This window comes from Streptomyces sp. Tue6028, assembly GCF_002300165.1.
GTDB classification, from domain to species: domain Bacteria; phylum Actinomycetota; class Actinomycetes; order Streptomycetales; family Streptomycetaceae; genus Streptomyces; species Streptomyces siamensis.
Genome location: NZ_MLCE01000007.1, coordinates 76,360 through 120,800, shown reverse-complemented (window position 1 = coordinate 120,800; position 44,441 = coordinate 76,360). Strand labels below are relative to the sequence as shown.

Below are 44,441 nucleotides of genomic sequence, written 5' to 3'. Positions count from 1 at the left end.
CGGCCTGCCCCTCGGTCTGCTGCCCAGCCTCTCCGTCCGAGGCTTCGCCCCGCGGTCCGCTGCCTGGCCCTTCGGTGTGAGGCCTGCCCCTCGGTCTGCTGCCTGGCTCCTCTGTCCGAGGCTTCGCCCTGCGGTCCGCTGCCCGGCCCCTCCGTCCGAGCCCCGGCCACTCCGCCCGAGGCGGTCTGCGGCACGGCCCCTGGCTCCGCGGCCCGGGTCCTCGGTCCCGCCCCGCCCGGTTCCTCAGTCTGCCGCGCGGTGCTCCTTGAGCCGCTCGTAGGCGGCCAGGCCGTCCGGGACCCAGGTCCAGTCCGGCAGACGGCTCTCCAGCTCCTCGTCGGAGAGGAAGTCGTGCCAGGCGACCTCTTCCACCTGCGGGTTCACCGGCAGTTCGCAGCGGACCTCGTACACGGCCGACCACCAGCTCTGCCCGGCACCGTCGTCGTACAGGAACTTGAACAGCGGCACGGGCCGGGGGAGTCCCTGGACGCCGAGCTCCTCCTCCGCCTCGCGCAGCGCGGCGTCGTCGTAGGACTCGCCCGTGCCGACGACCCCGCCGACGAACATGTCGTAGAAGGAGGGGAAGACCAGCTTCGTGGGTGTGCGGCGATGGACGAACACACGGCCCTCGGCGTCCCGCGCCAGGACGAACACGGCCCGGTGGCGCAGCCCGCGCGCGTACGCCTCCCCTCGCCGGGACTGCCCGATGACCTGGTCGTTCTCGTCCACGATGTCGAGGATCTCGTCGGCGGCGCTCATGCGCCCATCCAAGCAGGCCCGGGCGACGCGCGGGCGGTGTGCCGGCCGCCCGCCGCGGAGGTCCCGCGGTCCGCGACGTCCGGACCGGCCCCCGCTCCTACGCGGTCGGCGTCGTCCGGAGCGTGCTCCTCAACGCGGCTGGAGGTCCCGCGACCGCTCCGTCTCCGAGGTGCCGGCGGGCATCGCCGGGTGCAGTCCCAGCAGCACGATGCCCACCACGACGGCGGCGAGGCCCGCGGCCTCCCATGCGAGCGCCCCGGCGTCCATGCGCAGCCGGTCCCCGAGGAAGCCCACCCCGCAGACGATGCCGGCGATCGGCTGGGCCGCGGTGAGCGCGGGCAGCGACATCCGCAGCGGCGCGGTCTCGAAGGCGCTCTGGACCAGGATCAGACCGGTCACGCCGAGCACCAGCACCACGTAGGGCTGCCAGCCGGTGAGCAGTTCGCCCCAGCCGCCCTCACCGAACCGCTGTCCGCTGACCCGGGTCAGCGCGTCCTGGACGCCGTACAGCAGTCCGGCGGCGAGGGCGAGCAGCACCGGAGCCGCGCTCAGCCGGGACCGCTTGGCGTACGTGGTGAGGAGCAGGGCTAGGCCGATCATGATCCCGATGATCAGCCAGTGGCGCAGCGGATCGGTGACGGCGTCGCCGCCCTCCGGCTGCCCGGCCACGATGAACGCGGTGACCCCGCCCGCGAGCAGCGCGAGCCCGGCCCATCCCTGCCGTCCCAGCGGCTGTTTCGTCTGGTGACGGGAGAGGGCGAGCGCGAAGAGGAGGTTCGTCGCGAGAAGCGGTTCCACGAGGGAGAGCTCGCCCTTGCCCAGGGCGATCGCACCGAGGACCAGGCCGCAGACCATGAGCCCTATGCCGCCGAGCCAGCGCGGGACGCGGATCAGGTCGAGCAGCAGCCGGGGGGAGAGGAAGTCGCTGAGCGGCGCGTGCGAGGCCGCGTTCTGCTGGAGCACGAAGCCGAAGCCGAGACAGCAGGCCGCGCTCACGGCAAGGATCAGAACGAGAACCGACACGCTGAGTACCTCTTGACGTCAGGCGGGCCACGGTTGCGTTCCCGCCGACTGTAGTGCCATGGGCCGGGGCCTGCCCCCGGGAGTACCCGGAATCAGGCAGTTGACTCGGTCACTCTTCTTGCCGAAGGATCGACCGACCAGTAACAAGCTGTGGTCGACGGCGACGTCAACCTCCACCAATGTCTCATCAACCAACGACGAATCCGGTCGGTTCGTGACAAACGTCATGAATCCCCCCATGACGACACCGATCCGACCAGTCGGAATGCCGAGAGGACGGGCCCATGGCCTACGACGCAGATGTGATCGTGATCGGAGCGGGCCTCGCCGGGCTCGCGGCGACCGCGGAGCTCGTCGACGCAGGCCGCAGGGTGATCCTCCTCGACCAGGAGCCCGAGCAGTCGATCGGTGGGCAGGCGCACTGGTCGTTCGGCGGACTGTTCTTCGTCGACTCGCCCGAGCAGCGCCGCATGCGGATCAAGGACAGCCACGCGCTCGCCCTCCAGGACTGGATGGGCACGGCCGCCTTCGACCGGCCCGAGGACCACTGGCCCCGGCAATGGGCCGAGGCCTACGTCGACTTCGCGGCCGGCGAGAAGCGGTCCTGGCTGCACCGGCAGGGCGTGCGGTTCTTCCCCGTGGTGGGCTGGGCCGAGCGCGGCGGCTACGACGCCAACGGGCACGGCAACTCGGTACCCCGCTTCCACATCACCTGGGGGACCGGGCCCGGCCTCGTCGCGCCCTTCGAGCGGCGGGTGCGGGCGGGTGCCGCCCGCGGGCTGGTGCAGCTGAAGTTCCGCCACCGCGTCACGGGCCTGTCCCGCAGCGGGGGCTCCGTGGACACCGTCACCGGCGAGATCCTGGAACCGTCCGGTATCGAACGCGGTCAGGCCAGCAGCCGCAAGGTCACCGGCGCCTTCGAGTTCAAGGCCCAGGCGGTGATCGTCACGTCGGGAGGCATCGGCGGCAATCACGACCTCGTTCGGGCCAACTGGCCGGAGCGGCTGGGCAGCCCGCCCGAGCGGATGATCGCCGGCGTGCCCGCGCACGTGGACGGCAGGATGCTGGGGATCGCCGAGGAAGCCGGTGCCCGCCTCATCAACCGCGACCGGATGTGGCACTACACCGAGGGCATCCAGAACTGGAACCCGATCTGGGAGAACCACGGCATCCGCATCCTCCCGGGCCCGTCCTCCCTCTGGCTCGACGCGCGCGGCAACCGCTTGCCGGTGCCGCTCTTCCCCGGCTTCGACACGCTGGGCACGCTCGAACACATCATGCGGACCGGGTACGACCACACGTGGTTCGTGCTCGACCAGCGGATCATCGGCAAGGAGTTCGCGCTCTCCGGCTCGGAGCAGAACCCGGACCTGACCGGCAAGTCGGTCAAGGACGTGATCGGCCGGGCGCGCGCCGACGTGCCGGGCCCGGTCAAGGCCTTCATGGACCACGGGGCGGACTTCGTCGTGGAGAAGGACCTCGGGGCACTGGTGCGCGGGATGAACGCGCTCACCAAGGAACCGCTCATCGACGAGGCCGCGCTGCGCCACGAGATCGTCGCCCGCGACCGCGAGATCGCCAACCCGTTCACCAAGGACCTCCAGGTCACGGCGATCCACGGTGCCCGCAGGTTCCTGGGCGACCGACTGATCCGCACGGCCGCGCCGCACCGCATCCTCGACCCCAAGGCGGGCCCGCTGATCGCCGTCCGGCTCAACATCCTCACCCGCAAGACGCTCGGAGGCCTGGAGACGGACCTCTCCTCGCGCGTACTCACGGAGGGCGGCGATCCGCTGGAGGGCGTGTACGCCGCGGGTGAGGCCGCCGGGTTCGGCGGCGGCGGGGTCCACGGCTACCGGTCGCTGGAAGGCACGTTCCTCGGCGGCTGCCTGTTCTCCGGACGTACCGCGGGCCGGGCGGCGGCCAAGGCGGTCGGCTGACCGGAAAGCGGAGTGCCGGCGGCGGGCCGCGGGGGCAACCCCGCGGCCCGCAAGGGGAGTTGACACGTGTAGCGGACCGGCCGCCCTTGACGTGAAGCCTTGGCTGCCGGTTGGCTGTGCGTGATCGGCTCCCGACGAACCGCGCCTGTGAGGACGACCCGCGGTGTCACCACCCCCGCCTCCCCTCGGCCGCGGTCGCAAGCGCGCGGCCCATGCCTTCGACCCCGCGCTCGACGACGCCGAACTCGCCACGGCACGCACCGCGTTGAACCAGGGCCGCTGGACCGCCGTGCGCGCACTGCTCACCGCGACCGGCGACGACTGGGACCGCCGCGGCCATCGCGTCACCGTGCTGGCGCAGGCGCCCGCCGCGCTCGCCTGGGTCCGCGACTGGCAGCTCGCGGAACCCGAGTCCGCCGACGCCGCCGTACTCTTCGGCTGTGCCACCGTCCAGCGCGCGCTGGACGGCAAGGTGCGGCCGGAGCGCGCCCGCGAGGCCTGTCACGCCGCCGCGGCGCTCGCGCCCGCCGACCCCACGCCGTGGCTCGGCCTGCTCGTCCTGGAGCGGACCCTCGGCACCGAGGACGAGGTGGTGCGGCTCTTCGACGAGGTCCGCCACCGCTACGCCGACCACCATCACGCCCACCATCTGATGGTGGCCCGGCTCGCCGAGCGCCGCGCCGCCGCGGGCCAGGACCCGCTGCACGAGGTCTACGACTTCGCCAACTGGGCCGCCGAGCAGGCCCCCGCCGACTCGCCCCTCGCCGTGCTGCCGGTCGTCGCGCACGCCGAGCGCTACCGCGTGCTCGCCGGCGCCGGCAGCGAACCCGCCGACCCGGTCGCCTCCGGGCACTGGATCGGACGCCGGGCCCGGCAGGTGATGAAGGCAGCCTTCGACTGGTGGCTGGAGTGGGAGCACGAGGACCACCCGCGCCGCCTGGTCGACCTGAACTTCCTCGCCCACGCCAAGTTCTGCGAGGGGCGCGGCGCCGAGGCCGCCGCCCTGTTCCACCGCATCGGCGAGCACGCCACCGAGGCGCCGTGGTCGTACCCCGACCGCGACCCCCACCGAGCCTTCCGTGCCGCACGCGACAGCGCGCTCGGCACGGTCTGAACAGCACCTCCGCGAGCACCCGCGACCCCCGGAAAACCGCACACCCGAAAGGACCACCCGCGATGACGACGGGCAGTTCGAGCACATCGAGTACGTCGAGCACGGGCAGACCGGACGCCGACGGCGCCGGCATCAGCACGTTCAAGGGACAGGACCGCGCGCTGCGCGCCGACCGGCTGGGCACGGGGGGACTGCTGCTCTCCGTCCTCGCCGCCACCGCGCCGCTCATGGTGGTCGCGGGTGTCATGCCCACCACATTCGCGGTGATGGGCATCGTCGGGCAGCCGCTGCTCTTCGTCATCCTCGGCGTGGTCCTCGTGCTCTTCAGCGTGGGATACGCCGAGATGAGCCGGCACGTCCACAACGCGGGCGCCTTCTACGCGTACATCTCGCGCGGCCTCGGCGGCACCGCGGGCGCGGCGGCGGCCCTCGTCGCCCTCGTCGCCTACAACGCCCTCCAGGTCGGCATCTACGGCATCTTCGGCTTCGAGGTCTCCGGACTCTTCTCCACCTACCTCGACCTCGAGGTCGCCTGGTGGATCCCCGCCCTGGTGGCCGTGCTGCTCGTCGGCGCGCTCGGCTGGCTGAAGATCGATGTCAACGCGCGCGTGCTGGGCGTCCTGCTCGTCATCGAGGTGGCCCTCGTCGTCATCTTCGACGTCGCCGCGGTCGCCGACCCGGCGAAGGAAGGGCTGTCGCTGCACGCCTTCAACCCGGACACGCTCACCGGCGCCGGCGTCGGCACCGCGCTGTGCTTCTGCATCGCGGCCTTCCTCGGCTTCGAACAGGCCCCCGTGTACGCGGAGGAGACCAGCCGTCCGCACATCCTGGTGCCGCGCGTGATGTTCCTCGCCGTCGGCGGCGTCGCCGTGTTCTTCGCGCTCAGCTGCTGGGCGCTCACCGTGGCCACCGGCCCCTCGGGCATCGTCGGAGCCTCCCAGAAGCAGAGCGCGGGCCTGCTCTTCTTCCTCACCGAGTCACGGCTCGGCGGCACCTTCACCGACGTGCTGCACATCCTGTTCGTGACCGGCATGTTCGCCGCCATGCTCAGCTTCCACAACGTCGTCGCGCGGTACGCCTTCGCCATGGGCCGCGAGGGCCTGCTGCCCGCGGCCTTCGGACGCACCACCGGATCGAGCGGCGCCCCCGGTTCCGGCTCGCTGCTGCAGACCGCGGTGTCCCTGGTGTTCGTGATCGCCTTCGCGGTCGCCGACGACAAGCCCACCGGTGATCCGACCGCGCCCGTGCTGCACCTGTTCACCTGGGGCGGCAACATCGGCGCGCTCGGCGTCATCGTGCTGATGGCGATCGCCTCGCTCTCCGTCATCGTCTTCTTCGCCCGGCGCGGTGCCGCGGGCGCCCAGGCCTGGCGCCTGGTCACCTCGGCGCTCGCGGGCATCGCCCTGCTCGTCATCGCGGTCTACACGGTCAAGGACTTCGACGTCCTCGTCGGCGCGGGCCCGGACTCCTCGCTGAGCTGGCTGCTGCCGTCGATCATCGGGGCCGCCCTGGTGATCGGTGTAGTCCAGGGGCTCGTGCTGCGCGCCCGCAAGCCCGAGGCGCACGCCCGTATCGGTCTCGGCAACGAGGCGTTCCAGCTGGACAAGGCGGCCGACTCCGCGTCCTGACCCCGCCCCGCCGGACCGGGTCCTCCCGGACGGCTCGTGGGAAAAGATGACGGAACTCTGACGGGCACCCGCCACCGCTGGCTTTTTGGGGGTCGCGGGTGCTCGAATCAGTGTGTGAAGCCAGAACCATCCGAGGAGCCGGGCCCGGACCGCGACGCGAGGCCGGACCCCGAACGGCCCGGGGAACCGGACCCCGAACGGCCGGGGGAACCGGACCCCGAACGGCCCGAGGAGCGCGGCGCGCCGATCGGCCGCCGGGTCCTGCTCGGCACCCTCGGACTCGGCGCGCTGGGCGTGCTCGCCGCGTCCCCGCTCCAGCGCGCCCTCGAATCCTTCCTCGCCGGGGCTTCCGAGAAGGACCCCACGGGCCTCACCGGCCTGCTGCCCAACGGCGGCGGCTTCCGCTACTACTCGGTGGCGTCGTCCGTCCCGCACAAGACCGCCGCCGACTACCGCCTCACCGTGGACGGCCTGGTCGACCGCCCGAGGAGCTACACGCTCGCGGACCTGCGTGCCCTGCCCCAGACCCGTCTGGTGCACGACGTCCAGTGCGTCACCGGCTGGCGGGTGCCGGGCACCCCCTTCGAGGGCGTGCGCCTGTCCCACCTCCTGGACGCCGCCGGGGTGCGCTCCTCCGCCGGGGCGATCCGCTTCAAGTGCTTCGACGGGACGTACACGGAGAGCCTCACGCTGAAGCAGGCCCGCCGCTCCGACGTGCTGGTGGCGTTGCGGATGCAGGACAAGCCCCTCGGCCACGACCACGGCGGCCCGGTCCGGCTCTACGTCGCCCCGATGTACTTCTACAAGTCCGCCAAGTGGCTCTCCGGCATCACCGTCACCGAGGACGTCCGTCCCGGGTACTGGGAGGAACGGGGCTACGACGTCGACGCCTGGGTCGGCCGTTCGAACGGACGCGACGATGAACCCACGAGTTGACGACACCCCCGCCCGGCCGGCGGACGTCGGGTCCTCCGCACGCGTACGGCGCTTCAGCCGTGCGGAGCGCTGGGTGCACCGGACGACGGCCGCGCTCATGGGCACGTGCGTGGTGACCGCGGCGTTCCTGTACATCCCCGAGTTCGCCGCGCTCGTCGGGCGCCGCGAACTGGTGGTGAGGATCCACGAGTGGGCGGGACTGCTGCTGCCCGTGCCGGTCCTGGCGGGACTCGCCTCCCGCGCCTTCCGCGCCGACCTGGGTTTCCTGAACCGCTTCGGGCCGCACGACCGGGTCTGGCTGCGGGCGGCCCTGCGACGCGACAAGCGCCGTCGGTCGCGTCCCGCCGGCAAGTTCAACGCGGGGCAGAAGGTCTACGCCGCCTGGATCGCCGGCGCCACGCTCGTGATGCTGGGCACCGGACTGCTGATGTGGTTCACCCATCTCACCCCGCTGATCTGGCGCACCTCGGCCACCTTCGTGCACGACTGGCTGGCCCTGACGATCGGCATCGTCCTCGCCGGACACATCGGGATGGCGCTGGGCGACCCGGAGGCCCGCCGCGGGCTGCGCACCGGATCGGTGAGCCGCCTGTGGGCGGACCGGGAACACCCGCTGTGGCGCCCCTGAGCGACCGGGTCCCGGCGCTCAGGGAGCGAAGTCCAGCAGCACCTTGCAGGACCGGCCGCGGTCGGCGGCGAGGGCGAACGCCGACTCGGCGTCCCGCACCGGCACCACGGCGCTGACCAGTTCGTCGAAGGCGGGCTCCGCCGCGAGCAGCGCCAGGGCCTCGTCGAACTCCGCGCCGAAGCGGAACGCGCCCCGCAGCTCGATCTCCCGGCTCACCAGCAGATTCCCCGCGAACGGGCTCCGGCCGGGCGGCAGCATGCCGAGCTGCACGACGACCGCGCCGCGCCGCACCAGGCGCAGACAGGTGTCCAGGCCCGCGGCGACCCCCGACGCCTCGACGGCGACGTCGACCTCGGCGGGCCACGCGGGGTCGTCGGGATCGTCGGCCCGTACGACCGCGTCCGCTCCGGCCGCGACGGCGTACGAGAGCGCCCGGGGCAGCAGGTCCGTGACGGTGATGCGCGCGGCGCCCGCGGCCCGGGCCGCGGCCACCACGAGACAGCCGATGGGTCCGGCTCCCGTCACCAGCACATGCCGGCCCGCCACGTCCCCGGCCCGCCGCACCGCGTGCAGTGCGACGGAGAGCGGTTCGGCGAGGGCGGCCCGCCGCAGGTCCAGCCCCGCGGGCAGGGCCCGCAGCTGTCCGGCCGGCACCACGAACCGCGCGGCGAATCCGCCCTGGACGTGCGGGGTGCGTGCCGCGCTGCCGAGGTACCGGGTGTCGCGGCACACGTTCGGGCGGCCGTCGAGGCACTCGGGGCAGGCGCCGCAGGGGGTCGCCGGGTGCACCGCGACGGGCGTGCCCGGCGCGGGTCCGCGGGCCCCGGCACCGTAGGAGACCACGGTGCCGACCACCTCGTGGCCCAGCACCATCGGCTCCCGGAGCCGGAAGTCCCCGACCCCGCCGTGCCGCCAGTAGTGCAGGTCGGAACCGCACACCCCGCCGTACCGGACGGCGACCAGCGCCTGTCCGGGGCCGGGGGAGGGCACCGGGAGCTCGTCGACCCGCAGGTCGCCCTGTCCGTGGATCACACAGCCGAGCATCGTCACGTCCCTCTCAGAGCACGCTCGTCATACCGCCGTCGACGTACAGCACCTGCCCGCCGACGAAGTCCGCGGCGGGGGAGGCGAGGAAGAGCAGCCCGCCGACCAGGTCGTCGGTACGGCCCCACCGCCCGGCCGGGGTGCGCCGTCGCACCCAGGAGCTGAACTCCTCGTCGTCCACGAGCGGCCGGGTGAGCTCGGTCTCGATGTAGCCGGGACCGAGCCCGTTGACCTGCACCCCGTGCGGTCCCCAGTCGGCGCACATGCCCTTGGTGAGCATCTTCAGCGCGCCCTTGGTGGCCGCGTACGGCGCGATGCCCGGGCGGACGACCTCGCTCTGCAGCGAACAGATGTTGATGATCTTTCCGTGACCGCGCGCGGTCATCCCGCGGGCCGCCTCGCGGCCCACGAGGAACGCACTCGTCAGGTTGGTGTCCAGGACGCGGTGCCAGTCCGCGTCCGTGAACTCCAGGAGCGGGGCGCGCAGTTGCATGCCCGCGTTGTTGACGAGTATGTCCAGCGGGCCCACCCGCTCCTCGACGTCCGCGATGCCCGCGGCCACCGAGGGCCCGTCGGTGACGTCGAACACCGCGGTGCGGACGTCGCCGGGCAGTTCCGCGGCGGCCTTGTCGAGCCGTCGCGCGTCCCGCCCGTTGAGGACCACGGTGCAGCCCGCCTCCAGCAGTCCGCGGGCGAGCGCGAGCCCGATGCCGCGGCTGGAGCCGGTGACCAGCGCCGTGCGGCCGCTGATGTCGAAGAGAGGGTGAGCCATTGCCGTACTCCTTGGCTTCCGGCACTCCTGTGGTGCCTACCGGATCACGAGGGACAGGGCTAGGGGGTTTCGTTTGGGTCAGGTCGGATCAGTCCGCGGCGTCCGGTGCGGTGCATCGCAAGGCGGAGGATCACCTGCGTACTGGGCGTACTCGGGTGGTCCGACAACGCGGCGAGGTGCCGTGCCGGGCGTCGCGGACCCGGGCTGATCCAAACGAAACCCCCTAGATCACCAGGGACAGCAGCAGGACGAGTCCGCCGGCCACCACCGAGATGATCGTCTCCATCACCGACCAGGTCTTCACGGTCTGCCCGACGCTCAGACCGAAGTACTCCTTGACCAGCCAGAACCCGGCGTCGTTGACGTGGCTGAAGAAGAGCGAGCCCGCGCCGATCGCCAGCACCAGGAGGGAGGCGTGGGTGGTCGACATGTCGGCCGCGAGCGGGGCGACGAGTCCGGCCGCCGAGATGGTGGCGACGGTCGCCGAACCGGTCGCGAGCCGGATCGCGACCGCGATCAGCCAGGCCAGCAGCAGCGCGGGGATCGACCAGTCCTTGGAGATGTCCAGGATCATCTGGCCCACACCGGAGTCGATCAGCGTCTGCTTGAAGCCGCCGCCCGCACCCACGATGAGCAGGATGCCGGCGATCGGGGCGAGGGACTTCTCGACGGTCGTCGACAGTCGTTCCTTGGTGAACCCGGCGGCCCGGCCAAGCGTGAACATACCGACGATGACGGCCGCGAGGAGGGCGATCAGCGGCGAGCCTATGACGTCGAACACGCGCTGGACCATGTGCGTGGGGTCGTCCACGACGATGTCGACCAGGGCTTTGGCCAGCATCAGCACGACCGGCAGCAGCATCGTGGCGAGGGTGGCGCCGAAGCCGGGGCGCTTCTCCAGGTCCTCGGAGGCACGCTGCGGGATCATGCGGTCGGGGGCCGGAACGTCCACCCAGCGGGCCGCGTAGCGGGAGAAGACCGGACCGGCGATGATCACCGTGGGGATGGCGACCAGGACGCCGAGCGCGAGGGTGACGCCGAGGTTCGCCTTGACGGCGTCGATCGCGACGAGCGGGCCGGGGTGCGGAGGGATCAGGCCGTGCATCACGGACAGGCCGGCGAGCGCCGGGATGCCGATGCGCATCAGGGAGTAGTTGCCGCGCTTGGCGACCATCAGCACGACCGGGATCAGCAGGACGATGCCGACCTCGAAGAACAGCGGCAGGCCGATGACGGAGGCGATGAGCACCATCGCCCACGGCATGGCGCGGCCGCCCGCCTTGGCGAGGATCGTGTCGACGATCTGGTCGGCGCCCCCGGAGTCGGCGAGCAGCTTGCCGAGGATCGCGCCGAGCGCGATCAGGACACCCACACCGGCGACGGTCGAGCCGAGCCCGGTGGTGAAACTGACGATCACTTTGTCGAGCGGGGCCCCGGCGACGGCACCGAGGGCGAGCGAGCCGATGGTCAGGGCCAGGAACGCGTGCAGCTTGAACCGGGTGATGAGCAGCACGATGACGGCGATGCCCGCCAGTACGGCGATGCCCAGTTGAGCGTGGCCCGCCGAGGTGATCGGCTCGACGGCGTCCGCTGCCAGCATCTCGACGCTGAGTCTGGTCACGGTGGATCCCTTGCTTGAGTGAGGTACGCGGGAAGGGGGACAGAGTGGGGAGGGAGACGGGGGATGAGGGACGGGGGAACGGGCTTCGTGGGCAACGGCGCCTGACCGGCCGTGCCGGTGGCCACGTCATGTCCGTGGCTGCGCCGTGCCGGTGGCGACGCCGTGCGGGGCGGGGTCGCCGCACCGACGGAGTCGCCTCCGCGCTCGACTACGCGGGAAGGTCGAGATCCCGCAGCGCGGCCACGGCCCGCTCGGTGATCTCTTCGGGGCCGCCGGACACGTCCACGCCGACGCCCGCCTCGTCCGCCTCCAGCGGCTGGAGGGTGGCGAACTGCGAGTCCAGGAGCGCCGTCGGCATGAAGTGGCCCTGGCGGTGCGACATCCGGTCCTCGATGAGCTTGCGGTCACCGGTGAGGTGGACGAAGACGACTCCGGGGGCGGCCGCCCGCAGCCGGTCCCGGTAACTGCGCTTGAGCGCCGAGCTGCTGACCACCCCGCCGAGCCCGGCCCGGTCGTGCGCCCAGCGGCCGATGGCGTCCAGCCAGGGCCACCGGTCCTCGTCGGTCAGCGGCGTTCCCGCCGACATCTTGGCGATGTTGGCCTCGGGGTGGAAGTCGTCACCCTCGGCGTACGGAACGCCGAGCCGGGCGGCGATCAGGGGACCGATCGTGGTCTTCCCGGTGCCTGCCACGCCCATGACCACGACCACGTGGGGGGTACGCGTCTGCTGCATCGTGCTCTCGCTGTCTTCGTCGACATCTGATGTCGACGACACTGAAACCTATTAGGTACGACGAATTCAAGAGTGTGTGACGTATAAGTCTGACTTTTTGTTCGGGGCCCCTGCCTCGTACGCTGACCTCATGACCACACGGGGCCGGGGGCTGCACGGACATGTACTGGAGACCCTCGGGCCGGCCATCACGGCGGGCGAGTATCCGCCGGGGAGCGTGCTGCGCACCGACGAGCTGGCGCAGCGCTTCGAGGTGTCACGCTCCGTGATGCGCGAGGCGGTCCGGGTGCTCGAATCCATGCACCTCGTCGAGTCCCGCCGCCGCGTCGGCGTCACCGTCCGCCCCAAGGCCGAGTGGAACGTCTACGACCCCGAGGTCATCCGCTGGCGGCTGGCCGGTGCCGACCGCCCGCACCAGCTGCGTTCCCTCACCGTGCTGCGCTCCGCCGTCGAACCCGTCGCCGCCGGCCTGGCCGCCCGGCACGCGACGGCCGAGCAGTGCGCCGAACTCACCGAGTGCGCCCTGGGCATGGTCGCCACCTCACGCGGCCATCAACTGGAGGCGTATCTCGTCCACGACATCGCCTTCCACCGGGTGATCCTCTGCGCGTCGGGCAACGAGATGTTCGCACGCCTCGGCGACGTCGTCGCGGAGGTCCTGGCGGGTCGCACGCACCACGAGGTCATGTTCGAGGACCCGGACCCGGCCGCCGTCACCCTGCACGTCCAGGTCGCCGAGGCCGTCCGGGAGGGCGACGCGGCCCGCGCCGAGCAGCTCACCCGCGAGATCACGGTCGGCGCGCTCCAGGAGCTGGACATCCTGGCACCGTGACCCCGGTGCGGCGGCACGGGCGCTGTCACCGTGCCTCCGCGGCGGCAGCAGGGGCGCCGCGCAGGCGCCGCCGTGACCCTCGTCGGTGCGGCACGGGCGCCGCACCGCCACCACCCCGACTCTGCCCCGCCGCCTACTCCTGGAAGTCCCCGTCCACGTACACCCACGCGCCGTCGACCCGCTCGAACCGGCTCCGCTCGTGCAGCGAACCGCCCCGGTAGGAAGCCCGGAAGGTGACGGTTCCGGTGCCGTGGAACGCCGAACCCTGCTCCGTGGCGAGGACCTCCAGACCGGTCCAGCGCATCCCGGGATCGAACTCCACCCGAGGCGGCCGCGTCCGCGGATGCCAGGTCCGCAGCAGATACCCCTCGTCCTCCTTCACGAAGGCGCAGTACCGCGACCGCATGAGCGCCTCGGCGGTCGGTGCCGCGGCCTCACCGCGGTGGAACCGCCCGCAGCACTTCGCATACGGCTCGGGAAGCCCGCAAGGGCAGGAACGACTCGTCATGGCTGCCATTCTGCCTACGCCGAGTCCGCCTTCCCCGGCGGGTAGGCGGGCCGCGCCGGAACCGCCGCGCCGGGCACCGGCAGCGGCGGAAGCGCCCTCTCGTGCAGCCACGCCGTGAACAACTCGTCGAGCGGCTCGGCCGTGTAGCGCGAGACGTGCGAGGTGAACGTCGTCGTCGTGACCGCCCCTCCCCGGTGCACGGCGGCCCAGCGGCGCAGCATCCGGAAGAACGCGTCGTCCCCCAGGGCCTGCCGGACCGCGTGCAGCGCCAGACCGCCGCGCTCGTAGAGCCGGTCGTCGAACATCAGCTTGCGGCCCGGGTTCGCGAGGACCAGGTCCTGGGGCTGCGCGGACAGCTTCCGGTGCGCGGCGGCGGCCAGTTGGTGCGCCGTACGGCCGCCCGAGCGCTCCGACCAGAGCCACTCCGCGTACTTCGCGAAACCCTCGTTCAGCCAGATGTGCCGCCAGTCCGCGATGGACACGCTGTTGCCGAACCACTGGTGCGCCAGCTCGTGCGCCACCAGCCGCTCCGAACCCCGCGCCCCGTCCACGTGGTTGGCGCCGAACATCGACAGACCCTGCGCCTCGACGGGGACGTCCAGTTCCTCGTCCGTCACGACGACCGCGTACTCACCGAACGGATACGGCCCGAAGAGCTCCTCGAACAGCTCCATCATCGCGGGCTGCCGCGCGAAGTCCCGGGAGAACTCGGCGAGCAGGTGCGCGGGCAGATGGCCGGACTGCGGCACGCCGCCCAGGCCCGGGTCACCCAGCAGCACCGTCTGGTACTTGCCGACCGACAGCCCGACCAGATAGCTGGAGGTCGGCGCCGACTGCTCGTACACCCAGGTCGTCGTCGACGCCCTCGTCGTCCGCGTGAGCAGCCGCCCGCCCGCCACCACCGAGTACGCGGACGGCGTCGTCACCGAGATCTGGTACGAGGCCTTGTCGGCCGGCCGGTCGTTGCACGGGTACCACGACGGCGCGCCGACCGGCTGGCTCGCCACCAGCGCCCCGTCCTCCAGCTCCTCCCAGCCGAGACCGCCCCAGGGACTGCTGACCGGCTTGGGATTGCCCGACCAGTGGACCTCCACGGTGAACGCGGCCCCCGCCCGGACCGGCTTCGGCGGCCGGATCCGCAGCCGGCCGCCGCGGTGCGTGTAGTGCGGCGCCTTGCCGTCCACCCGGACCCGGCCGATCCGGAAGTCGGCCAGGTTCAGCTGGAATTCGGCGAGCGGGGCACGGCCGGCTATGGCGTTGATCCGCGCGGTGCCGGAGAGCCGGTTCGGGCCGGGGCGGTAGTCCAGCGTGAGCTCGTACCGGTGCGCCCGGTAGCGGGGATCACCGTTGGCCGGGAAGTACGGGTCCGAATCCGGTGTCTGCTGAACGCTCACTGCTGCGTCTGCTCCCTGCCCTGTGCTCGTACGACGTGCCGCTGTACCGCCCTTCGTCTCCGATCCGGTCACGTCCGCTAGGAACGCCATGCCTCGATCGGGTTGCCCAGCCAGCGGGTTTCGTCGGGAACGGACTCCGCCGCCATCACCAGCGACGCCGGACCCAGGGTGGAGCGAGCCCCGATGGTGCTGCCGGGAAGGACGATTCCGCCCGGGCCCAGGGTGGCGCCCTCACGGAGGACAACAGTATCCGTCCGCAAGATCCGGTCGTGGAAGAGGTGCGTCTGCAGGACACAGCCCCGATTGACCGTGCACGCGTCCCCGAGCGACACCAGATCCGTCTCCGGCAGCCAGTAGCTCTCCACCCAGGCGCCCCTGCCGATCCGGGCACCGAGCCCGCGCAGCCACGCCGTCATCAGCGGCGTACCCGGCACCGACCCGGCCAGCCACGGCACCGCCACCACCTCGACGAACGTGTCCGCCAGCTCGTTGCGCCACACGAAGCCGCTCCACAACGGATGCTCACCGCTCCGGTGCCGGCCCACCAGCAGCCACTTCGCCACGATCGACACCAGGCAGGCGACACCGCCCGCGCCCAGCAGCACCAGCCCGCCGAGCAACGGCGCCCAGGCACACAGCGCGCACAACGCCGCGACCGTCAGCACGACCAGCGCCGCGGAGCAGAGCACCGGCACGATCCGGCACAGCTCCACCAGACCCCGCGCCCACAGCAGCCGCGCGGGCGGGTCGTACGTACGGCTCTGGTCGCCGTCCTGCGCCGCGCGCGGCAGCTTCACCGGCGGCAGCCCCAGATACGAACTGCCCTTCTTCGCCTTCTTCGGCGTCGCGGACAGCACCCCGACCAGGCCGCCGTCGGGCACGCTGCGGCCCGGCGCCGTCATCCCGGAGTTCCCGAGGAACGCCCGGCGCCCGATCTCGGCCCGCCCGATCCGCATCCAGCCACCGCCCAGCTCGTACGGAGCGGTCAGCGTGTCGTCCGCGAGGAAGGCGCCCTCACCGACCGTGGTCAGACTCGGCAGCGCCAGCACCGTGGACACCTCGGCGCCCCGCCCGATCCGCATGCCGAGCAGCCGCAGCCACACCGGCGTGATCAGCCCCGCGTACAGCGGGAACAGCGTCTCCCGGGAGCGGTCCATCAGCTGCGTGACCGTCCACGCCTGCCAGCCGACCCGGCTGTGCGTCGGGTGCGTGCCCTCCCGCAGCCCCAGGCTGAGCAGCCGTACGAGGACCAGCAGCAGCAGCGCGTACGCGAGACCGAAGGCGAGGGCCGACGGGACCAGGGCGAGCGCCGCCCCGCGCAGCGCGCCGCCCAGCCCGGCGTCCGCGCTCACGAACACCCGGGCCACCAGCAGCGCGGCCACACCCGCCAGCACCGGCAGCCCGCTCAGCGCGAACCCCGTCGCCCCGTACATCGCACGCCAGGCCGTGCCGCGCTGCGGACGCTCCTTGGGCCAGGCCCGCTTCGCCTTGCCGAGCTTGACCGCGGGCGCCCCGGCCCAGCGCTGCCCGGTCGGGATCTGGCCGGCCACCGCCGAACCCGGCGCCACCTCGGCACGCTTGCCGACCCGCGCGCCCGGGAACAGCATGCTCCGCGTCCCGACGACCGCACCGGCGCCCACCTTCACCGCACCGATCTCCAGCCGGTCACCGTCCAGCCAGTGCCCCGACAGATCCACTTCGGACTCCACGGCGGCCCCCCGGCCCAGCTTGAGCATGCCGGTGACCGGAGGCAGCGAGTGCAGATCCACGTCCCTGCCGACCTTGGCGCCCAGGGCGCGGGCGTACCGCTCCAGCCACGAGCCGGTGAGCGAGGTCGCGCCGCTGAACTCGGCGAGCCGCTCGGCCGTCCACAGCCGCAGATGGACGCTCCCGCCCCGCGGGTACCGGCCCGGCCCGACCCCGCGCAGCAGCAGCCGCGCCCCGCCCGCCGCGATCGCGAGCCGGCCCGGCGGACTGAAGAAGACGACCGCCCCCGCCGCGACCAGCCACCACGAGGTGCCCGGCGCCCACGGATACGGCCCGAACCAGTGCAGCACGTTCCCGACCGCGGCCAGCGCCACGGTCCAGCGCAGCCCGAGGACGGTGAACAGCGGAACCAGCAGCAGGAGCTGCGTCACCTTCGCCCGCAGTGGGACCGGGGCCACGAAGCGCGCGGCGCCGTCCTCCTGCGCGGACTTCTCCAGACGCCGGGCGAGCTTGCGCAGCACGGGCTGCGCGTAGATGTCGAGCACCGCGGCGCTCGGGTAGCGGGTGCGCAGCCTCGTCGTCAGCTGCGCGGCGGCCAGGCTGCCGCCGCCGATCGCGAAGAAGTCGTCGGAGCCACTGCTCACGGGTATCCCGAGCACCTCGCTCCACTGCTCCGCGAGCCAGGCCTCGGTGCCGTAGAGCTCCTCCCCCGCACCGCCGGTCTCCAGGCCTTCCAGCGGCCAGGGGAGCGCCGCCCGGTCGACCTTGCCCGAGGTGCGGGTCGGCAGGTCCGCCACCGGCGCGAGCAGCGGTACCAGCGCGGCGGGCAGCTCGGCCCGCAGCTTCTCCACGGCGGCCGCGTGGTCCCAGCCGTCCTGGGTGACGACATAGCCGACCAGCAGCTGATTGCCGCCGCGCGCGCTGCGCACGGCCGCGGCCGCGCCGGCCACACCGGGCAGCGACTGCAGCGCCGCGTCCACCTCGCCGAGCTCGATCCGGCGCCCGCCGAGCTTGATCTGCTCGTCGGCCCGGCCGAGGAAGACCAGCCCTTCGGGCTCGGCCCTGACCAGGTCACCGCTGCGGTACGCCCGCTCCCAGCCGAGCGCGTCCAGCGGCGCGTACTTCTCGGCGTCCTTCTCCGCGTCCAGGTACCGGGCCAGCCCGACGCCGCCGATGACCAGCTGCCCGCTGCCGCCCATCGGCACGAGCTCCCCGTCCTCGTCGACGACGGCCAGCTCCCAGCCGTTCAGCGGAAGCCCGATCCGCACCGGCTCCTCCCCGCTCATGAGCGAGGCACAGGCCACCACGGTCGCCTCCGTCGGCCCGTACGTGTTCCAGACCTCCCGGCCCTCCGTCACGAGCCGCTGCGCGAGTTCGGGCGGGCAGGCCTCACCGCCGAAGATCAGGAGCCGGACCTCGTTGAGGGTCTCCGGTTCCCAGAGGGCGGCCAGCGTGGGCACGGTCGAGACGACCGTGATGTCCTGCTCCACCAGCCAGGGGCCGAGGTCGACGCCGCTGCGGACCTGCGCGCGCGGCACCGGCACCAGACAGGCGCCGTACCGCCAGGCCAGCCACATCTCCTCGCATGAGGCGTCGAAGGCGACGGACAGGCCCGCCATCACCCGGTCGCCCGGGCCGATCGGGTCCTCGGTGAGGAACAGCGCGGCCTCGGCGTCCACGAACGCGGCGGCACTGCGGTGCGAGACGGCGACACCCTTGGGCTTCCCGGTGGAGCCGGAGGTGAAGATGATCCAGGCGTCGTGCTCGACCCCGGGCCGGGCGGCGCGGGCGCCCGAGGCGCCGGTGACGGTCAGCTCGTGCCCGGCTTCCACGACCGCGCACACCTCCGCCTCGCCGAAGACCAGCTCGGCCCGCTCGTCCGGGTCCTCGGCGTCCACCGGCACGTACGCGGCACCGGCGGCGAGCACGGCGAGGACGGCTATGTACAGATCGTTGGTGCCGGAGGGGACCCGCACACCGACCCGGTCGCCGAGCCCGACCCCGGCCGCGGCGAGCCGCCCGCGCAGGGCCTCGACCTCGACGGCCAGGGCGCGGTAGGTCAGCGAGCGTCGGCCGTCGTCGAGCGCGGGCTCGTCGGGGTGGGCCCGTACGGAGGCGTCGAGGACGTCGACGAGCGTGCGCGGCGAGGCGGCGGAGGAGGCGGAGAAGCGAGCCTGGTCACCGAACTCCGCACGCACCTCGTCGTCCGACAACGCGAGCACGGGGTCTTGCTGGAGGGCTGCCATCGGGTCCTCACGTGTTGTTTCCCGGAGAGTCCGGGGCGCTGGTGGGCCCGCAGGTATGCCTGGGGATATTCCGGTCCAGCTCCAAACAAGCGTGGAATTTTAGTACGACGCTAGCCGCGGACCTGGGCGTCAGCCATGCGAGGAGGCCTTCCGGGGGTCTCGGAACCGCCGCTTCCGAGGCTCTGACATGGAGGTACGTCACCGTGACGAGATCTGCCCCACATCTGTCCGTAACCCGTCGGACACGGGGAGCGAGGGGTGAGCCGACGGCACCGGCACGACGAGCGAGGGCCGCGACCTGATGGTCGCGGCCCTCGCTCTTTCTGTGTGTCCGAGGGGGGACTTGAACCCCCACGCCCGATAAAGGGCACTAGCACCTCAAGCTAGCGCGTCTGCCATTCCGCCACCCGGACAAGGTGTCTGTCGTGCGGGGTTTCCCTCGCGGCGACAGAGGAAACATTACCAGGCTTTCGAGGGCCCCCGATCACCCCCCGTCGTCGCGTGAACGGCGTGTGACGGGCCGGGTCCTGCCTTGGGGCCCGGGAGCGGTCGGGGAGAGGATGAGGGAGACCACCAGCAGTGACAGTGGGAGGAAGCAGCGTGAGCGAGTCGAACACGGCCAGGAGCGTCGCCGGCCAGGACGAGGTCGTCGACCTCTGCCGCGAGCTGATCCAGATCGACACCAGCAACTACGGCGACCACTCGGGTCCGGGCGAGCGCAAGGCCGCCGAGTACGTGGCCGAGAAGCTCGCCGAGGTGGGGCTCGAACCGCAGATCTTCGAGTCGCACAAGGGTCGCGCCTCCACGGTGGCCCGTATCGAGGGCGAGGACCCCTCGCGGCCCGCGCTGCTCATCCACGGCCACACCGACGTCGTACCGGCCAACGCCACGGACTGGACCCACCACCCCTTCTCGGGCGAGATCGCCGACGGGATGGTGTGGGGCCGCGGCGCGGTCGACATGAAGGACATGGACGCCATGACGCTGGCCGTCGTGCGCGACCGGCTGCGCACCGGGCGCAAGCCGCCCCGTGACATCGTCCTCGCCTTCCTCGCGGACGAGGAGGCGGGCGGCACGTGGGGCGCGCGGCACCTGGTGGACAACCACCCGGACCTCTTCGAGGGCGTCACGGAGGCGATCGGCGAGGTCGGCGGATTCTCCTTCACGGTCAACGAGAAGCTACGGCTCTACCTCGTCGAGACCGCCCAGAAGGGCATGCACTGGATGAAGCTGACGGTGGACGGCACCGCCGGTCACGGTTCGATGATCCACAGGGACAACGCGATCACCGAGCTGTCCGAGGCCGTCGGGCGGCTCGGCCGCCACCGGTTCCCGGTCCGCGTCACCAAGACGCTGCGGCACTTCCTGGACGAGCTCGGCGACGCCCTCGGCACCGAGCTCGACCCCGAGAACATGGACGAGACGCTCGCCAAGCTCGGCGGCATCGCCAAGCTCATCGGCGCCTCCCTCCAGAACACCGCCAATCCGACCCAGCTGGGCGCCGGATACAAGGTCAACGTGATTCCCGGACAAGCCACCGCGCATGTGGACGGCCGTTATCTGCCGGGGTACGAGGAGGAATTCCTCGCCGACCTGGACCGCATTCTCGGCCCGCGGGTGAAGCGCGAGGACGTGCACGCGGACAAGGCGCTGGAGACCAGTTTCGACGGTGCCCTCGTCGACGCCATGCAGACCGCGCTGTCCGCGGAGGACCCGATCGCGCGCGCCGTGCCCTACATGCTGTCGGCCGGCACCGACGCCAAGTCCTTCGCCGACCTCGGCATCCGCTGCTTCGGCTTCGCCCCGCTGAAACTGCCGCCGGAGCTGGACTTCGCGGGCATGTTCCACGGCGTCGACGAGCGGGTCCCGGTGGATGCCCTGCAGTTCGGTGTGCGCGTGCTCGACCGCTTCATCGATGCGTCCTGAATTGCTCAGGTAAAACGAAACTCCTGTAATCGACCGCCCGTGCGGGCCCCACTGAGAAGAGTGAATCCGACGATAAGCTCGTAGCTCCATTACTCCCTCCTCGTTACACGTGATGCGAACCGAAGCTGGGATCGCATGTGCCAACAATGGAGGAATAATGATCAAGAAGGTCGTCGCTGCTGCGGCTGCCACTGGTGGTCTGGTTCTCGCGGGTGCGGGCCTGGCCGTCGCCGACTCGGGTGCCCAGGGTGCTGCCGTGCACTCTCCGGGCGTCGTGTCCGGCAACGTGATTCAGGTGCCCGTTCACATCCCGGTGAACGTCTGCGGCAACACGGTCTCCGTGATCGGGCTGCTGAACCCCGCCTTCGGAAACGGTTGCGTCAACAAGTGACGTCGTGCCTCACCCCATGAGGGTCACTTCGTGAGGGTCTGAGCCCGTCGGCCCCGGAGTCCGCACCACGCGCTCCGGGGCCGACCGGCTTTCCGCGCACGCGTCGGGTGGGTGTGTGCGCGTTCAGGACGGTCCAAGCCAACGGCTAAGGCAGGGATTACAGCTATGCGACAGGTCACCCGCAAGGGCCTGATGACCGTGGCGGCGGCGAGCGGCGTACTCGCCGTCACGGGCGGCTACGCACACGCCGACTCGGGTGCGAACGGCTCCACCGCGAACTCGCCCGGCGTGCTGTCGGGCAACACGGTGCAGGTGCCGGTGCACGCGCCGGTGAACGTCTGCGGCAACACCGTGAACGTCGGCGGGGTGCTCAACCCGGCAGTGGGCAACACATGCGTCAACCGTGGCGGCAACGGCGCACACGGGGGCGGGTACGGAGACGGGAACCCGCACTCCGGCGGCTCCCGCGCCGACGGTCACGCCACCGGCTCGCCGGGCGTCGGCTCCGGCAACCACGTCCAGGTACCGGTCGACGCTCCCGTGAACGTCTGCGGGAACAGCGTGAACGTCGTCGGCGTGGGCAACGCGGCGGCGGGCAACGACTGCGTCGGCGGGGCCGGCGGCGGACACTCCACGACCCCGCCCGGCGGCGGACACGGGACGCCGCCTCCGGGCACCCCCGGGCAGCCGGGGCACCCCGGAAACCCGGGTACACCGGGACACCCGGGTACACCGGGACACCCGGGCACGCCCGGAAATCCCGGCACACCGGGGAACCCGGGCACGCCCGGAAACCCCGGGACGCCGGGTCAGCCGGGGAACCCAGGTACCCCGCCCGGCTCCGGAGGACATCACCCCGGCGGTTCCTCGCACGTCGATCAGCCGGGTGCGCAGTCCGTCACCCAGCCCCGCGGCGCCGGGATGCTCGCCCACACCGGCGGTGAGCTGCCGCTCGGCGTGGTCGTACCCGCGGGCGCCGGCGCGCTGCTGGCCGGTGCGGTGCTCTACCGCCGGGCGCGATCGGCGGCGTAGTCCGGAGCCGACCGGTGCAGGTGTGACCACGACGCCGCACACTTCCCCGGTGGCGTCGAGAACGGAGCGGGCCCCGCCAGTGGCGGGGCCCGCTCCGTTTCAGCCGCCCGTCGTCACCATGTGGCGCGCACCTGGCGGATGATCCGCCGGCGCAGCCGCACCTTGCGGCTGCCGTCGCGCAGCAGGCTCAGGCGGTCCAACTCCCAGTGTCCGTACTCGGCATGGTCCGTCAGCAGACGTGTCGTCTCCTTGCGGGAGACCCCGCGAGGTACGTACACGTCGACAAATTCGTATTCCGGCATCGCATCTATTGTGCGGGCTGGGGCCCGGTACGGATAGCGTCTGCACTATGTCTGATGCTGCGCAGCCCACCGCTGCCGAGGTACGCGCCGCCGCCGAGGCGGTCAAGACCGCGCTCGACCGCCACCTGGCCGCGGTCGAGCGCAGGACGGGTGAGGACGACCCGGCCGTCTACGAGGCGTTCAACGAGCTGGCCGCCGCGGCCGAGGAGTACGACGAGCTGCTCTACGACCGCTACGACGAGGTCACCCCCTTCGAGATCCCCGGTACCGACGACACGCTGCCGCCGTACACGGGCCCCGAGGAGCCGAACGCGCTGAGCGTGCTGATCCGCCGGGACTATGCGGTGGTGGAGCCGCAGCGGTTGCTGGCGCAGGCCCAGCGGGTGGAGGCCGTGGAGGAGGACGGAGCCACCGCGGACGCCGGCTTCGACGCGGCGTCCGGCACCGTCCACGGGGCCCTCGGGATCCTGTTCGGCGAGTTCGAACCGGACGAGATCGCGTCCCGGCACAAGGAGTTCGGCCTGGAAGAAGGCGACTCCACGCTCTGGGTGACCGCCGCGGACGAGCCCTCGGAGCCCGGCGAGTGGCTGGAGGCCCCCTTCGAGTCGACCGACCCGCAGCGGGTCGTCTGCCGTTTCGACGTCAGCGCGGTCTTCGACGAGGAGGCGGACGACGATCTGGAGGACGGCCTCGGCCCCCACGGGGACCTGGAGCCGCTGGACGCGGATCGCTGAGCCGGGCGCGGCACGGGAAAGCGGATCGCTGAGCCGAGCGCGGCACGGGAAGCACGACAGTGGCGGCCACCGGAGCCGGTGGCCGCCACTGTCGTGTGCGGAGAGCGCGCGCGGGGCCGGAGCCCGCTGTGGCGCCCGCCCGCGGTGCCTCCCGGGCGCCGTCAGCCGGCCGTCGGGACCTGTGCCTTGAGCAGGGCCGGCAGCCGCGTGGTGCGCGGCTTCTGGGGGACCTCGGCCACCGCGCGCGGCAGGGCCTGCTCCACCCCGTGGACCACGGACAGATGACGCCCGGCCCGGCCGAAGGCGGTGTACACCCAGGGCCTGGTCAGGGACTGCGCCGCGTCACCGGGCAGCACCACGACCGCGGCGGGCCAGGTCGTGCCCACCGCCTGGTGCGCCGTGAGCGCCCAGCCGTGCCGCACGGACTGCTCCACCCGCTCCTTCGGTACGACGACCGGGACACCGGCGCACTCCAGGTGCAGTCCCTCGGCGTCGGCCTTCACCACGTGCCCGGGCACCGAACGGCCAGGTGCGGGGGAGTAGGCGATCCGGTCGCCGGGGTCGAAGCCGCCGAAACGGCCGGGGCCCGGGTTCAGCCGCTCCTTGAGCGCGGCGTTCAGCGCGCGTGTGCCGACGGCGCCGCCGTGTCCCGGCGTGATCACCTGCGTCTGCTCGGCCGGGATGCCGATGGCCCGCGGCACCGAGTCCGCGACCAGCTGCACGGTTCGGTGCACCGCTTCGCCCGCGTCGCGCACCGGGACGATCACGACCTCCTTGCCCGGCGCCTCCACCTGGAGAAGCTCACCGACGCCGACGCCGGAGACCAGCTCGCCGATGGGCCCGGGGTCCGGTGTGCGCGAGGCGACCGCCGGACAGACGTGAGCGGCGACGAGATCCGCGAAGACCCGGCCGGGTCCCGCCGACCACAGCACGCCCGGGTCCCCGCTCAGCACGAGCCGTGCCCCGTCCGGCAGTGACTCTGCGAGCACGGCCGCCGTCTCGACGTCCAGCTGCGGCGCGTCCATGACGACGAGGAGGTCGAGGTCCAGGGCGCCGTCCGCGTCCCGGCCCGGGCCCTCGGCGCCGGACAGGAGCCCCGCGACGGTGGTGACGTGGAGGTCCTCCGCCCCCTCGGGTCCGTCCCGGAGGCCGTCCTCGGCCGCCCGGGACGCGAGGCGCCGGCGGCCGTCCGGGGAGTGCGTGGCGGCCCAGCCGCGCAGGCCGAGACTCCGCACCGCGTGCAGCAGCGCCGCGACCTCGGCCCCGGAGGCGTCGCCGCCGGTGTGGAGTACCAGGCCGTGGCCCGCGACCGCGCGGATCAGCTCCGCCGCGGAGCGTGGCGCCGACGTGGCGGCGTGCTCCCAGTCGGCGGCGGGACCGTCGTCCTTGGGCAGGGAGTTCATCACCCGGGCGAGGCCGTCGGAGAGGCTCTCCTCGGCCAGCGCGTACCGCTCCAGGCCGATGAGGACGCGGACCGGGCGTTCCTCGGGCTCCTCGGTGTCTTCGCGGGCGGGGGTCGCCGTGTCGAGGGCGTCCTGGAACACCAGGGCCTCGCCCTCCGCGAGGGTGCTCTGCACGGCCGCGTCCGGGTCCGGCACCGAGCGCTGGGTGAGCGCCGCGGCCAGGGCCGGGGCGTCGAGGGCGGTGTGCCCGGCGAGGGCCGCCTGCTCCAGGAGCCACACGGTCAGGGCCCGGCCGCGCCGCTCGTCCTCGGGGCCGCACTCGTCGCCGAGCAGCGCGCGGGCGAACCCGTCGGCCTGCTCGGGCCGCACCCCGGCGACCCGGAGCAGCTGCCACGGGTCCTCGCGCAGCTGCCGTTCGGCGTCTTCGCCCAGGGCGGCGGCGACCTGCGGTGCGAGCGTGTCGGGCGCACCAGCGGTGGCCAGTACGGCACGCACGGCCGCGACGGCCTCCGGTGCGGCGGCCGCCGGGGCGGTGGCCGATGCGGTCACGGGCTGGGGCCGCCGCTCCGGCTCAGGCACGACGACCCTGCGCGGCGCGGGCTCCGGATCGTGGAACGCGCCGGCCACGGGCTTCTCGCCGCTCTCCACGGCCCGGACCGCGGCGAGCAGGTCCGCGGCCTTCCCGCTGAGCTTGCCCCCGGCCTCGACCGGTCCCTGCTTCTCGGCCTTCCGCCGCTCGATCCGCTCCCGCTCCACGCGCTGGGCCGCCAGCTCGGCCTCGGCCTCGGACGGCTGCGGCGCGTCCCCGGAGGCCGAGGAGCCCTCGGCATCGCTCTGGGCGTCCGCGGAGCTCTCGTCGTCCCCGTCCGCGGCGGTCTCGGTGTCGTGGTCCCCGTGTCCTGCGGCGTCGCCGTCCGCCGCCCCGTCCTCGGAGGGAGCGTCCGTCTCCTGCCCGGTGGCCCCGGCACCGGCGTCGTCGCCGGCCTGCGGGGTGTCGGCGGCCGTGTCCGCGCCCGGCGTCCCCGGCCCGGTGTCCTCCGTGGTCTCGGGCTCCGTGCTCACAGCGTGCTCCAGTCGTGATCGGGATAGTGGTGCACCGGTGCCGACACGTCGTCGAGCGCCCGGCAGATCTCGTCAGGAAGACTAAGGGTCTCCACTGACAACGCGGCCGTGAGCTGCTGCGCGTTGCGTGCGCCGACGATGGGCGCGGCGACGCCGGGCCGGTCGCGGACCCAGGCGAGGGCGACCTGGAGCGGGGTCACCGCGAGGCCGTCCGCCGCGGTGGTCACCGCGTCGACGATGCTGCTCGCGGTGTCGTCCAGGTAGGGAGCGACGAACGGGGCGAGGTGCTCTGAGCCGCCCCGGGAGTCCGACGGCGTCCCGCCCCGGTACTTGCCGGTGAGCACACCCCGGCCGAGCGGCGAGGAGGGCAGCAGGCCGAGGCCCAGGTCGAGGGCGGCGGGCAGCACCTCGCGCTCGACGCCCCGCTGGAGGAGGGAGTACTCCATCTGCGTGCTGGCCAGCCGGGTGCGCGCGCCCGGCGCCGCGAGCTGCCAGGTCGCCGCCTTGGCGAGCTGCCAGCCGCAGAAGTTGGACACGCCCGCGTAGCGAGCGCGGCCGCTGCTGACCGCCATGTCGAGGGCCTGGAGGGTCTCTTCGAGGGGAGTGTCGGGGTCGTACGCGTGGACGTGCCACAGGTCCACGTAGTCCGTGCCCAGGCGCGCGAGGGACGCGTCGAGGGCGGACAGCAGATGGCCGCGCGACCCGTCGAAGCGGCGGTACGGGTCGGGTACGCTCCCCGCCTTCGTCGAGATGACCAGGTCCCGGCGCGGCACGAGTCCTTCTATGAGGCGCCCGAGGAGATACTCCGCCTCCCCGTCGCCGTACACGTCCGCGGTGTCGACGAGGGTCCCGCCCGCTTCCCAGAACGCCTTCAAGAGGTCCGCGGCGTCATGCTCGTCGGTGTCCCGGCCCCACGTCAGGGTGCCGAGTCCGATCCGGGACACACGCAGGCCGGTACGGCCGAGATGCCTCTGCTCCATGGACGCCGAGATTACTGTCCGGAACTCACGGCGTGGGGGCCCTGTGGACAACCGGGACCGGTGGGACCGCAACCCGTGCCTGCCGCACCGCCCGGCAGCGCGCTAGGGTCTCCGGCACAAGGGACGTTACTGATCGGTAAGGGGAATCGGCCATGCAGCTCGGGATCAACCTCGGCTACTGGGGCGCGGGAATGGACGCGGACAATCTCGCCGTGGCCCAGGAGGCCGACCGGCTCGGATACTCCGTCTGCTGGGCGGCCGAGGCCTACGGCTCCGACGCGGCCACCGTGCTCAGCTGGGTCGCCGCGCAGACCGAGCGGATCGACGTCGGTTCGGCCATCTTCCAGATCCCGGCGCGCCAGCCCGCGATGACCGCGATGACCGCCGCGACCCTCGACTCGCTCTCCGGCGGCCGGTTCCGCCTCGGCCTCGGCGTCTCCGGACCGCAGGTCTCCGAGGGCTGGTACGGCGTCAAGTTCGACAAGCCGCTGGCACGCACCCGCGAGTACGTGGAGATCGTGCGCCGGGCGATGACGCGGGAGCGGCTCTCCTACGAGGGCGAGCACTGGACCCTGCCGCTGCCCGGCGGCCCGGGCAAGCCGCTCAAGCTGACCGTGCACCCGGAGCGCGAGCACATCCCGCTCTACATCGCCGCGATCGGCCCGAAGAACCTTGAGCAGACCGGCGAGATCGCCGACGGCGCGCTGCTGATCTTCCCCTCCGCCGAGCACCTGGAGGACACCGCGATCAGGCATCTGCGCGCGGGCCGGGAGAAGGCCGGGAAGACGATGGACGGCTTCGACGTCTGCCCGACGCTGCCGCTCGCCCTCGGCGACGACAAGAACGTGACGGCGCTCGCCGACATGTTCCGGCCCTACACGGCGCTGTACGTCGGCGGCATGGGCAGCCGCAAGCAGAACTTCTACAACCAGCTCGCCCAGCGCATGGGGTACGAGAAGGAAGCCGCCGAGATCCAGGACAAGTACCTGTCCGGCGACAAGGAAGGCGCCGCCGCCGCCATCCCGCACGCGCTGATCGACCAGACCACCCTGCTCGGCTCCGTCGACCGCATCGCCGACCGGATGAAGGCCTACGCCGCGGCCGGGGTCACCACGCTCACGCTGGCCCCCGCGGGCTTCACGCTGGAGGACCGGATCGCCTCGCTGCGCGCCGGTTCCGAGGCGCTGGAGCGGGCCGGGCTCGCGTAGCGGGACGGCGCCGGGCGCCGGAAAGTTCTGCGGCCGTGGTGGGGGCTCGGGGGTCTACCCCGCCACGGCCGTCACAGGGAACAACGCGCCGGCACCCCCTTGGTTACGCGCCTGTGCCACCCTGACCGTCCGTCGTTTGGCGGATTTGTCCGACACATCGGTTGCCGCACACCTGGCATCCCATTTGACTCGTTTTCTGCGGAGCCCTGCAGAGAGGTGTCAGAGATGCTTTCGGCCAAGAGTCTCTTCGAGGAGATCCTCGACAACGACGAGTCGTTCCGGCTCTTCTGCTCCATCGCCGCCAGCGGGGAATCGCAGGGGGGATGGGAGAACGGGCGGATCGCAGCACTGGTCCCGCGCGAGCAGCGCGAGCTCGCGCCCAAGATCGCCCGGCACGGCGCCGACGAGGACAAGCACGGCAGGATCTTCAACGCGCTGATGAAGAAGCGCGGTCTGCAGCCCGTGGCGGTGCCGCCCGACACCGACTACACCATGCTCCTGGAGCGGCACGGCATCGGTCTCGCCCACGAGAAGCTCAAGGGAGACCAGCCCCTCACCGTGCAGGACATCGTCACCTACCTGGCCCACAGCCGGGTCACCGAGCAGCGCGCCTCCGAGCAGATGGAGCTGCTGCGCAAGCACTTCGCCGACCATCCCGACATCGGCCGGGCGGTGAGGATGATCTCCCACGACGAGGACAACCACCTCGCCTACTGCCACGAGGAGCTGCTGCGCTTCGCGTACGCGGGACACGGCCGGGCCATCCAGCGCGTGCTGCGCGAGTGCGCCCTCGCCGAGATCCGCATCTACCGCGACGTCAGCCTCGCCGTGATGGCCCACATGGGGCGCATCCTCGGCTGGTCGAGGGCCAGGGCCACGGTGCTCGCCGCCGGCATCCACGCCGTCTACGCGTACGAGCGGCTGGCCGGCTGGCGCCGGATGGTGTCCCTGAGGATGCCCGAGCGGCGCGACGCCCTGGGCGGCCCCGCCGCGGCGGCCCCGGAATTCGCCTGAGTCCGGGCCGCACGGCCGTACCGCGTCCTACATCCAGCCCCGCCGTTTGAAGGTCCGGTACAGCAGGACCTCCAGAACGACCATCCCCAGGATCACCGCCGGGTACGACAGGAGCCAGTGCAGCTCGGGCATGTGGTCGAAGTTCATCCCGTAGATCCCCGCGATCAGGGTGGGGACCGCGGCCATGGCCGCCCACGCCGAGATCTTCCGCATGTCGTCGTTCTGCCGCACGCCCATCTGCGCGAGATGCGCCGCGAGGATGTCGGAGACCAGCCGGTCCAAGCCCTCCACGGTCTCGTTCACCCGCGTCAGATGGTCGTTGACGTCGCGGAAGAAGGGCTGCGCCGTCTCGTTCACGAAAGGCACTCCCGTGCTGTACGAGCCCCCTCCGGACAGCCGGGTCAGCGGCATCCCGAGCGGCACCGTGGCCCGGCGGAACTCCAGGATCTGCCGCTTGAACCGGTAGATCCTGGACGCGGTGTTCCGCGAGTCGCCGCCGGACGGCGAGAAGACCTCCGCCTCCAGCTCCTCCAGGTCGGTCCCCAGTTCGGTTGCCACCTCCAGATAGTGATCGACCGTGACGTCCGCGAGCGAGTAGAGCACCGTCGTGGGCCCCTTGCGCAGTACCTCGGGTTCCGACTCCAGCCGCCGTCGCAGGGCGGCCAGCGGTGAGCTCTTGCCGTGCCTGACCGTCACCACGAAGGCGTCACCGATGAAGACCATGACCTCGCCGGTGGACACCTCGTCACTGTCCGGCTCGTAGAAGACCGGCTTGAGGACGATGAACAGGGAGTCGTCGTACACCTCCAGCTTGGGCCGCTGGTGCGCCTTCAGCGCGTCCTCGACCGCCAGCGGATGCAGCCCGAACTCGCTCGTGACGAGGTCGAACTCCTTCTCCGTCGGCTCGTGCAGCCCGATCCACACGAAAGCGTCGCCCTCGGCGCGCGCCTCCGCCAGGGCGTCGGACAGGTCCTCGGGGTCCTCCGTCCGCCGCCCGTGACGGTAGATGGCGCAGTCGACGATCACGGAGCGTATTCTCCCGCCGCCGGGGACGCGCCGCACTCCGGGCGCCGTCCCGCCCGGCCCGGACCGGTCGCCCGGGTGCCCGTCTACCCTGGGCCGCATGCCCACGCTGATCCTCGTCCGGCACGGACGTTCCACTGCCAACACCGCGGGACTGCTCGCCGGGTGGACGCCCGGCGTCGCCCTCGACGAACGCGGCGCCCAGCAGGCCGCGGCGCTGCCCGGCCGGCTCGCCGGGCTGCCGATCTCCGAGGTCGTCTCCAGCCCCCTCCAGCGATGCCAGGAGACGATCCAGCCGCTGCTCGACGCCCGCCCCGGGCTGCGCGCGCACACCGAGGAGCGCATCGGGGAGGCACATTACGGCGACTGGTCCGGCCGCAAGCTCGCCGAGCTGAAGGACGAGCCGCTGATGGAGGTCGTCCAGGCGCACCCCTCGGCGGCGGCGTTCCCCGGTGGCGAGTCGATGCGGGCCATGCAGACGAGGGCCGCCGAGGCGGTCCGCGAGTGGAACGCGCGCGTGGAGCGCGACCACGGCGGGGACGCCGTCTACCTGATGTGCTCGCACGGCGACATCATCAAGTCCCTCGTCGCCGACGCACTCGGACTTCACCTCGATCTCTTCCAGCGGATCTCTGTCGAACCGTGTTCGATCACCGCGATCCGCTACACACGGCTGAGGCCCTTCCTCGTGCGCCTCGGGGACACCGGCGACTTCGCCTCCCTGGCACCGCGCGAGGAGCCCCCGGGCGGCGACGCTCCGGTGGGGGGCGGTGCGGGCGCACCGTGATCGTCGGCCGCAGTAGGGTGAAGCGGTCGAAGCAGCACAGTAGTTGTCAGCAGGTTCTCAGCAGCCGATGCGGGCCAGCGCAGTCAGCCGGTCCGCATGCCGATCCAATGGAGACAGGACGTGTCCCGTCAGGTGTTCCTCTACGACCCCCCGGACCGTTTCGTGGCCGGTACGGTCGGGTTGCCCGGGCGCCGTACCTTCTTCCTGCAGGCTTCCTCAGGCCAGCGGGTGACCAGCGTGGCTCTGGAGAAGACCCAGGTCGCAGCGCTCGCCGAGCGCATGGACGAGCTCCTCGACGAGGTCGTACGCCGTACCGGGGGCAGCGCGCCCGTGCCGGCCATGGCCCCGACCGAGGTGTCCGACACCGCCCCCCTCGACAGCCCCGTGGAGGAGGAGTTCCGCGTCGGCACCATGGCGCTGGCCTGGGACGGTGACGAACAGCGCATGATCGTCGAGGCCCAGGCCCTGGTCGAACTGGACGCGGACTCCGAGGAGGACCTCGCGGAGGCCGAGGAACGGCTCCTCCAGGACGAGGAGAACGGTCCGCCGATGCTCCGGGTCCGGCTCACCGGGGCACAGGCCCGCGCCTTCGCCAAGCGCGCTCTCGACGTCGTCAACGCGGGCCGGCCCCCCTGCCCGCTCTGCAGCCTCCCGCTCGACCCGGAAGGACACGTATGTCCGCGCCAGAACGGATACCGCCGCGGAGCGTGACCACGGCCGAGCTGCTCGCCAAGGGTGAGCTGAAGGTGCGCGGACAGATCCGTGAAGCCTCGAACGCGGTCCTGTACTGCTCCGTGTCGTACGAGGGACGCGACGCGTACTGCGCCTACAAACCCATCGCCGGGGAGCGCCCCCTGTGGGACTTCCCCGACGGCACGCTCGCGCAGCGCGAGGTCGCGGCGTACGAGGTCTCCGAGGCGACCGGCTGGGGGCTCGTGCCGCCCACCGTGCTGCGCGACGGACCGTACGGCGAGGGCATGTGCCAGCTGTGGATCGAGGCAGCCCCCGAGGCCGAGCTGCTCGCCCTGGTGGACGGCGAGGAGCCCGACGACGGCTGGAAGGCCATCGGTCTCGCCGAGGTGGGCGAGGGACGCACCGCGCTGCTCGTGCACGCCGACGACGACCGGCTGCGGCGGCTCGCCGTCCTCGACGCCGTGATCAACAACGCGGACCGCAAGGGCGGACACCTGCTGCCCGCCGGGGAGGGCCGTCTCTACGGCATCGACCACGGGGTCACCTTCAACGCCGAGAACAAGCTGCGCACCCTGCTCTGGGGGTGGGCCGGAGAACCCCTGACGGCGGAGGCGGTCGACGTGCTCGGCGCGCTGCGCGACGGGCTGCTGCCCGGGGCGCCGCTGGCCACCCGGCTGGCGGAACTCATCACCGTGAACGAGACCGACGCCACACGCGCGCGTGTGGAGGGGCTGCTCGCCTCCGGCAAACACCCGGAACCGGGCGGGGAATGGCCCGCGATCCCCTGGCCGCCGGTGTAGCGGCACACCTCCGGGCCGCGGCGCAAGAGCGCCTTCCGGGCCATCAGTCGATGGCCGGTTCGTATACGGAACTTCCGTCCGGTTAGGCTCATGACATGCATGCCTGGCCCGCTTCTGAGGTCCCCGCCCTGCCTGGTGAGGGCCGCGACCTCCGGATCCACGACACCGCGACCGGTGGGCTCGTCACCCTCGACCCCGGTCCCGTCGCCCGTATCTACGTATGCGGCATCACGCCGTACGACGCGACCCACATGGGTCACGCGGCGACCTACAACGCGTTCGACCTCGTTCAGCGCGTGTGGCTCGACACCAAGCGGCAGGTTCACTACGTCCAGAACGTGACCGACGTCGACGACCCGCTCCTGGAGCGGGCGCAGCGCGACGGTGTCGACTGGGTGGGGCTCGCCGAGCAGGAGACCGCACTTTTCCGCGAGGACATGACCGCCCTGCGGATGCTGCCGCCGCAGCACTACATAGGCGCCGTCGAGGCGATACCCGGCATCGTGCCGCTCGTGGAGCGGCTGCGGGACGCCGGCGCGGCCTACGAGCTCGAAGGCGACGTGTACTTCTCCGTCGAGTCCGACCCGCACTTCGGGCAGGTGTCCCGCCTCGACGCCGCGGCCATGCGGCTGCTCGCCGCCGAGCGGGGCGGTGACCCGGACCGTCCGGGCAAGAAGAACCCGCTCGACCCGATGCTCTGGATGGCCGCCCGCGAGGGCGAGCCGAGCTGGGACGGCGGCTCGCTGGGCCGCGGCCGGCCCGGCTGGCACATCGAGTGCGTCGCCATCGCCCTCGACCACCTCGGCATGGGCTTCGACGTCCAGGGCGGCGGCTCCGACCTCGCCTTCCCGCACCACGAGATGGGCGCCTCGCACGCCCAGGTGCTGACCGGCGAGTTCCCGATGGCCAAGGCGTACGTGCACGCCGGGATGGTCGCGCTCGACGGCGAGAAGATGTCGAAGTCCAAGGGCAACCTCGTCTTCGTGTCCGCGCTCCGGCGCGACGGGGTCGACCCGGCCGCCATCCGCCTGGCGCTCCTCGCGCACCACTACCGGGCCGACTGGGAGTGGACGGACGCCGTCCTGGAGACCGCCGTCGCGCGGCTGGAGAACTGGCGCTCCGCGGTCTCCCGCCCCGACGGGCCGTCCGCCGACGCGCTCGTCGAGGAGATCCGCGACGCCCTCGCGAACGACCTGGACGCGCCGGCCGCGCTCGCCGCGGTCGACCGCTGGGCCGCACGCCAGCACGAGACGGGCGGCACGGACGAGGGCGCCCCCGGCGTCGTGTCCCGTGCCGTGGACGCCCTCCTGGGAGTGGCGCTGTAACGGTTCCCGCACCCCGAACGCGGTCGGGCGCCGGGCGGATCGATCCGCCCGGCGCCCTGTGCGTGGTGCCGTCCCTCGTTGTCGGCCGTGCTACTGCCTGTTGACGATGACGGCCTGCAGCGTGCCGGTGCCGGAGTCGTAGATCCCGATGACCTGCTGCCCGAAGGCGAAGGCCTCCTGGACCTCGTCATGCGTCACCTGGTTCGGGTTCACCAGCTGGCGCCAGGCGTTGTCGATGTACAGGTAGAGGATCGACGGCTGCCCCGGCAGCGGGGTGACGACGTCCCAGAACTTCGTGGCGATGCCGCTCACCAGCGCCGCCCGCTCGACGGCGCTCGGCAGCACGAGCGGCTGCCCCGGCTGCCCCGGCTGCTGCGCCTGCTGCCCGCCGAGCTGCTGGAGCAGCTGCTGGAACGGCTGCTGCTGGCCGAGCTGCTGGAGCTGCTGCTGAAGGTGCGGCGGAATGTGCTGCTGCGGGATCTGCTGCTGCGTCTGCTGGCCGATGCCCTGTTGGGCGTACGGCTGCTGCGTCTGCTGGCCGATGCCCTGTTGGGCGTACGGCTGCTGCGTCTGCTGGCCGATGCCCTGTTGGGCGTACGGCTGCTGCATCTGCTGGCCGATGCCCTGCGGCCCGTACGGCTGCTGCATCTGCGGGCCGAAGGGCTGCTGCTGGCCCATGCTCTGCTGCGGTCCGAACTGCTGCGGGGGAGCCGTGCTCGGGCCCTGCTGCCCGTGCTGCTGTCCCAGCTGGCTCATCTGCGGGGTGGTGCTCATACGGGTGCCACCTTCCCTCATTGGTCGAGCGTGTGTGAGCAGTGGTCGGATGCCGTCAGCCCGTGACCACCAGGCCGACGATCTCGTCGTCCGAGAACCAGACACGTACGTCGGGCCGTCCCCCCGCGAAGGCGGAGTGCACCGCCTGGCGGATCTCGGGGGACGGGTCGTTCAGGTTGCGCCATGCGCCCGCCACGTACAGCCGGAGCCTGGGCGGGACTTCGCGCGGATACGGCAGCAGCTCGTCCCAGTACCGCTCGGCCTGGCCCGAGCCGACCGCCTCCGGCAGCAGATGGGTGACCGCCGCCTTGATGTCCGGCCGGCTGCCGATCCGCTGGGAGGCGGGTCGGCCCGGCGCGTCCTGCTGCGGGGAACCCGTGGCCCGCAGCACCGCGCGGGCACGCTCCGGGGACATCGGCTCCTGGCCCGCCGCCTTGAGCATGCCCTGCAGCGCGGCCAGGGCGCCGACCACCACCGGGGAGGCGGAGGAGGTCCCGGAGAACGTGTCCGTGTACCAGGCGATCTCCTCGGCGCCGCCCTGCAGATCGCCGGGCCGGTCCCAGAAGCCGCCGGTGGTCGTCACCTCACGTCCCCAGCCCTGCGCGTCCACGCGCGCCCCGTAGTTGGAGAACGCGAGCCGTGAACGGTCCGGGCCGTGGTCGCGGCCGTGCGTGCCGGGCGGCGGCGCGCCCGCGCCGACCAGGACCGCGCCGGAGGACTGGTTGGAGGGGTTGAACGGATTGCGCCACCACTCGGGGAACTCGGTGGGGCGGCGCTCGTACAGCGCGTCGTCGAGCGACTCGCCGCCGTTGCCCGCGGCGGCCACCACGACGACGCCCTTGGCGGTCGCGTACCGGATGGCCGCGAAGTCGTCCGGCCACCATTCGATGGCGATGTAGCCGCGCTGGTCGTCGCGTTGCTCGAAGTCGAACCGCGGCCCCGGGGTGTGCAGTTCGACCAGCAGGACGTCGCCGGGGCCCAGCCGGTCGGCCGCCGCATGGATCGCCGCCGCGGTGCCGCCGGGCTGGAAGGACGCGGCGGCGGTCACCGCGTCGGGCACGATGCCGGTGACGCCGTGCTCGTTGCGGTCGCCGCCGATCACCCCGATGACGGCGGTGCCGTGGTTGCGCCAGGCCACGTCCTGCAACGGGGTGCCGACGACGACTCCGGCGAGCTTCGCCGCCAGGTCCTCGTGCCCGAGCTGCCAGGCGCCTTCCACGTCGATCACCGTCACGCCCTGGCCCGTGCCGCCCGGCCGCTGCCAGGCCCAGTACGCGTCGATGCCCTCGGGCGCCGGACGCAGATAGCCCTGACGGCTGGTGAAGTCGGGGGTGACGGGCGCCCCTTCCTTCAGCCGGCGGCTCTCGTCCGTGCTGTCGTCGGTCCACCCGGCCGGGCCCGCCGAGGCGGGAACGGCACCGGGCTTCACGTACGCCGTGTCGATCTCCGGCAGCGCCGCGATCCGCGAGCGCAGTTCCTGGGCCCGGCTCGCGCCGCCGCGCACCCGGTAGAACAGCGCGAGGTCGGGCCCGCTCTCGGCGCCCGGTGCGACGGACTGCTGGTGCAGCCGGTCCTCGCTGCCGAACAGCGGCTCCAGGGCGAGCTGTTCGTCGCTGAGGAACATGTTGAGGGCCGAGACGTCGGCGCCCACCGCCGAGCGGACGCCCTCGGCCCGGGCGCGGAGCCGGGCCTCGGGGCGTGCGACGACGATCAGTTCCTGCTCGGCTCCTCGGTAGGTGAATCCCGCTCCGTCGGGCCCCGGCCCGGAGGTCCCCGGGCCCTGCGCCGGCTGTACCTGGTCGGTCATCGCGTACCGCTCCCTTCGATCCCTGCGGGTGCCGGTCCCTGCGTGTGCTGTGCAGTGCGCTGTCCTGTGCGGTGCCGTGCCGCGGGCCGCTGTCCTGCCCTGTGCCGTCCGCTGTCGCGGGGCGACGCGGTGCCGTGTCCCGTCCCCGGTCCGCGTCTTCGGGGCACAACCTGGCACGCCCACGGCGACTCGTCCACCCCGTCTTCGCCAACTTGGTTTGAAAACAAGTTGAATTGGGAAACCTGTGCAATCTGCCTGGAAACAGCTGTCCCGTCGCAATCCGGCCAAAGGCTGTCGAGGTGTACGGCAACCGCCGTGGTGGCAGGGGTGCTGGTGCCGTGAGCCGACTCCGGGGACGACCGAGGGGCGGTGCGCCTGATGCGCACCGCCCCTCCTGGCCGGTCGTGCGGGAGCGTCAGCCCCCGGGGACGGTCAGTCCTCCGAGGAGTCCTCGGACGAGTCGCCGTCCGTGTCCCTGCCCGTGTCCGGACCGGTGTCCGCGGCCGAGTCCGAACCGGATGCCGAGCCGGCGTCCCTGGCGGAGTCCGTACCGGGGCCCGCGTCGGGGCCCGCGTCGGCGTCCGTGTCCGGACGCAGCGGCTTCGGTGGCCGGGTGCGGCCGGCGGGGCCGTCCCGCAGGAAAGACGCGGACTCGCCGCCCTCCGTGGCGTGACCGCCGGCCTGAGCCGTCGGACCGCCGCCGTCCCGTCGGCGCAGATAGCGCTCGAACTCGCGGGCGATCGCCTCACCCGACGCCTCCGGCAGCTCGGCGGTGTCCCGGGCCTCCTCCAGCGTCTGCACGTACTCGGCGACCTCGCTGTCCTCGGCGGCCAGCTGGTCCACGCCCAGCTGCCAGGCCCGCGCGTCCTCGGGCAGTTCGCCCAGCGGGATGCGCAGGTCGATGAGGTCCTCCAGGCGGTTGAGGAGGGCCAGCGTCGCCTTCGGGTTGGGCGGCTGCGACACGTAGTGCGGCACGGCCGCCCACAGCGACACCGCGGGGACGCCCGCGTGCGTGCACGCCTCCTGGAGGATGCCGACGATGCCCGTGGGGCCCTCGTACTTGGTCTCCTCCAGGTCCATCGTGCGGGCCAGGTCGGGGTCCGACGTGACCCCGCTGACCGGCACCGGACGCGTGTGCGGGGTGTCACCGAGCAGCGCGCCCAGGATGACCACCAGCTCCACGCCCAGCTCGTGCGCGAAGCCGAGGAGTTCGTTGCAGAACGAGCGCCATCGCATCGACGGCTCGATACCGCGGACCAGCACCAGGTCGCGCGGCTTCTCGCCACCGACCCGGACCACCGACAGGCGCGTGGTCGGCCAGGTGATCTTGCGGACACCGGCGTCCAGCCACACCGTGGGACGGTTCACCTGGAAGTCGTAGTAGTCCTCGGCGTCCAGCGCCGCGAAGACCTCGCCCTTCCACTCCTTGTCCAGATGCGCGACAGCCGTGGAGGCGGCGTCGCCGGCGTCGTTCCAGCCCTCGAACGCGGCCACCATGACTGGGTCGATCAGCTCGGGAACCCCCTCCAGCTCGATCACCCAGCGCCTCCTTCCGACGTGCCCTCGCGTACGCCCCAACCTTACGGCGTGCCGAGGGGCCCACCGCAGCCCCCTTGCACGGGGGAGTGAACGGATCACTGCCCCGCCCGGGGGCCGGGAACACCCTTGATCGCCGCCCCGCGCCGCCCCTCAGTCATCCGAGCTGTCCCGGGTGGGCCTGCGGACGGGGTCTAGAGCGTCGAGCGCAGCCACTGCTCCACGCTCGCGATGTGCACCGTCGCCCACGACCTGGCGGCCTCCGCGTCCCGGTCGCGCAGGGCGGACAGGATCGCGCGGTGCTCGTGCAGGGTGCGGCTGACCGCGTCCTCCTGGGTCAGGCCGCGCCAGATCCGGGCCCGGGTGGTCGGCCCCGAGAGGCCGTCGAGGAGGGAGCACAGCACCGAGTTGCCGGAGGTCTGCACGATGCCCCGGTGGAACTCCAGGTCGCAGGCGACGAGCTCCTCCACCGAGGGCGCCGCGCCGAGGGCGTCCAGCTGGGCGGTCAGCGCGTCCAATTGCTGCTCGCCGATGCGAGTGGCCGCCATGGCCGTGGCGGCCGGCTCCAGGATGCGGCGCACGGCGAGGAATTCGAGGACCGTGTCGTCGCGGTGGAAGTCGACGACGAAGCTCAGCGCCTCCAGCAGGAGCTGGGGGTCCAGACTGGTCACGTAGGTGCCGTCGCCCTGCCGTACGTCCAGGATGCGGATCAGCGAGAGCGCGCGCACCGCCTCCCGCAGGGAGTTGCGGGACAGCCCCAGTTCGGCGGCGAGCTCGCTCTCCTTCGGCAGCCGGTCACCGGGACGCAGCGCGCCGGAGACGATCATTCCCTTGATCTTCTCGATCGCCTCGTCGGTGACTGCCATGCCGGGCCTCCCTGGTCCTCAGAATGCCGTTCAGACATCCGATGTCTCAGCCTCATTATGGGGTTTCAGCAGGCTGAACGGGACGAAAACCGAGGCACCGGGGCGCACCCGCACGACGGGACGGCGCCACCGCGGACCGCCTACTCCCACAGGGTGCTCGGCGCCTCCCTGCGCACCACCGGCGCGATCTCCCGCGCGAACCGGTCCAGCGTCTCGACCTGTTCCGCCGTCGACTGCCCGAAGGCGTCCACGGTGATCGACTGGAGGTCGTGCCGGTACACCGCGTGGTAGCCGAGGATCTTGTCGATGATCTGCTGGGGCGAGCCGATGAGCTGGGGCCCGTCCGCGATGGCGTCCTCGATGGTGCGGAACGGCGTGTTGTAGCCCGCCCGGCCCTCCAGGTGCGGACGGAAGGACTGGCGCACCCTGGCCTCGTAGAGGTCCTTGTAGCGCGCGACGGCCTGCTCGTGCGTGTCCGCGATGAGCAGCCCGCCCGAGCCGGCCGCGACATGCGCGCGTGCCGGATCGTGCCCGTGGGCCTCGAAGCGTTCCCGGTAGTGGTCGATCAGCCGGGCGTACGCGGCGCGCGGCTGGATCGCGTTGGCGGTGAACAGGGGATCACCGTGCTGCGCCGCCAGTTCGGGGGAGTTGAGGGAGGTCGCCGAACCGTGCCAGACACGCGGCGGCCCGGCGTAGGGCCGCGGCACGGTGGTCACGTTCTTCAGCGGGGCCCTGAACTCGCCCTCCCAGTCGACGTTCTCCTCGCTCCACAGCCGGCGCAGCAGCTCGTACTTCTCCTTCTGGAGGTCCCACTGCCGCTCCTCCGCGAGGCCGAACAGGTCGAAGTGCCCGGCCTCCGCGCCCTTGCCGACCACCAGCTCGATGCGGCCCCGGGAGAGCTGGTCGAGCGTCGCGTAGTCCTCCGCGACGCGCACGGGGTCGAGGATCGCGACGACGGTGACGCCCGTGAGCAGTCTGATGCGGTGCGTCCGGGCCGCGAGCGCGCCCAGGACCACGGTCGGGGCGGACGACAGAAAGGCTCCCGCGTGCCGTTCACCCACCGCGAAGGCGTCGTACCCCAGCCGTTCCGCCGCCGTCCCGACGTCGACGACCTGCGCCAACCGGTCGGCGGGGGAGGGGAGATCACCGCTCAGCGGGTGCGGGGAGTGCCCGATGATCGTGAGTACTTGGAACTTCATGGCGTCCCTTCGGCGAGGCCGCCCCGGCCCGGAGGGGAACCGGAGGCATCCTCCCACTCTCGCCGCGGGACATTGCGGGCGTATGTATGCGGTGTGGCAGCGCTGCCGGGACCCCTCAGGCCGGTGCCTCCCGCGTGCCGGACACGCCGAAGGGGCGGCTCTCCCCCGTGGGAGCCGCCCCTTCGGACCGAGCAGACGCCTACTTCTCGTCGAGCAGGTCCTGCACCTTGCCCCGGACCGCGTCCGTGGCGAGACCGCGGATCGTCAGCGTCGTCCGCCGGCGCAGCACGTCGTCCGCCGTCTCCGCCCACTCGTTGTCACGGGCGTAGACGACCTGGGCGAGGATCTCCGGCGCGTCCGGGTGGACGCGCTCGCCGAGCTCGGGGTTCTCGTTCGCCAGGCGGGCGATGTCGAAGGCCAGCGAACCGTAGTGCGTGGCCAGGTGCTTGGCGGTGTCGGCCGCCATGCGCGGGCCGGGCGCCGGTCCGTCCACGAGCAGCCGGTGGGCCACGGCGCGCGGGTTGGCGACACCCGGCAGCGGGAGCTTCTTCGGCAGTTCGGAGATCGGCTCGAAGTCCTCGCCGAGCGGGTGGCCCGGCAGCGACTCCAGCTTCTTCATGACCGTACGGCCGATGTGCCGGAAGGTCGTCCACTTGCCGCCCGCGACGGACAGCATCCCGCCCCGGCCCTCCGTGACGACCGTCTCGCGCTTCGCCTTCGAGGTGTCACCGGGGCCGCCCGGGAGCACCCGCAGTCCGGCGAACGAGTAGGTGATCAGGTCCCGGGACAGCTGCTGGTCGCGAATGGAGAAGGCGGCCTCGTCCAGGATCTGGGATATGTCCTTCTCGGTGACGGCGACCTCGGCCGGGTCGCCCTCGAACTCCTCGTCGGTGGTGCCGAGGAGCAGCATGTCCTCCCAGGGGAGGGCGAAGGTGATGCGGTACTTGTCGATCGGCGTGGCGAGCGCGGCCTTCCAGGGGGAGGTGCGCTTGAGGACCAGGTGCGCGCCCTTCGACAGCCGGATGGACGGAGCCGCGTTCGGGTCCTCCATCTTGCGCAGGTGGTCGACCCAGGGGCCGGTGGCGTTGAGCACGAGACGGGCGTTCACGCCGAACTCGTCGCCGGACAGCCGGTCCTTGAGGTCGGCTCCGGTGACCCGGCCCTTGGTGAAGCGCAGGCCGGTGACCTCGGCGTGGTTGAGGACGACGGCACCCGACTCGACGGCCGCGCGGACCGTCATCAGGGCCATCCGGGAGTCGTTCATCTGGTCGTCGCCGTAGACGGCGACGGCCTTGAGGTTGTCGGTGCGCAGCTCGGGCACGTCCTGCGCGGCCTTCGAGGGGCTGAGCAGGTGACCCACGCCGTCACCGAATCCGGAGAGCGCGGAGTAGGCGAAGACGCCCGCCCCGAGCTTCGCGGCGCCGTGCGGCCCGCCCTTGTACACGGGGAGGTAGAACGTGAGCGGATTCGCCAGGTGGGGGGCCACCTGGCGGGAGACCGCACGGCGCTCGAAGTGGTTCTCCGCCACCAGCTTCACCGCGCCGGTCTGCAGGTAGCGCAGGCCGCCGTGGAGAAGCTTGGAGGAGGCGGAGGAGGTGGCGGCGGCGAAGTCGCCGGCGTCCACCAGAGCCACCCGCAGCCCGGACTGCGCGGCGTGCCAGGCGGTGGAGATGCCCAGGATGCCGCCGCCGATGACGAGGAGGTCGTACGTCGCCTTGGAGAGCTGCTCCCGGGTCTCGGCGCGGCTCGGGTTCGAGCCGGAGGCCGGGTGCGTACCGAGGGCAGGCACGGACTGCAGGGTGGCTTGACTGGTCATGCGGGTTCTTACTCCTCGTCCTCGATCCAGCCCATGGTCCGCTCGACGGCCTTGAGCCAGCTCTTGTACTCACGGTCGCGGGTCTCCGCGGCCATGTTGGGGGTCCACTCCGCGGCCCGGCGCCAGTTGGCGCGCAGGTCCTCGGTGTTGGACCAGAAGCCGACGGCGAGACCGGCGGCGTAGGCAGCGCCGAGGCAGGTGGTCTCGGCGACCATCGGGCGCACCACGGGGGCGTCCAGGACGTCGGCCAGGGTCTGCATCAGCAGGTTGTTGGAGGTCATGCCGCCGTCGACCTTGAGGGCCGCGAGCTCGACGCCGGAGTCCTTCGTCATGGCGTCGGTGATCTCACGGGTCTGCCAGGCGGTGGCCTCCAGGACGGCGCGCGCGATGTGCGCCTTGGTGACGTACCGGGTCAGGCCGGCGATCACACCGCGGGCGTCGGAGCGCCAGTACGGGGCGAACAGACCGGAGAAGGCCGGCACGAAGTAGGCGCCGCCGTTGTCCTCGACCGACGAGGCGAGGGTCTCGATCTCGGCGGCGGACTTGATGAGGCCCATCTGGTCCCGCATCCACTGCACCAGCGAACCGGTGACGGCGATGGAGCCCTCCAGGGCGTAGACCGGCGCCTCGTCACCGATCTGGTAGCCCACGGTGGTCAGCAGTCCGCTGTACGAGTTGATGATCTTGTCACCGGTGTTCATCAGCATGAAGGTGCCGGTGCCGTACGTGGACTTGGCCTCGCCCTCGGAGAAGCAGGTCTGGCCGAACAGGGCCGCCTGCTGGTCGCCGAGCGCGGAGGCGACGGGGATGCCGCCGAGCAGGTCGCCGAGCTTCCCGCCGGTGATCTCGCCGTACACCTCGGCGGAGGAACGGATCTCCGGCAGCATCGCCAGCGGGACGCCGATGGACTCGGCGATCTTCTCGTCCCACTCCATGGTGTGCAGGTTCATCAGCATGGTGCGGGAGGCGTTGGTCACGTCGGTGACGTGCTTGCCGCCGTTGACACCGCCGGTCAGGTTCCAGATGACCCAGGTGTCCATGGTGCCGAAGAGGATGTCCCCGGCCTCGGCGCGCTCCCGCAGGCCCTCGACGTTGTCGAGCAGCCAGCGGGCCTTGGGGCCGGCGAAGTACGACGCGAGCGGCAGGCCGGTCTCGCGGCGGAAGCGGTCCTGGCCGACGTTGCGGCCGAGTTCCTTGCAGAGGGCGTCGGTGCGGGTGTCCTGCCAGACGAGGGCGTTGTGGACGGGCTCACCGGTGTTCTTGTCCCAGAGCAGCGTGGTCTCACGCTGGTTGGTGATGCCGATGGCCTTGATGTCGTCGCGGGTGATGCCGGCCTTCTCGATGGCCCCGGCGACGACCTCCTGGACGTTGGTCCAGATCTCGGCGGCGTTGTGCTCGACCCAGCCCGGCTTCGGGAAGATCTGCTCGTGCTCCTTCTGGTCGACGGAGACGATGCGTCCGTCGCGGTCGAAGACGATGCAGCGGGACGAGGTCGTCCCCTGGTCGATCGCGGCGATGAAGGGGCCGGCGGTGTGTGCGTCGGTCACGGTGTGCTCCTGGAAGTTCCGTATGAGAGGGGCTTTTCTACGGCGCGGTGCTTCAAGCGGTGCTGTGGTGCTGTACGGCTTGCGGGCTTGCGAGCGGGTGCTCCGAGCCTTGCTCAAGCTGTGCGCTTACAGGCTGTCCTCTTAAGCGAAGGCGACGTTGTATATGCCTGCCGCGATCGCGCCGCCGATGAGCGGACCGGCGATCGGGATCCAGGCGTAGCTCCAGTCGGAACCGCCCTTGTTGGGCAGGGGGAGCAGGGCGTGCACGATGCGCGGACCGAGGTCACGGGCCGGGTTGATCGCGTAGCCCGTGGGCCCGCCCAGGGAGAGACCGATGCTCACCACCACGAGCGCGGTGATCAGGGCGCCGAGGGTGCCCAGGCCGTTGCCGTTGTCGTTCAGGCCCTGGGTGAGGACCGCGAGGACGAGTACGACGGTGCCGATGATCTCCGTGGCGAGGTTCTGCACCACGTTGCGGATCTCGGGGCCGGTGGAGAAGACACCGAGTACGGGGCCCGCACCGGTCTCCTGGGCCTCGACGGCCTTGGTCTTGGTGGCCTGCGCGCCCGGACCGCCGACGATCTCGCGGTCGGTGAGATGCGCGTGGAACTGGCCGTAGTACGCCGCCCAGACCAGTGCGGCACCGATCATCGCGCCGAGCATCTGACCGGCGAAGTAGGTGGCGACGTTGCTGAAGTCGTTGTCCTTGATCGCGAGCGCGAGCGTCACGGCCGGGTTCAGGTGCGCGCCGGAGAGGGGCGCCGAGATGTAGACCGCGGTGAGGACCGCGAAGCCCCACCCGAAGGTGATGGCGAGCCATCCGGCGTTGCGCGCCTTGGAGGCCTTCAGTGTGACGGCGGCGCAGACGCCGCCGCCCAGCAGGATGAGTACGGCGGTACCGATGGTCTCGCCGATGAAGATGTCGGAGCTGGACACCCGCGACTCCTTTGTCCTTCGTCCAGGGGAAGCCGAACCCCGGGTCCCTCCGGTGGTTCGTGCTCTCGGGGAATGAGAGCGATGCCGGCCCTTGGCGTTGCCACACTCTAGCGCGTATTGCCGGTAGGTGTTCGACAATGCCGACCGATGGACGGGAGTCTTGCTCTCGCATAAGCGCCTCGTCAAGAGCTCTGGTATCGAAAACTCGATCGTTATTGATCGATGCGGGCTATCGATCTTGATGGGGCTCCGCACCGCGTCCGACCGGCCACTTTGCGCTCCGCTTGGTTGTCGGTGTTTCTGCGCGCTCGGCCCCCGCGGGGCCGCGGGCGCGGGTGCGGCTTGTGCTGGGTTCCTCGCCCCCCCAGCGGGCGGGCCGGCGTTGCGGTGGGGGC

37 protein-coding genes and 1 tRNA gene are annotated in these 44,441 nt (G+C 72.0%); 16 read left to right on the top strand and 22 right to left on the bottom strand.

The features are described 5' to 3' along the window. Positions 1 to 243: 243 nt before the first annotated feature. Positions 244 to 759 (bottom strand): NUDIX hydrolase, encoded by a 516-nt coding sequence (locus tag BKI49_RS06545; RefSeq protein WP_095933236.1) that lies wholly within the window; start codon positions 757 to 759, stop codon positions 244 to 246. 129 nt (positions 760 to 888) lie between these two features. Further along, entirely contained in the window at positions 889 to 1,782 is an 894-nt protein-coding gene (locus BKI49_RS06540) for a DMT family transporter (protein WP_095933235.1), read from the bottom strand. 284 nt (positions 1,783 to 2,066) lie between these two features. Here BKI49_RS06540 and BKI49_RS06535 point away from each other — a divergent pair, with 284 nt between their 5' ends. The 5 genes from BKI49_RS06535 (at position 2,067) to BKI49_RS06515 (ending at position 8,028) form a co-directional block, all read left to right on the top strand. Further along, positions 2,067 to 3,722, top strand: coding sequence for an FAD-binding dehydrogenase (locus BKI49_RS06535; RefSeq protein WP_095933234.1), 1,656 nt, complete (start codon positions 2,067 to 2,069; stop codon positions 3,720 to 3,722). Between the two features lie 163 nt (positions 3,723 to 3,885). Beyond that, on the top strand, positions 3,886 to 4,836 hold the full coding sequence (locus tag BKI49_RS06530) for a hypothetical protein (RefSeq protein WP_095933233.1): 951 nt from the start codon (positions 3,886 to 3,888) through the stop codon (positions 4,834 to 4,836). A 62-nt stretch (positions 4,837 to 4,898) separates the two neighbouring features. Continuing rightward, positions 4,899 to 6,464, top strand: coding sequence for an APC family permease (locus BKI49_RS06525; RefSeq protein WP_095933232.1), 1,566 nt, complete (start codon positions 4,899 to 4,901; stop codon positions 6,462 to 6,464). Between the two features lie 114 nt (positions 6,465 to 6,578). Continuing rightward, complete coding sequence (locus tag BKI49_RS06520; RefSeq protein ID WP_095933231.1) at positions 6,579 to 7,400, top strand: molybdopterin-dependent oxidoreductase; 822 nt, start codon at positions 6,579 to 6,581, stop codon at positions 7,398 to 7,400. Continuing rightward, positions 7,384 to 8,028 (top strand): cytochrome b/b6 domain-containing protein, encoded by a 645-nt coding sequence (locus BKI49_RS06515; protein WP_095933230.1) that lies wholly within the window; start codon positions 7,384 to 7,386, stop codon positions 8,026 to 8,028. Before BKI49_RS06520 ends, BKI49_RS06515 begins: the two co-directional genes overlap by 17 nt. A gap of 18 nt (positions 8,029 to 8,046) precedes the next feature. Here BKI49_RS06515 and BKI49_RS06510 read toward each other — a convergent pair whose 3' ends face one another. The 4 genes from BKI49_RS06510 to BKI49_RS06495 form a co-directional block, all read right to left on the bottom strand. Then, the gene (locus BKI49_RS06510; protein WP_095933243.1) at positions 8,047 to 9,072 is read right to left on the bottom strand and encodes an L-idonate 5-dehydrogenase; all 1,026 of its coding nucleotides are present in this window, start codon (positions 9,070 to 9,072) and stop codon (positions 8,047 to 8,049) included. A gap of 13 nt (positions 9,073 to 9,085) precedes the next feature. Next, positions 9,086 to 9,844, bottom strand: coding sequence for an SDR family oxidoreductase (locus BKI49_RS06505; RefSeq protein ID WP_095933229.1), 759 nt, complete (start codon positions 9,842 to 9,844; stop codon positions 9,086 to 9,088). Between the two features lie 223 nt (positions 9,845 to 10,067). Continuing rightward, positions 10,068 to 11,465 carry a GntP family permease gene (locus BKI49_RS06500; protein ID WP_095933228.1) on the bottom strand — a complete coding sequence of 466 codons (1,398 nt, stop codon included), beginning with the start codon at positions 11,463 to 11,465 and terminating at the stop codon, positions 10,068 to 10,070. Positions 11,466 to 11,673: 208 nt separating this feature from the next. Beyond that, positions 11,674 to 12,198, bottom strand: coding sequence for a gluconokinase (locus BKI49_RS06495; protein WP_028801654.1), 525 nt, complete (start codon positions 12,196 to 12,198; stop codon positions 11,674 to 11,676). Positions 12,199 to 12,328: 130 nt separating this feature from the next. Between BKI49_RS06495 and BKI49_RS06490 the strand changes: the two genes are divergently transcribed. Continuing rightward, positions 12,329 to 13,030, top strand: coding sequence for a FadR/GntR family transcriptional regulator (locus tag BKI49_RS06490; RefSeq protein WP_095933227.1), 702 nt, complete (start codon positions 12,329 to 12,331; stop codon positions 13,028 to 13,030). A 133-nt stretch (positions 13,031 to 13,163) separates the two neighbouring features. Here the strand turns inward: BKI49_RS06490 and BKI49_RS06485 are convergent, their stop codons facing one another. The 4 genes from BKI49_RS06485 to BKI49_RS06470 form a co-directional block, all read right to left on the bottom strand. After that, positions 13,164 to 13,538, bottom strand: coding sequence for a YchJ family protein (locus BKI49_RS06485; RefSeq protein ID WP_179332353.1), 375 nt, complete (start codon positions 13,536 to 13,538; stop codon positions 13,164 to 13,166). A gap of 14 nt (positions 13,539 to 13,552) precedes the next feature. Beyond that, entirely contained in the window at positions 13,553 to 14,932 is a 1,380-nt protein-coding gene (locus BKI49_RS06480; RefSeq protein WP_095933225.1) for a M1 family metallopeptidase, read from the bottom strand. A 77-nt stretch (positions 14,933 to 15,009) separates the two neighbouring features. Continuing rightward, the gene (locus BKI49_RS06475) at positions 15,010 to 18,885 is read right to left on the bottom strand and encodes a Pls/PosA family non-ribosomal peptide synthetase (RefSeq protein WP_095933224.1); all 3,876 of its coding nucleotides are present in this window, start codon (positions 18,883 to 18,885) and stop codon (positions 15,010 to 15,012) included. A gap of 328 nt (positions 18,886 to 19,213) precedes the next feature. Then, positions 19,214 to 19,298: transfer RNA gene (locus BKI49_RS06470), tRNA-Leu, on the bottom strand. 187 nt (positions 19,299 to 19,485) lie between these two features. Here BKI49_RS06470 and BKI49_RS06465 point away from each other — a divergent pair. From BKI49_RS06465 to BKI49_RS36130, 3 genes are all read left to right on the top strand, one after another. Further along, a complete protein-coding gene (locus tag BKI49_RS06465; protein WP_095933223.1) occupies positions 19,486 to 20,811 on the top strand; it encodes a M20/M25/M40 family metallo-hydrolase in 1,326 nt (441 codons plus the stop codon). Between the two features lie 157 nt (positions 20,812 to 20,968). Then, a complete protein-coding gene (gene chpH / locus BKI49_RS06460) occupies positions 20,969 to 21,202 on the top strand; it encodes a chaplin ChpH (protein WP_095933222.1) in 234 nt (77 codons plus the stop codon). Positions 21,203 to 21,367: 165 nt separating this feature from the next. Beyond that, entirely contained in the window at positions 21,368 to 22,234 is an 867-nt protein-coding gene (locus BKI49_RS36130) for a chaplin family protein (RefSeq protein ID WP_095933221.1), read from the top strand. 113 nt (positions 22,235 to 22,347) lie between these two features. Here BKI49_RS36130 and BKI49_RS06450 read toward each other — a convergent pair whose 3' ends face one another. Then, positions 22,348 to 22,536, bottom strand: coding sequence for a DUF5703 family protein (locus BKI49_RS06450; protein WP_028801646.1), 189 nt, complete (start codon positions 22,534 to 22,536; stop codon positions 22,348 to 22,350). A gap of 47 nt (positions 22,537 to 22,583) precedes the next feature. On the opposite strand from BKI49_RS06450, the gene BKI49_RS06445 reads away from it, so the two are divergent. Further along, entirely contained in the window at positions 22,584 to 23,270 is a 687-nt protein-coding gene (locus tag BKI49_RS06445) for a hypothetical protein (protein WP_095933220.1), read from the top strand. A gap of 161 nt (positions 23,271 to 23,431) precedes the next feature. On the opposite strand, the gene BKI49_RS06440 is transcribed toward BKI49_RS06445, so the two are convergent. Next, positions 23,432 to 25,735, bottom strand: coding sequence for a helix-hairpin-helix domain-containing protein (locus BKI49_RS06440; RefSeq protein ID WP_095933219.1), 2,304 nt, complete (start codon positions 25,733 to 25,735; stop codon positions 23,432 to 23,434). Then, complete coding sequence (locus BKI49_RS06435; RefSeq protein WP_095933218.1) at positions 25,732 to 26,715, bottom strand: aldo/keto reductase; 984 nt, start codon at positions 26,713 to 26,715, stop codon at positions 25,732 to 25,734. Before BKI49_RS06435 ends, BKI49_RS06440 begins: the two co-directional genes overlap by 4 nt. 152 nt (positions 26,716 to 26,867) lie before the next feature. Here BKI49_RS06435 and BKI49_RS06430 point away from each other — a divergent pair, with 152 nt between their 5' ends. Both BKI49_RS06430 and BKI49_RS06425 read left to right on the top strand, forming a co-directional pair. Further along, positions 26,868 to 27,923: an LLM class F420-dependent oxidoreductase gene (locus tag BKI49_RS06430; RefSeq protein ID WP_095933217.1), complete on the top strand. Its 1,056-nt coding sequence runs from the start codon at positions 26,868 to 26,870 to the stop codon at positions 27,921 to 27,923. Between the two features lie 225 nt (positions 27,924 to 28,148). Next, the gene (locus BKI49_RS06425) at positions 28,149 to 28,937 is read left to right on the top strand and encodes a ferritin-like domain-containing protein (RefSeq protein ID WP_095933216.1); all 789 of its coding nucleotides are present in this window, start codon (positions 28,149 to 28,151) and stop codon (positions 28,935 to 28,937) included. A gap of 27 nt (positions 28,938 to 28,964) precedes the next feature. Here BKI49_RS06425 and corA read toward each other — a convergent pair whose 3' ends face one another. Continuing rightward, positions 28,965 to 29,963, bottom strand: a complete 999-nt coding sequence (gene corA, locus BKI49_RS06420) for a magnesium/cobalt transporter CorA (protein ID WP_179332352.1) — start codon at positions 29,961 to 29,963, stop codon at positions 28,965 to 28,967. A gap of 97 nt (positions 29,964 to 30,060) precedes the next feature. On the opposite strand from corA, the gene BKI49_RS06415 reads away from it, so the two are divergent. The 4 genes from BKI49_RS06415 to mshC all read left to right on the top strand — a co-directional run bounded on the left by BKI49_RS06415 (position 30,061) and on the right by mshC (position 33,565). Continuing rightward, complete coding sequence (locus BKI49_RS06415; protein ID WP_095933215.1) at positions 30,061 to 30,747, top strand: histidine phosphatase family protein; 687 nt, start codon at positions 30,061 to 30,063, stop codon at positions 30,745 to 30,747. A 120-nt stretch (positions 30,748 to 30,867) separates the two neighbouring features. Continuing rightward, the gene (locus tag BKI49_RS06410) at positions 30,868 to 31,458 is read left to right on the top strand and encodes a DUF3090 domain-containing protein (protein WP_095933214.1); all 591 of its coding nucleotides are present in this window, start codon (positions 30,868 to 30,870) and stop codon (positions 31,456 to 31,458) included. Continuing rightward, positions 31,422 to 32,240 (top strand): SCO1664 family protein, encoded by an 819-nt coding sequence (locus BKI49_RS06405; RefSeq protein ID WP_179332351.1) that lies wholly within the window; start codon positions 31,422 to 31,424, stop codon positions 32,238 to 32,240. The genes BKI49_RS06410 and BKI49_RS06405 overlap by 37 nt, the downstream gene beginning before the upstream one ends. Positions 32,241 to 32,335: 95 nt before the next feature. Next, a complete protein-coding gene (gene mshC / locus BKI49_RS06400) occupies positions 32,336 to 33,565 on the top strand; it encodes a cysteine--1-D-myo-inosityl 2-amino-2-deoxy-alpha-D-glucopyranoside ligase (RefSeq protein WP_095933212.1) in 1,230 nt (409 codons plus the stop codon). Between the two features lie 90 nt (positions 33,566 to 33,655). Here the strand turns inward: mshC and BKI49_RS06395 are convergent, their stop codons facing one another. From BKI49_RS06395 to BKI49_RS06360, 8 genes are all read right to left on the bottom strand, one after another. Next, on the bottom strand, positions 33,656 to 34,339 hold the full coding sequence (locus BKI49_RS06395; protein ID WP_257004635.1) for a hypothetical protein: 684 nt from the start codon (positions 34,337 to 34,339) through the stop codon (positions 33,656 to 33,658). Between the two features lie 55 nt (positions 34,340 to 34,394). Then, positions 34,395 to 36,146 carry a S8 family serine peptidase gene (locus BKI49_RS06390; RefSeq protein WP_095933210.1) on the bottom strand — a complete coding sequence of 584 codons (1,752 nt, stop codon included), beginning with the start codon at positions 36,144 to 36,146 and terminating at the stop codon, positions 34,395 to 34,397. Positions 36,147 to 36,578: 432 nt separating this feature from the next. After that, positions 36,579 to 37,685 carry a PAC2 family protein gene (locus BKI49_RS06385; RefSeq protein ID WP_095933209.1) on the bottom strand — a complete coding sequence of 369 codons (1,107 nt, stop codon included), beginning with the start codon at positions 37,683 to 37,685 and terminating at the stop codon, positions 36,579 to 36,581. A 191-nt stretch (positions 37,686 to 37,876) separates the two neighbouring features. Next, positions 37,877 to 38,548: a FadR/GntR family transcriptional regulator gene (locus BKI49_RS06380; protein WP_028801633.1), complete on the bottom strand. Its 672-nt coding sequence runs from the start codon at positions 38,546 to 38,548 to the stop codon at positions 37,877 to 37,879. 140 nt (positions 38,549 to 38,688) lie between these two features. Then, positions 38,689 to 39,747, bottom strand: coding sequence for an LLM class flavin-dependent oxidoreductase (locus BKI49_RS06375; RefSeq protein ID WP_095933208.1), 1,059 nt, complete (start codon positions 39,745 to 39,747; stop codon positions 38,689 to 38,691). A gap of 199 nt (positions 39,748 to 39,946) precedes the next feature. Then, complete coding sequence (locus BKI49_RS06370; RefSeq protein ID WP_095933207.1) at positions 39,947 to 41,563, bottom strand: glycerol-3-phosphate dehydrogenase/oxidase; 1,617 nt, start codon at positions 41,561 to 41,563, stop codon at positions 39,947 to 39,949. 8 nt (positions 41,564 to 41,571) lie between these two features. Beyond that, complete coding sequence (glpK, locus tag BKI49_RS06365; RefSeq protein ID WP_095933206.1) at positions 41,572 to 43,110, bottom strand: glycerol kinase GlpK; 1,539 nt, start codon at positions 43,108 to 43,110, stop codon at positions 41,572 to 41,574. A 141-nt stretch (positions 43,111 to 43,251) separates the two neighbouring features. After that, positions 43,252 to 44,046, bottom strand: coding sequence for an MIP/aquaporin family protein (locus BKI49_RS06360; protein ID WP_028801630.1), 795 nt, complete (start codon positions 44,044 to 44,046; stop codon positions 43,252 to 43,254). Positions 44,047 to 44,441 lie beyond the last annotated feature (395 nt).

Coding starts and splice junctions, on each gene's coding strand:
- chpH (WP_095933222.1), top strand. CDS start 20,969: ATGATCAAGAAGGTCGTCGCTGCTGCGGCTGCCACTGGTGGTCTGGTT.
- mshC (WP_095933212.1), top strand. CDS start 32,336: ATGCATGCCTGGCCCGCTTCTGAGGTCCCCGCCCTGCCTGGTGAGGGC.
- BKI49_RS06450 (WP_028801646.1), bottom strand. CDS start 22,536: ATGCCGGAATACGAATTTGTCGACGTGTACGTACCTCGCGGGGTCTCC.
- BKI49_RS06475 (WP_095933224.1), bottom strand. CDS start 18,885: ATGGCAGCCCTCCAGCAAGACCCCGTGCTCGCGTTGTCGGACGACGAG.
- BKI49_RS06430 (WP_095933217.1), top strand. CDS start 26,868: ATGCAGCTCGGGATCAACCTCGGCTACTGGGGCGCGGGAATGGACGCG.
- BKI49_RS06390 (WP_095933210.1), bottom strand. CDS start 36,146: ATGACCGACCAGGTACAGCCGGCGCAGGGCCCGGGGACCTCCGGGCCG.
- BKI49_RS06380 (WP_028801633.1), bottom strand. CDS start 38,548: ATGGCAGTCACCGACGAGGCGATCGAGAAGATCAAGGGAATGATCGTC.
- BKI49_RS06505 (WP_095933229.1), bottom strand. CDS start 9,844: ATGGCTCACCCTCTCTTCGACATCAGCGGCCGCACGGCGCTGGTCACC.
- BKI49_RS06535 (WP_095933234.1), top strand. CDS start 2,067: ATGGCCTACGACGCAGATGTGATCGTGATCGGAGCGGGCCTCGCCGGG.
- BKI49_RS06485 (WP_179332353.1), bottom strand. CDS start 13,538: ATGACGAGTCGTTCCTGCCCTTGCGGGCTTCCCGAGCCGTATGCGAAG.
- BKI49_RS06375 (WP_095933208.1), bottom strand. CDS start 39,747: ATGAAGTTCCAAGTACTCACGATCATCGGGCACTCCCCGCACCCGCTG.
- BKI49_RS06515 (WP_095933230.1), top strand. CDS start 7,384: ATGAACCCACGAGTTGACGACACCCCCGCCCGGCCGGCGGACGTCGGG.
- BKI49_RS06525 (WP_095933232.1), top strand. CDS start 4,899: ATGACGACGGGCAGTTCGAGCACATCGAGTACGTCGAGCACGGGCAGA.
- BKI49_RS06445 (WP_095933220.1), top strand. CDS start 22,584: ATGTCTGATGCTGCGCAGCCCACCGCTGCCGAGGTACGCGCCGCCGCC.
- BKI49_RS06425 (WP_095933216.1), top strand. CDS start 28,149: ATGCTTTCGGCCAAGAGTCTCTTCGAGGAGATCCTCGACAACGACGAG.
- BKI49_RS06545 (WP_095933236.1), bottom strand. CDS start 759: ATGAGCGCCGCCGACGAGATCCTCGACATCGTGGACGAGAACGACCAG.
- BKI49_RS06510 (WP_095933243.1), bottom strand. CDS start 9,072: ATGCTCGGCTGTGTGATCCACGGACAGGGCGACCTGCGGGTCGACGAG.
- BKI49_RS06435 (WP_095933218.1), bottom strand. CDS start 26,715: ATGGAGCAGAGGCATCTCGGCCGTACCGGCCTGCGTGTGTCCCGGATC.
- BKI49_RS06395 (WP_257004635.1), bottom strand. CDS start 34,339: ATGAGCACCACCCCGCAGATGAGCCAGCTGGGACAGCAGCACGGGCAG.
- BKI49_RS06495 (WP_028801654.1), bottom strand. CDS start 12,198: ATGCAGCAGACGCGTACCCCCCACGTGGTCGTGGTCATGGGCGTGGCA.
- BKI49_RS06490 (WP_095933227.1), top strand. CDS start 12,329: ATGACCACACGGGGCCGGGGGCTGCACGGACATGTACTGGAGACCCTC.
- BKI49_RS06370 (WP_095933207.1), bottom strand. CDS start 41,563: ATGACCAGTCAAGCCACCCTGCAGTCCGTGCCTGCCCTCGGTACGCAC.
- BKI49_RS06415 (WP_095933215.1), top strand. CDS start 30,061: ATGCCCACGCTGATCCTCGTCCGGCACGGACGTTCCACTGCCAACACC.
- BKI49_RS06405 (WP_179332351.1), top strand. CDS start 31,422: ATGTCCGCGCCAGAACGGATACCGCCGCGGAGCGTGACCACGGCCGAG.
- BKI49_RS36130 (WP_095933221.1), top strand. CDS start 21,368: ATGCGACAGGTCACCCGCAAGGGCCTGATGACCGTGGCGGCGGCGAGC.